The 42304-nt window shown below is 61.1% G+C and carries 44 protein-coding genes and 1 pseudogene; 18 read left to right on the top strand and 27 right to left on the bottom strand.

Annotated elements, in window-relative coordinates:
* Positions 1–198 (bottom strand): hypothetical protein (locus ACIOVD_RS26145; RefSeq protein ID WP_401131027.1); only part of this gene is annotated, 198 nt, incomplete at its 3' end.
* A gap of 11 nt (positions 199–209) precedes the next feature.
* Positions 210–821 (bottom strand): glutathione S-transferase, encoded by a 612-nt coding sequence (locus ACIOVD_RS26140; RefSeq protein ID WP_159996797.1) that lies wholly within the window; start codon positions 819–821, stop codon positions 210–212.
* A gap of 364 nt (positions 822–1185) precedes the next feature.
* On the opposite strand from ACIOVD_RS26140, the gene ACIOVD_RS26135 reads away from it, so the two are divergent.
* Positions 1186–1590 carry a TraR/DksA C4-type zinc finger protein gene (locus ACIOVD_RS26135; protein ID WP_095171462.1) on the top strand — a complete coding sequence of 135 codons (405 nt, stop codon included), beginning with the start codon at positions 1186–1188 and terminating at the stop codon, positions 1588–1590.
* A 330-nt stretch (positions 1591–1920) separates the two neighbouring features.
* Positions 1921–2142, top strand: coding sequence for a hypothetical protein (locus ACIOVD_RS26130; RefSeq protein ID WP_159996795.1), 222 nt, complete (start codon positions 1921–1923; stop codon positions 2140–2142).
* Here ACIOVD_RS26130 and ACIOVD_RS26125 read toward each other — a convergent pair whose 3' ends face one another.
* Both ACIOVD_RS26125 and ACIOVD_RS26120 read right to left on the bottom strand, forming a co-directional pair.
* Positions 2143–2373 carry a hypothetical protein gene (locus ACIOVD_RS26125; protein ID WP_095171458.1) on the bottom strand — a complete coding sequence of 77 codons (231 nt, stop codon included), beginning with the start codon at positions 2371–2373 and terminating at the stop codon, positions 2143–2145. It lies immediately after the preceding gene.
* A 157-nt stretch (positions 2374–2530) separates the two neighbouring features.
* A complete protein-coding gene (locus ACIOVD_RS26120; protein ID WP_401131024.1) occupies positions 2531–2779 on the bottom strand; it encodes a hypothetical protein in 249 nt (82 codons plus the stop codon).
* Positions 2780–3208: 429 nt separating this feature from the next.
* On the opposite strand from ACIOVD_RS26120, the gene ACIOVD_RS26115 reads away from it, so the two are divergent.
* The 3 genes from ACIOVD_RS26115 (at position 3209) to ACIOVD_RS26105 (ending at position 4581) form a co-directional block, all read left to right on the top strand.
* Entirely contained in the window at positions 3209–3658 is a 450-nt protein-coding gene (locus tag ACIOVD_RS26115) for a hypothetical protein (protein WP_401131022.1), read from the top strand.
* Positions 3658–3861 carry a hypothetical protein gene (locus ACIOVD_RS26110; protein WP_159996793.1) on the top strand — a complete coding sequence of 68 codons (204 nt, stop codon included), beginning with the start codon at positions 3658–3660 and terminating at the stop codon, positions 3859–3861. The genes ACIOVD_RS26115 and ACIOVD_RS26110 overlap by 1 nt, the downstream gene beginning before the upstream one ends.
* A 282-nt stretch (positions 3862–4143) precedes the next feature.
* Complete coding sequence (locus ACIOVD_RS26105) at positions 4144–4581, top strand: DUF3995 domain-containing protein (RefSeq protein WP_095171451.1); 438 nt, start codon at positions 4144–4146, stop codon at positions 4579–4581.
* 9 nt (positions 4582–4590) lie between these two features.
* On the opposite strand, the gene ACIOVD_RS26100 is transcribed toward ACIOVD_RS26105, so the two are convergent.
* The 7 genes and pseudogenes from ACIOVD_RS26100 to ACIOVD_RS26070 all read right to left on the bottom strand — a co-directional run bounded on the left by ACIOVD_RS26100 (position 4591) and on the right by ACIOVD_RS26070 (position 12026).
* Complete coding sequence (locus tag ACIOVD_RS26100; protein ID WP_401131019.1) at positions 4591–4959, bottom strand: Na+/H+ antiporter subunit G; 369 nt, start codon at positions 4957–4959, stop codon at positions 4591–4593.
* Entirely contained in the window at positions 4956–5234 is a 279-nt protein-coding gene (locus ACIOVD_RS26095; RefSeq protein ID WP_095171447.1) for a K+/H+ antiporter subunit F, read from the bottom strand. The genes ACIOVD_RS26100 and ACIOVD_RS26095 overlap by 4 nt, the downstream gene beginning before the upstream one ends.
* Complete coding sequence (locus ACIOVD_RS26090; protein ID WP_401131017.1) at positions 5231–5719, bottom strand: Na+/H+ antiporter subunit E; 489 nt, start codon at positions 5717–5719, stop codon at positions 5231–5233. Before ACIOVD_RS26090 ends, ACIOVD_RS26095 begins: the two co-directional genes overlap by 4 nt.
* The gene (locus tag ACIOVD_RS26085) at positions 5716–7401 is read right to left on the bottom strand and encodes a monovalent cation/H+ antiporter subunit D (RefSeq protein WP_401131015.1); all 1686 of its coding nucleotides are present in this window, start codon (positions 7399–7401) and stop codon (positions 5716–5718) included. The genes ACIOVD_RS26090 and ACIOVD_RS26085 overlap by 4 nt, the downstream gene beginning before the upstream one ends.
* On the bottom strand, positions 7398–7742 hold the full coding sequence (locus tag ACIOVD_RS26080; RefSeq protein WP_005789164.1) for a Na+/H+ antiporter subunit C: 345 nt from the start codon (positions 7740–7742) through the stop codon (positions 7398–7400). Before ACIOVD_RS26080 ends, ACIOVD_RS26085 begins: the two co-directional genes overlap by 4 nt.
* Positions 7742–10660, bottom strand: a complete 2919-nt coding sequence (locus tag ACIOVD_RS26075) for a monovalent cation/H+ antiporter subunit A (protein WP_095171442.1) — start codon at positions 10658–10660, stop codon at positions 7742–7744. The genes ACIOVD_RS26080 and ACIOVD_RS26075 overlap by 1 nt, the downstream gene beginning before the upstream one ends.
* 356 nt (positions 10661–11016) lie before the next feature.
* Positions 11017–12026: pseudogene (locus ACIOVD_RS26070) on the bottom strand (DMT family transporter).
* Between ACIOVD_RS26070 and ACIOVD_RS26065 the strand changes: the two are divergent.
* Positions 12021–12584 (top strand): helix-turn-helix domain-containing protein, encoded by a 564-nt coding sequence (locus ACIOVD_RS26065; protein ID WP_401131012.1) that lies wholly within the window; start codon positions 12021–12023, stop codon positions 12582–12584. The pseudogene ACIOVD_RS26070 and the gene ACIOVD_RS26065 overlap by 6 nt on opposite strands.
* 63 nt (positions 12585–12647) lie before the next feature.
* Positions 12648–14093 (top strand): FAD/NAD(P)-binding protein, encoded by a 1446-nt coding sequence (locus ACIOVD_RS26060; protein WP_401131010.1) that lies wholly within the window; start codon positions 12648–12650, stop codon positions 14091–14093.
* Between the two features lie 75 nt (positions 14094–14168).
* On the opposite strand, the gene ACIOVD_RS26055 is transcribed toward ACIOVD_RS26060, so the two are convergent.
* From ACIOVD_RS26055 to ACIOVD_RS26035, 5 genes are all read right to left on the bottom strand, one after another.
* Positions 14169–14936, bottom strand: a complete 768-nt coding sequence (locus ACIOVD_RS26055; RefSeq protein ID WP_095171437.1) for an SDR family oxidoreductase — start codon at positions 14934–14936, stop codon at positions 14169–14171.
* A gap of 39 nt (positions 14937–14975) precedes the next feature.
* Positions 14976–16043, bottom strand: coding sequence for a phosphotransferase family protein (locus ACIOVD_RS26050; protein ID WP_159996783.1), 1068 nt, complete (start codon positions 16041–16043; stop codon positions 14976–14978).
* A gap of 144 nt (positions 16044–16187) precedes the next feature.
* Positions 16188–17153, bottom strand: a complete 966-nt coding sequence (locus tag ACIOVD_RS26045; RefSeq protein WP_095171433.1) for a 2-hydroxyacid dehydrogenase — start codon at positions 17151–17153, stop codon at positions 16188–16190.
* Positions 17154–17365: 212 nt separating this feature from the next.
* Complete coding sequence (locus tag ACIOVD_RS26040) at positions 17366–17806, bottom strand: hypothetical protein (protein WP_095171432.1); 441 nt, start codon at positions 17804–17806, stop codon at positions 17366–17368.
* 102 nt (positions 17807–17908) lie between these two features.
* Positions 17909–18433 (bottom strand): DUF4822 domain-containing protein, encoded by a 525-nt coding sequence (locus tag ACIOVD_RS26035; RefSeq protein WP_401131006.1) that lies wholly within the window; start codon positions 18431–18433, stop codon positions 17909–17911.
* Positions 18434–18943: 510 nt separating this feature from the next.
* Here ACIOVD_RS26035 and ACIOVD_RS26030 point away from each other — a divergent pair.
* Entirely contained in the window at positions 18944–20224 is a 1281-nt protein-coding gene (locus ACIOVD_RS26030) for a serine/threonine transporter (protein ID WP_401131004.1), read from the top strand.
* Between the two features lie 183 nt (positions 20225–20407).
* Here the strand turns inward: ACIOVD_RS26030 and acnB are convergent, their stop codons facing one another.
* Positions 20408–23008: a bifunctional aconitate hydratase 2/2-methylisocitrate dehydratase gene (gene acnB / locus ACIOVD_RS26025; protein WP_159998868.1), complete on the bottom strand. Its 2601-nt coding sequence runs from the start codon at positions 23006–23008 to the stop codon at positions 20408–20410.
* A 406-nt stretch (positions 23009–23414) separates the two neighbouring features.
* Between acnB and ACIOVD_RS26020 the strand changes: the two genes are divergently transcribed.
* Positions 23415–23885, top strand: a complete 471-nt coding sequence (locus ACIOVD_RS26020; RefSeq protein WP_159996767.1) for a DUF1289 domain-containing protein — start codon at positions 23415–23417, stop codon at positions 23883–23885.
* Positions 23886–23950: 65 nt separating this feature from the next.
* Here the strand turns inward: ACIOVD_RS26020 and ACIOVD_RS26015 are convergent, their stop codons facing one another.
* Complete coding sequence (locus tag ACIOVD_RS26015) at positions 23951–24817, bottom strand: universal stress protein (protein ID WP_095171423.1); 867 nt, start codon at positions 24815–24817, stop codon at positions 23951–23953.
* A gap of 224 nt (positions 24818–25041) precedes the next feature.
* Between ACIOVD_RS26015 and ACIOVD_RS26010 the strand changes: the two genes are divergently transcribed.
* From ACIOVD_RS26010 to ACIOVD_RS26000, 3 genes are all read left to right on the top strand, one after another.
* Positions 25042–25650, top strand: coding sequence for a tRNA-(ms[2]io[6]A)-hydroxylase (locus ACIOVD_RS26010; RefSeq protein ID WP_095171421.1), 609 nt, complete (start codon positions 25042–25044; stop codon positions 25648–25650).
* 174 nt (positions 25651–25824) lie between these two features.
* On the top strand, positions 25825–26532 hold the full coding sequence (locus tag ACIOVD_RS26005) for a winged helix-turn-helix domain-containing protein (RefSeq protein WP_095171419.1): 708 nt from the start codon (positions 25825–25827) through the stop codon (positions 26530–26532).
* Entirely contained in the window at positions 26533–27819 is a 1287-nt protein-coding gene (locus ACIOVD_RS26000) for an ATP-binding protein (protein ID WP_095171417.1), read from the top strand.
* 330 nt (positions 27820–28149) lie between these two features.
* Here the strand turns inward: ACIOVD_RS26000 and ACIOVD_RS25995 are convergent, their stop codons facing one another.
* Together ACIOVD_RS25995 and ACIOVD_RS25990 are read right to left on the bottom strand one after the other, a co-directional pair.
* Complete coding sequence (locus ACIOVD_RS25995; protein WP_401131000.1) at positions 28150–28950, bottom strand: MipA/OmpV family protein; 801 nt, start codon at positions 28948–28950, stop codon at positions 28150–28152.
* A 111-nt stretch (positions 28951–29061) separates the two neighbouring features.
* The gene (locus ACIOVD_RS25990; protein WP_095171413.1) at positions 29062–29466 is read right to left on the bottom strand and encodes a PaaI family thioesterase; all 405 of its coding nucleotides are present in this window, start codon (positions 29464–29466) and stop codon (positions 29062–29064) included.
* A 203-nt stretch (positions 29467–29669) separates the two neighbouring features.
* Between ACIOVD_RS25990 and ACIOVD_RS25985 the strand changes: the two genes are divergently transcribed.
* The 5 genes from ACIOVD_RS25985 to ACIOVD_RS25965 all read left to right on the top strand — a co-directional run bounded on the left by ACIOVD_RS25985 (position 29670) and on the right by ACIOVD_RS25965 (position 33801).
* The gene (locus ACIOVD_RS25985; protein WP_401130998.1) at positions 29670–31346 is read left to right on the top strand and encodes an MFS transporter; all 1677 of its coding nucleotides are present in this window, start codon (positions 29670–29672) and stop codon (positions 31344–31346) included.
* 148 nt (positions 31347–31494) lie between these two features.
* On the top strand, positions 31495–32133 hold the full coding sequence (locus tag ACIOVD_RS25980; RefSeq protein ID WP_159996757.1) for a cytochrome b/b6 domain-containing protein: 639 nt from the start codon (positions 31495–31497) through the stop codon (positions 32131–32133).
* On the top strand, positions 32130–32921 hold the full coding sequence (locus tag ACIOVD_RS25975) for a molybdopterin-dependent oxidoreductase (protein WP_401130996.1): 792 nt from the start codon (positions 32130–32132) through the stop codon (positions 32919–32921). The genes ACIOVD_RS25980 and ACIOVD_RS25975 overlap by 4 nt, the downstream gene beginning before the upstream one ends.
* A 72-nt stretch (positions 32922–32993) precedes the next feature.
* Positions 32994–33290: a pentapeptide MXKDX repeat protein gene (locus tag ACIOVD_RS25970; RefSeq protein ID WP_095171407.1), complete on the top strand. Its 297-nt coding sequence runs from the start codon at positions 32994–32996 to the stop codon at positions 33288–33290.
* Between the two features lie 157 nt (positions 33291–33447).
* Positions 33448–33801 carry a BON domain-containing protein gene (locus ACIOVD_RS25965; protein WP_095171405.1) on the top strand — a complete coding sequence of 118 codons (354 nt, stop codon included), beginning with the start codon at positions 33448–33450 and terminating at the stop codon, positions 33799–33801.
* A gap of 58 nt (positions 33802–33859) precedes the next feature.
* Here ACIOVD_RS25965 and ACIOVD_RS25960 read toward each other — a convergent pair whose 3' ends face one another.
* The 7 genes from ACIOVD_RS25960 to ACIOVD_RS25930 form a co-directional block, all read right to left on the bottom strand.
* Positions 33860–34831 carry an oligopeptide/dipeptide ABC transporter ATP-binding protein gene (locus tag ACIOVD_RS25960; protein WP_095171404.1) on the bottom strand — a complete coding sequence of 324 codons (972 nt, stop codon included), beginning with the start codon at positions 34829–34831 and terminating at the stop codon, positions 33860–33862.
* Positions 34831–35820, bottom strand: coding sequence for an ABC transporter ATP-binding protein (locus tag ACIOVD_RS25955; RefSeq protein WP_401130993.1), 990 nt, complete (start codon positions 35818–35820; stop codon positions 34831–34833). Before ACIOVD_RS25955 ends, ACIOVD_RS25960 begins: the two co-directional genes overlap by 1 nt.
* 2 nt (positions 35821–35822) lie before the next feature.
* A complete protein-coding gene (gene ddpC / locus ACIOVD_RS25950) occupies positions 35823–36704 on the bottom strand; it encodes a D,D-dipeptide ABC transporter permease (RefSeq protein ID WP_159996747.1) in 882 nt (293 codons plus the stop codon).
* A 1-nt stretch (position 36705) separates the two neighbouring features.
* Positions 36706–37722 (bottom strand): ABC transporter permease, encoded by a 1017-nt coding sequence (locus ACIOVD_RS25945; protein ID WP_095171400.1) that lies wholly within the window; start codon positions 37720–37722, stop codon positions 36706–36708.
* 75 nt (positions 37723–37797) lie between these two features.
* Positions 37798–39378: an ABC transporter substrate-binding protein gene (locus ACIOVD_RS25940; RefSeq protein WP_095171398.1), complete on the bottom strand. Its 1581-nt coding sequence runs from the start codon at positions 39376–39378 to the stop codon at positions 37798–37800.
* 160 nt (positions 39379–39538) lie between these two features.
* Complete coding sequence (ddpX, locus tag ACIOVD_RS25935) at positions 39539–40075, bottom strand: D-alanyl-D-alanine dipeptidase (protein WP_095171397.1); 537 nt, start codon at positions 40073–40075, stop codon at positions 39539–39541.
* 37 nt (positions 40076–40112) lie between these two features.
* On the bottom strand, positions 40113–40973 hold the full coding sequence (locus tag ACIOVD_RS25930; protein ID WP_095171395.1) for a MurR/RpiR family transcriptional regulator: 861 nt from the start codon (positions 40971–40973) through the stop codon (positions 40113–40115).
* Positions 40974–41178: 205 nt separating this feature from the next.
* Here ACIOVD_RS25930 and ACIOVD_RS25925 point away from each other — a divergent pair, with 205 nt between their 5' ends.
* Positions 41179–42174 (top strand): helix-turn-helix transcriptional regulator, encoded by a 996-nt coding sequence (locus ACIOVD_RS25925; protein ID WP_256585542.1) that lies wholly within the window; start codon positions 41179–41181, stop codon positions 42172–42174.
* Positions 42175–42304: the final 130 nt, after the last annotated feature.

Raw genomic sequence — 42304 nt, 5'->3', positions numbered from 1 at the left:
CAAGAGCGTTTTGCTTACTTTTGCGCTGTTCAAAAGTGAGCCGCTGTAAAAGCGGAACCATAGGAGGCCGTTACCGAAGAAATGGATATGTACTCCGCCTAATCCAACATCCTGGTCGGCACCACAGCTGTGTAGATACCTATACCGCGATGGCGATATCTGGAAGGCCATCGCGGGCAGGCCGGGAGCGGCAAGCATCAGGCGAGGCCTCAGGTCATCGGGGTCTCGATAAACGCCGGCTGCTGTTCGGCATACGCGGTAAATGCGCTGATCAGTGGAAACTGCGTGATGTCGACCTGGTCGGGCACCACCAGCAGGGTGAAGCTCCAGGCTACGGCGAGGGTGATGCCGTCCTGTTGCAAGGTGCCATCCATAGGCAGCGGTTGCCTGGCCAGTTCCCGCTCCAGTGCCGAGTACGCCGCATGCAATTGCCCGCTGACCCGCTCCAGCCAGGGCGCATGTTGTTTCTCGGCGGGGCGCAAGTTGCGTTCGTAATAGATCTGCACCGACTTCTCGCACGCGGCCAATGCCAGGCCGATCAGCCGCAAGGAGCGCAGGCGCTGATCCAGGGACGCCGGCATCAGGCTTTTACCCGGGCTGCCCAGGGCTTGCAGGTAGTCGATGATCAGGGTCGAATCCATCAGCACTTCGCCGTCGTCCAGCACCAGCGTGGGCGCCTTGACCACCGGGTTGATCGCCTGGAACGCCTCGAAACCGCGGAACACCGAAATCGAGGCGTGCTCGAACGGGATGTCCAGGGTCTTGAGGCTGATGGCGACACGTCTTACATAAGGTGAATCGAGCATTCCGATCAGCTTCATGTACAACTCCTTGGAGAGTGGCGGGGCTAGGGACAGAATCTAGCGCTAAATGACTGGCCTTGAACACTTCTGGCGGGCGCCTGTCGCCGTTTGTCTTCTATATACAGCCGCTGGGTTGAATTTCTTGCTATAAACGCACTCCGATAAACGCCCAAAGCTTGCCGCAGAGCAATTTAAGGGCTTTGTCAGACAAATTCCCTGTCTTTTCAGTTGCTGAGGCCGCCCCTCGGCCTTAGACTGCCGCCCCCTCGTAAATTGACTGCTGGGTGGCGCTTGGAATGTATGGCGCCTTTGCGAAACCTGGCAGGTTGACCGGAACGCATCCTGATTCGCCTTAATGCACGTATTTTTTATAGAGAAATCAATGACAAAGGATAAGTTGCTGGCCATGCCGGCGGATGACTACATGAATGCCGAGCAACAGGCTTATTTCACTGAGCTGCTGCAAAACATGAAGGTGGAAACCCACGAGCGTATCGAGCAGAACCGTATCGCCATTGAAAGCCTGGACACCCCGGCAGATCCGGCTGACGCGGCTTCGGTCGAAGAAGAGCGCACCTGGCTGGTGAACGCCATTGACCGTGACCAGCGCATGCTGCCTCAGCTGGAACGTGCCCTGGAGCGCATCGCTGACGACAGTTTTGGCTGGTGCGACGACAGCGGCGAGGCTATTGGCCTCAAGCGCCTGCTGATCAGCCCGACCACCAAGTACTGCATCGAAGCTCAAGAACGTCACGAGCAGATCGACAAGCACCAGCGTCAAGCTTGATTCGCGCGGGTCACCCTTAGAGGGTTGCCGCAAACAAATCGCAACTTGCAACAGCGTCCGAGGCGGATGTTGCTGCAGGTTGCGATTTTTGCGTTTGGCGTAATGCTGGTCATTGTAGGAGCGAGCTTGCTCGCGATGAACTCAAAGACAGCGCGTTTGTTCAGGTTATACGCGTCATCGTTAACGTTCATCGCGAGCAAGCTCGCTCCTACGCGCGATTGTTACCGGTTACGCAACTAAATAGTGCAGGCACATCGCTATTTCCCCATTCGGCTATTCATTATCATAGGCCTATTGATAGGAAGCTAATGAATATCCCGAGGGGGGTTCATGCAATGTAAGGTCGATGTTGCCGTGATGATTGGCAGTGGTGTGCCTGCCGGGTTGCGGGCGTTGGGGCAAGCAGTGTGCTGGGTGGTCCTGCTCAATGGCGAGCAGTACGGAACGGCCTTTGGCAGCCGCACAGAGGCGCAAGCCTGCAAGGATGCCTGGTTGGCGCAGTTGAATGCCGGGCAGCCCGAGAGGCCACGGGCCGCAGCAGCGAAAGTCTGATCAGCTCTTCAGGGCGCCTTGATCGACGGCGAGCTTGAGGGCCTTGGCCGACTCCATGGCCGCGACGGCAGCCACTTCGCAGGTCTTGAACCAGCGGTCTTTTTCGACCTGGTGATAGGTGATGGTGGTCAGCGGTGGTTTGGCACGCATAACAATCACTGCCTGGAATTCGCCGTCGATTTCTCTGGCTTCGCCCCGGATGAAAAACTCGCCGATATCAAATTCGGTCACGTGCGCCTTCCCTTGGAAATTATTCTATTGATTGCAACGCAGTCCGCCGAGGAGGCTGGGTCTCAATGGTCGGGCAGTATGGCAGTTGTTGCGGGGAGGCGGCGCAGTTATGTCATTGGTATGACGAAACACCTGCGCCGGTTTACAGGGCGGTTACTTAGTGGCTGGCTTCGAAGGTGCGGGCGAGGGCACAGGCTTCGTTGTGGCTCATACGGAAACCCCTTACACGACCTGTAGCGGTTTCTGTGATATGAAAGAAGCCATTCCCAGCGAGTATGACTTGATAACGCAATTGAAGCGGTGCTGGAAAAAGCTCGCCGATCGCCCTGCAAGTCCCGTCGTGAACGGTCTGTGGCGAATAGTGGCGGTTGCTGGTGATTAGGCTGGCAAGGTGTTGTGAGTACATAGGAATTCCTTTTCTATGGTTTGCCGACGGTCGCACGTCACTTTCAGTAGTCTAGGAGCGCTTGGCTGCTCTAGAATCCTCCACTGACTGGAGGTAGGTGCTCATCTAAAGCAATTTTCTTCAGGCTATATGTCAGAAAAATGCTTTTTTTTATGAGCTTTTTCCCTAAAGTTGATAGTCCAGTATTCTCTGATCGTTAGAAGGAACATTTCCTTCAACATCCGACGACTGCCAGAGACGACGGTGCGAGTGGTTATCCAGTAGCCTGCTCGTGCCTTGCGATGAAGCGGTGCTCTACCGGCTTCACGATGACAGCCTGGGCCATTGTTGCGACATCTTCGGTACGGCCGTTTTTTTTGCTGCCTGTTTTTCTGCCGGCAGTGTCATTTCTGATGTGGGGATATTTCGTTGGCAGTAAGTAATCTCGATATGCACGCTTTGTTTGTGCTGGGTGATTTGCGCGCAAAGCTGGTTAAGCAGTTTCAATCTCGTTTCGTCTACATCACCGAGCAAAACCCCGAAGGTATCTACGTCGCCGAGATCGATACCGAGTCGGCCCTGGTGGTGGATGACAAACAGCGCCTTGAACTCAAGGTCGGCGATCATTTTCGCGCCGCGGTATTACCCAGCCGCGAAGGCGGCAAGTTGGAAATCAAGTTTCGCGAAATCAAACTGACGGTCTACGGCCTGGGTGATTACGCGTTCGTCACCACTACCGATGGCCAAGCCATCGTGTTCAAGGAAGGCCATAGCGTGGTCACCGTGTTTGCTGCGCATCAGCAACTGCAGGAAGGCCTGACCAAGACCCTGAAGGCCGTTACCGCCAAGGCAGCGAAGTTCCGCAAGGGTGAGTTGGTGTCGTTCAAGGCCAGTGAGTAATGAGCCTGTCCCGGGCTGATTTTCATCAGCAGCACCAGGCACGTGCCCACGCCCATGCGCTGCAGTTGTTCGCCGAAAAGGCGGTCATGCAAGGAGCCTGGCTGAACTGGGTGGCTTCACAGCTCTACCTGTTGCGCCCGGCGGAGTACGCCAGCATGGTGCGTCGAGAGTTGCAGCAGCTGCAGGAACCGCCTGCCCGATAAACCTCGTCCCGCGATCACTGGACCCTCTACTGCAGTCAATTGACTGAATAAGCAGCGGCTGGCTTTTTTCCTGCGCCAGGCGGTCCTGACATCGCTCAGGCACCGATCCACTTTACCGACCTGAACTGGCAGCGCGGCAGCCAGGCCTGCGCAGCGTAAGCGAACTGAGGGGCACGGAGATATTGCTCATACCGATCGGCGTTTCATTGATAAATCGCAAAGCATTGAGGATTAGTCTGGTCTAGGCTGTTTTTTCTGCCAACGATTCAAGGAAACTCGATCATGACCTTCGTGCTTGCTCAATGGCTTGCAGGAGCATTTGTGGTGATCAGCCTGATCCATGTGTACTGGGCGCTGGGTGGTCAATGGGCCAATGATGCGGTAGTGCCCTACGTCCCGACGCCCGAGGGCAAGGGGTTGCGCCCGGCTTTCAAACCTTCGTCACTGGGCACCCTGGCGGTAGCCGTCGGGCTGCTGCTGATTGCCCTGATGGTGAGCTTGCGAGTGGGACTGCTGGTGCCACAGATTCAACATTGGTCGCTGCAATGGTTGATCAGCGCGATTGCCCTGCTGATGTTTGCCCGGGCCATTGGTGATTCGGACCTGGTGGGGTTCTTCAAGGAGCAGGTCGGGTCGAAGTTCGCGCGCCTCGACACCTGGGCCTTTTCCCCCCTGTGCGTAGTCCTGGGGGCGGGGCTGCTGACCGTTGCCTGGGTCTGAATCAGCCTCTCAACTACCGCTCTCGTTGCGCCGGCTGCTGACTTCAGCCGGCACGTCATCGCCCGCCATGCGCTTGCGGAACAACGCCGCGCGCGCCAGCAGCAGGGTCGTCACCGGCATGGTGATCGACAGCAGTATCGGGATCAGCCACGCATGCAGCACCGGACTGGCCTTGAGCGTCGAAAAATAAATGATCGACGCCAGCGCTACGCACCAGGCCCCCAGGGTCGAGGCCAGTGCGGGCGGGTGCATGCGCTGGAAGTAATCCTTCAGGCGCACCATGCCGATGGCACCGATCAGGGCGCTCAGGCTGCTGATGACCAGCAAAATGGCCACGGTGATCTCGACCCACAGGGGCAATTGAGAAGCCTGGTTCATTCGATCACCTCGCCGCGCAGGAGGAATTTCGCCAGGGCAAAGGAGCCGACGAAGCCGAACAGCGCAATCAGCAGCGCCGCTTCAAAGTAGGTATCACTGGCATAGCGGATGCCCAGCACCAGCATCATCAGCATGGCGATGATGTACAGGTAGTCCAGCGCCAGGACCCGGTCCTGGGCCGAGGGGCCTTTGAACAGGCGGATCAGGGTCAGCACCATGGCCAGGGAAAACACGAACAGGCTGAACACAATCGCATTCGAGAGCAGGGCACTCATTCGAAGATCTCCATCAGGGGGCGCTCGTAGGTCGCCTTGAAGTGTTCGATGAATTGCGCTTCGTCCTCCAGGTCGAACACATGCAGCAGCAGAATGCTGCGATCCAGTGCCAACTCCGACCAGACCGTGCCGGGCACCACCGTGGTGATCATCGACAGCGCCGCCAGGCCGTTGGCGTCGCGCAGGTCCAGCGGCACCTTGACGAACCGTGAGCGCGGCGGGCGTCGCTTGGCATTCAGGACGCCCCAGGCCACCGCCAGGTTCGACCCCAGCACGTCACGCCCCACCAGCAGGAACAGGCGCAGGACCACCCCCGGGCGGCGGATGCGGATCGGTAGCGGGCGCAGCTTGCGCATCATCAGCGGGGCACAGAAGCCCAGCAGCGCGCCGAGCAACAGGTTGCCCGGGCTGACTGAAAGGTTCAGTGCCAACCACAGTACCCACAGCGCCAGGGATAGCCAGGGAGCCGGAAACAGACGCCTCATGGGTGCACCTCCTGCGCGGCGGCCTGGGCTTCCGGACTAGGCACGGCGCGGGTGCCGAGCACGGCCATGACGTACTGCTGGGGATTGTTCAGGGTGTCGGCGGCGGTCTGGGTGAACCGCATCAGCGGTTCGGCCTTGAAGGTCAGCAAGATGCTCAGGCCCAGCAAGGCGATGATCGGCACGCACTCCAGGCGCCGCAGGACCGGTGGCTGGCGCTCTTCCGGGGTCCAGAAACGCTGGATGCCCAGGCGCGAGAACGCGATCAGCGAAGCCAGCCCGGACAGGATCAACAGCGCGAGCAGGCACCAGGCCGCAGTCGACACCGGCTGGCCCGAGGACGCGCCGAGCCCCAGCGGGTTGAGCAGGGCACTGAGCAGGCTGAGCTTGCCGATAAAGCCCGAGAGTGGCGGCATGCCGATGATCAGCAGGGCGCAGGCAATGAAGCTGAGGCCGAGAAAGGCCATGGTCCAGGGAATCACCTGGCCGACCACGGCTTGCTGTTCGTCGTCGAGGTTGATGCCCTTGGTCGGCGGGCTCGCTCCGAGTGGACGTGGCAGCGCTTCGACTTCGTCGTCCAGGGGGATTTCCACCGCCGTGCGCGAGCGCTCGATCAGTTCTGCCAGGAGAAACAGCGCACTGAGGGCCAGGGTCGAGCTGACCAGATAGAACAACGCCGCTGCCACCAGGTTCGGTTGGGCAAAGCCGATGGCCGAGAGCAGGATGCCGGCCGAGACCAGGATGCTCAGGCTGGCCATGCGTTCCAGGCGGCGCGCGGAGAGGATCGCCAGCGCCGCGCAGACAATGGTCGCCATGCCGCCGTAGATCAGCCAGTCACCGCCGAAATACGCCGAGGCTCCGGCCTGTCCGGAAAACAGCAGGGTCCACAGGCGCAGCAGGGTGTAGACGCCGACCTTGGTCATGATCGCGAACATCGCCGCCACCGGCGCACTGGCCGAGGAGTAGGCCGGCACCAGCCAGAAGTTCAGTGGCCACATCCCGGCCTTGGCCAGGAACGCCACCGCGAGGATCGCCGCGCCGGCATGCAGCAGGCCGCGATCGGCTTCGGGCACCAGGGGAATCTTCAGCGCCAGGTCGGCCATGTTCAGGGTGCCGGTGACGCCGTAGATCAGCGCCGCGCCAATCAGGAACAGCGAGGAGGCCAGCAGGTTGATCGAGATGTAGTGCAGGCCCGCGGATACCCGGGTGCGGCCCGAGCCGTGCAGCATCAGGCCATAGGAGGCCGCCAGCAGTACTTCGAAGAACACGAACAGGTTGAACAGGTCGGCCGTCAGGAAGGCGCCGTACAGGCCCATCAGTTGAATCTGGAACAGCGCATGGAAACTGGCCCCGGCCCCGTCCCAGCGGGCCATGGCGAACAGCAGGGCGCTGACGCCGATGATGCCGGTCAGGACCAGCATCAAGGCCGACAGGCGATCGACCACCAGCACGATGCCGAACGGCACCGGCCAGTTGCCGGGCAGGTACACGCCGATGGAGTTGGGGGCACCCTGTTGCTGGGTCCAGTACAGCAGCATCACCGAGATCCCCAGGCCGATCAGGCTGGAAAACAGGTTGAGCCGGGCCTTGAGTGGGCGATGTTTTTCCCCCAGCAGCAGCATCAAGGCCGCCGTCAGCAACGGCAGGAGAATGGGGGCGGCGATCAGATGTTGCATCCAGTTCATTCTTTAGGCTCCCGGCCATCGACATGGTCGGTGCCGGTCAGGCCCCGGGATGCCAGCAGCACCACCAGGAACAGCGCGGTCATGGCAAAGCTGATGACGATGGCGGTGAGTACCAGCGCCTGGGGCAGGGGATCGGTGTAGTTCAGCAGGTCCTGGGGCACGCCGTCCTTGATGATCGGCTCCTTGCCGATAAACAGGCTGCCCATGCTGAAGATGAACAGATTGACCCCGTAGGACAGCAGGCACAGGCCCATCACCACCTGGAAGGTCCGCGGACGCAGTACCAGCCAGACCCCGGAGGCCGCCAGTACGCCAATGGCAATTGCGATGACTTCTTCCATCAGGCAGCTCCTGGCTTGGCAATGGGTTTGGGCTGGCTGCTCGGTTTGTGGCCACGCACCGATTGGTGCGCCAGGGCCGTCAGGATCAACAGGGTCGAACCGACCACCACGGCATACACGCCGACGTCGAAGAACAGCGCGCTGGCAATATGGATATCACCCAGCAGCGGCAAGCTGAAGTGCCAGGTATGGGTGGTCAGGAACGGATAGCCGGCGGCCATGGCGCCGAGGCCGGTGACGCTGGCGAACAACAGCCCGGTGCCCATCCAGCGCAACGGACGCAGGCTCATCTGTGCCTCGACCCATTGGGTACCGGCCACCATGTACTGCAGGATGAACGCCACCGACATCACCAGGCCGGCGACAAACCCGCCGCCAGGCTGGTTGTGCCCGCGCATGAACAGGTAGAACGAGACCACCAGGGCAATCGGCAGCAGCAGGCGCACCAGCACGGCCGGGACCATCATGAAGCCCAGGGCGGTGTCGCTGGCCTGGCGCGGGTTGACCAGGTCGGTGACCACGTCGGGTGCCAGCAGGCGCTGTTGCGCCGGCAGTTGCATGCTTTCCTTGGGTGGACGGAAGCGCCGCAGCAAGGCGAACACGGTCAGCGCCACGGCCGCCAGCACGGTGATTTCACCCAGGGTGTCGAAGCCGCGGAAGTCCACCAGCATCACGTTGACCACGTTGCTGCCGCCGCCTTCGGGCAAGGCGCGGCTGAGGTAGAACGAGGAAATGTCGTTGGGTGTCTGGCGGGTCAGCATGGCGTAGGACAGCAGCGCCATGCCGACACCGACCGCGATCGACAGCAGCAAGTCGCGCAGACGGCGAACCTTGGCCCGGGCTTCGCTGCCCGGCAGTGGCGAGACTTCCTCGATCCGCCGTGGCAACCAGCGCAGGCCCAGCAGGATCAGCACCGTGGTCACCACCTCGACCACCAGTTGGGTCAGGGCCAGGTCCGGGGCCGAGAACCAGACGAAGGTGATGCAGGTCATCAGGCCGCAGACACTGACCATGGTCAGGGCAGCAAGACGGTGGTACTTGGCCTGCCAGGCGGCGCCCAGGGCGCAGACAATCGCCAGCAGCCACAGGGTGACGAAGACAATCGAGCCCGGAATCTTCGGCCGGTCACCCCAACTGATACCGCTGCCCAGCATTGGGATCAACCCGGCCAGCACTGCCGCCAGCACCAGCAGGAACAGTTGTGCCTGCAGGCGCTTGGTGCTGATCCGTCGCTCCAGGCGGCGGGCCAGGCGCATCATCACCACCAGGCTGCGTTCGAACAGGCGCTTGCCGTTGAACCGGCCAATCAGCGGCGGGTACTTGAAGCGCCCGTGCTTGAACTGGTTGCGCAGCAGCAGATAGAGAATGATGCCGCAGGACATCGCGATCAGGCTCATGATCATCGGCGCATTGAGGCCGTGCCAGATCGCCAGGCTGTACTCGGGCAAGGTGCCACCGACTACCGGCAAGGCGGCAGCGGCCAGCAGCGGGCCGACCACCTGGGCCGGGAAAATCCCCACCAGCAGGCAGGTGAACACCAGCAACTCGACCGGCGCGCGCATCCAGCGTGGAGGCTCGTGAGGGGTATGGGGCAGGTCGGTGGCGGTCGGGCCGAAGAACACGTCGACCGTGAAGCGCAGGGAGTAGGCGACGCTGAAGGTGCCGGCGATGGTCGCGATGATCGGCAGGCTGGTCTCGACCCAGGCGGTGGCGTTGATGAACACCGTTTCGGCGAAGAACATCTCTTTGGAGAGGAAACCGTTGAGCAACGGCACGCCGGCCATCGAGGCGCTGGCGACCATGGCCAGGGTGGCGGTGAACGGGATCAGGCGGATCAAGCCACTGAGCTTGCGGATGTCACGGGTGCCACTTTCGTGGTCGATGATCCCCGCAGCCATGAACAGCGAGGCCTTGAAGGTCGCGTGGTTGAGAATGTGGAACACCGCTGCCACTGCCGCCAGCGGGCTGTTGAGGCCGAGCAGCAGGGTGATCAGGCCCAGGTGGCTGATGGTCGAGTAGGCCAGCAGGCCCTTGAGGTCGTTCTGGAACATGGCGCAGTAGGCGCCGAGCAACAGGGTGCAGGCCCCGGCGCCGCTGACGATGTAGAACCATTCTTCGCTGCCGGACAGCGACGGCCACAAGCGCGCCAGCAGGAAGACGCCGGCCTTGACCATGGTTGCTGAGTGCAGGTAGGCCGAGACCGGTGTCGGTGCGGCCATGGCGTGGGGGAGCCAGAAGTGGAAGGGGAACTGTGCGCTTTTGCTCAAGGCGCCGATCAGGATCAGGGGTAACAGGATGGGGTAGAGCGCGTGGGCGCGAATCAGATCGCCGGCGGCCAGGACCTGGTCAAGGTCGTAGCTGCCGACGACATGGCCAAGCAGCATGACCCCCGCCAGCAGGCACAATCCACCGGCACCGGTGACCATCAACGCCATGTACGCGCCTCGGCGGGCGTCGGCGCGGTGGTGCCAGTAGCCGATCAACAGGAATGAGAAGAGGCTGGTCAGTTCCCAGAAGAACACCATTTGAATCAGGTTGCCGGAGATCACCAATCCGAGCATGGCGCCCATGAACGCCAGGAAAAACGCGAAGAAGCGCGGTACCGGGTCTTCGGGCGACATGTAGTAACGGGCGTAGAGCGACACCAGGGTGCCGATGCCCAGCACGAGCATGGAAAACAGCCAGGCGAACCCGTCCATGCGCAGGACGAAGTTCAGGCCGAGGCTGGGCAGCCAGGAGAATTCTTCGCGAATCACCCCGCCGTCGGCGATTTGCGGGTACAGCAAGGCTACCTGGATGGTGCCGACGAGGGCGACCAGTCCAGCGAGAATCGATTCAGCATTACGTGCATTGTGGGGCAGCAAAGCCGCCAGACAGCTGCCAATGAATGGCAGAAGCAGTAGAACTATCAGGGACATAGGCTTCTATTCTGCGCAAGTTTGTGAAGGATCATACTTGCCGAGGCCCGGATCACCAACTGCCAAGCTGTGGCAGAATCCTACAAGTTAGACTGAATTTACCTGTTTATCATTGTTTCGGTGGTGGGTAGATGTATGTGCATATCCGTTGCTGCGGTAACGGCTACTTAGAGTTGCGCCCTGCTTTGCCTGGCTGGAACGTATCCCCTGTGGGAGCGGGCTCGCCCGCGATGGCGATCCCCACACACCACAAATCTGGGCAATACCCCAGCCCCCCGTAGCAGCTGCCGAGCCCGCGAGGCTGCGTTCGAGGACGCAGTCCTCGCCGCCCTTCAACCCGTCGAATCGCCATATCCCTACACAGCATCCTGTACCCGATCTGCAGCCTTCACCCTGACCTTCCACTCACTGACAATCACCGCCAGCACGATCAACCCCGCGCCAACCAGCGCCAATCCTGGCAACCGTTCCCCGGCAATCCTTCCGACAATCCCGGCCCACACTGGCTCGCCGGCGTAGATCAAGGTCGCGCGCGTTGGTGAGACGCTTTTTTGTGCCCAGTTCATCGCCAGTTGAATCGCGGCGCTCGCGGCGCCCAGGCCCAGGGCGCTGGCCAGTAGGAACCAGGAGAATCCGGGAATGACTTCCCCGGTCGGTACAATCATCAGCATCGCCAGGATCGAGGTGGTCGCCAGTTGCACCACCGTGACCCGCCGCACATCGACACGGCCGGCGTAGCTGCTGATCAGGATGATCTCGACGGCGATGGCCACGGCACTGATCAAGGTCACCAATTCGCCGGCATTGAAATTCAGCGATGCCCCGGCCGGGCCGCAGATCAGCATCAATCCGGCAAAGGCCAGCATGATGCCGATGCTGGGCATCAGCCCTGGCCGACGCCCCATCACCAGCCATTGCAGCAAGGGCACGAACGGCACATATAGTGCGGTGATGAAGGCCGACTGGCTGCTGGGGATGGTCTGCAGGCCGACTGTTTGCAGGCCGTAGCCGATCATGATCGCGGCGCCGATGAAGAACCCCGCCCTGAACTCGAACAGGGTCAGGTCACGCAAGCTGCGCCAGGAGAACAGGGCCACCAGGCACGCGGCGGCGGCAAAGCGCAGGCCGACGAAGAACATCGGTCCGCTGACGGTCATGGCGTGTTGCACCAGCAGGAACGTGCCGCCCCAGATCATGGTGATCAGCACCAGCACGCACTCGGCCTTGCTTAAACGCAGGCGCCGGGAAGAGGGATTGCAAGGGGTTGCCGGCGTCATGGTCTTGCGCGCTTCCTGAGTGGGACGCACAATGCGTCGACAGTTGGGCAGTATACTGCGCAATCAAAAAAGTGAGCAATATAGTGCACAAAGACCATGGCCAACGCGCCTCCGTCCTGCAACACGTCAGCCAGAATGTTCGCCGCCTGCGCCATGCCGCCGAACTGAGCCAGACTGCGCTGGCAGAAAAGTCCGGGGTCAGCCGACGGATGCTGGTAGCCATCGAGGCTGGCGAGAAGAACGTCAGCCTGACCACCCTCGACCGGGTTGCCGAAGCGCTGGACGTGGCCTTCAGCGACTTGATCCAAGCCCCCGATGCCCGTGATCCCAGTCGCATCAACGAGCTGGCCTGGGCCGGAGCAATCCCCGGCAGCCAGGCAGTGTTGTTGGCCAAGGCCAGCGCCAGACGCGAGGTGGAGCTATGGCAATGGCGGCTAGAGCCCGGCGAGAACTATCTGTCGGAAGCGGATGCCGAAGGCTGGAGTGAACAGGTGTATGTCTTTGAGGGTTGCCTGACGGTGGTGCTGGGCGATGAGGAACGGCTATTGTCGAGCGGTGAGTTCATCAGTTTTGCCAGCGACCGCACCCACGCCTATCGCAACGATGGCGCCGTGGCTGTCAGGTTTGTCCGTAACGTGGTGATCTAAATCTCATGTAGATTCTCTAAAAGCTATCTAAATCATTGAATTAAAAATAATTATGAGAAATTCATGAGCGAGATTCCCTGCGAGCAAACACCGCCGGATTTGCGTAGCGCCGATATCCTGATTGTCGGCGGTGGCTTGAGTGGTGCACTACTGGCAGCGCAATTGATGCGCCTGCCGGGCCGACGCCAGGTGCTGGTGATCGAACCGCGCGCCGAACTGGGTCGTGGTGAGGCCTACAGTGCCGTCGAACTGGGCCATACCCTCAATGGCAACGCGGCGCGGATGAGCGTCGATCCGGACAATGCCGATGACCTGAGCCAATGGCTGAGCACCTTCATCGCCACCGGTGGCTGGCCGGAATCGGCAGAGCAAGCGGTGCCGGTTGCCGAGTTGTTCCCGCCGCGGGGGCTGTTCGGGGTCTATGTGCAACAGCGCCTGGCGCAAGCGCAGGAACAGGGTGCCCTGCAGGGCTCGAGCGTCGAGCATGTGCGCGGCGAAGTGGTGGACCTGCAGGTCGATGCCCAGGCGACCTGGTTGACCTTGAGTGACGGCAGCCGGCTACGCGGTGAGTTTGCGGTGCTGGCCACTGGCATGTTCCCGGCGGCGAGAACCCCGCAAACCCACTCCTGCGGAGTCAATGCTGCGGCGCTCGATCCCTGGGACGTGGCGGCGATGGCGGAACTCGATCCGCACGCGACAGTGATGATCATCGGCTCCGGCCTGACCATGGTCGATGCCGTGGTCTCGTTGGAGCAGGCCGGCCACCGTGGACCAATCGAAGTGTTCTCCCGCCACGGCCTGCTGCCGCATGTGCGGCGGCAACCGCCGGAGTGGATGGATTTCCTGGCCCAGGACCCGGACATCCGCAGCCCCCGACAACTGCTTCGCGAGGTGCGCCGCCAGTGCCGGGCGGCGCTGGCCCAGGGCATCGACTGGCAAGCGCCGCTGGACACCGTGCGCGCTCATATCGCGCGCTTGTGGAGCCAGGCCACGGACGTGCAGCGCCGGCAGTTCGTGCGGCATGTGCGGCCCTGGTGGGAAAGCCATCACCACCGTTCGTCACCCCTGAGTGCCGAATTGGTGGCCCGTTTGCATGAGCAGGGACGGCTGCGGATTCACGCAGCGTCGTTCAAGGGCCTGCTGCCGGCGCACGAGGGTCGGCTCAGCCTGGCGCTGCGGCGACGCGGCGAGTCTGAGATAACAGTGGTCGACGGCGATGCCTTGATCAACTCCAGTGGCATCGAATACGACTGGCGCCGGGTTGCCCGGCCATTACCCCGGCAGTTGCTGGTCCGTGGCTTGATCCAGCCGGGGCCGCTGGCCCTGGGGATTGCCGCGCGAGCCGATGGGGCAGTGATCGACGCCCAGGGCCAGGTCGCCCAACGGCTGTTCGCCATGGGTCCACCCTTGCGGGGCATGTGGTGGGAAAGTACCGCGGTGACGGATGTGGCAAGCCAGGCCAAGGCGCTGGCGCAGCGGTTGGTGCGGGGCCACCAGCCACCCCTATAGACGCTGCCGAAGGCTGCGATCTTTGATCGAATGCAGCTTCGTTGCTCTCGGCAGCTCCTACAGGCTACCTAGCGGTCAGGACAGGAAGCCGCCATCCACATTCAACGAAACCCCAGTGGTATAGCTGGACGCATCGCTCGCCAGGTACAGCACCGCGCCCGCCATTTCACTCGGCGCAGCCACGCGCTTGAGCGGGATCTGTTGCAGTGCGGTATTGAGGATCGCGTCGTTCTTCACCAGCGCCGAGGCAAACTTGGTGTCAGTCAGGCCCGGCAGCAGGGCGTTGCAACGAATGCCGAACTGCGCACATTCCTTGGCAAAGACCTTGGTCATGTTGATCACCGCGGCCTTGGTCACCGAGTAGATGCCCTGGAAGATACCCGGCGAGATGCCGTTGATCGACGCCACGTTGATGATGCTGCCGCCACCGTTCTCGCGCATCAGCTTGCCGGCTTCCACCGACATGAAGAAGTACCCGCGGATATTCACATCGACGGTTTTCTGGAAGGCCCCCAGGTCCGTGTCCAACACGTTGCAGAACTGCGGGTTGGTGGCAGCGTTGTTGACCAGGATATCCAGGCGGCCGAACTGTTCGCGGATCCCGGCAAAGACCTGGCTGATCTGCTCCATTTCTCCAATGTGGCAAGCAATCGCAGTAGCCTTGCCACCTTCGGCGATGATGGCGTCGGCCACGTGCTGGCAACCCTCGAGCTTGCGGCTCGACACGATCACATGGGCGCCTTGCTGGGCCAGCAGCCGGGCAATGGCCTCACCGATGCCACGGCTGGCGCCGGAGACAAACGCGATCTTGCCGTCGAGGTCGAACAACTGAGTCTTGGACATGGTTTTTCCTTGTGAGGGGGCGTGGCGCCGGAAGGGCGGTCAGAGGCTGGATTTGTGGATCACTTGCAGGCTCATCTGCTCCAGCAGCTTGTTCATCGAGATGAACTGCGCAAAGCGTTTGTCCTGGGTCTGGCCATGGAAGAAACGGTAGTAGATCTGCTGCACGATACCGGCCAGGCGGAACAGCCCGTAGGTGTAGTAGAAGTCGAAATTGTCGATCTGGATGCCTGAGCGTTCGGCGTAGTAGTCGACGAACTCACGCCGGGTCAGCATGCCGGGGGCATGGCTGGGTTGGCGGCGCATCAGTTGCACTGGCGCCGGGTCGGCGGCCTCGATCCAGTAGGCGAGGGAGTTGCCCAGGTCCATCAGCGGATCGCCCAGGGTGGTCAGCTCCCAGTCCAGCACGCCAATGATCTGCATTGGGTTGTGAGGGTCGAGGATCACGTTGTCGAAGCGATAGTCGTTGTGCACGATGCTCGACGTCGGGTGGTCGGCTGGCATCTTGTCGTTGAGCCAGGCCTTGACCGCCTCCCAGCTCGGCGCATCCGGGGTCAGGGCCTTGTCGTAGCGCTCGCTCCAGCCACGAATCTGCCGCGCCACATAACCTTCAGGCTTGCCCAGGTCGGCCAGGCCACAGGCCTGGTAGTCGACGCCATGCAACTCGACGAGCTTGTCGATGAAGCTCTTGCACAGTGCCTGGGTCTTTGTCGCATCCAGGCCCAGCTCCGGTGGCAGTTCGGAGCGCAGGATGATGCCCTTGACCCGTTCCATTACATAGAACTCGGCGCCGATCACCGCTTCGTCGGTGCAGTGCACGTAGGCTTTGGGGCAGTAAGGGAAGCCGTCCTTGAGCTGGTTGAGGATGCGGAACTCGCGGCCCATATCATGGGCGGACTTGGCCTTGTGGCCAAAGGGCGGGCGACGCAGGACAAATTCCTGCTCGGGGTATTCCAGCAGGTACGTCAGGTTCGACGCACCGCCGGGGAACTGGCTGATCTGCGGCAACCCGCTCAAGCCCGGAATGTGGGCCTTGAGGTACGGATCGATCAGGCTGGCATCGAGTTCTTCGCCTGCGCGAATACGGGTGGACTGGTCGTTAAGCGCCATGCTTATCCCTTCTGCTTATTCTGGATGGCAGGAATTATTGGCTAATCTAATGCGCACACCCGGCACCCACAACCACGGCGGCCCTTTATAGGTGAGCGTGTTGCCGGTTAATCATTGCTTTTGATACAGGCGTTTGAAAGTGCTTCAGCGCAGCGCGCGCCGAACCGCCGGTGGCAGTTCTATGGGGGTCAGCAGCGGGCGACTGGAGAAGAACGCCAGCAGGTTCTGCCCCACCAGTTCCACGGTGCCCTGGGTCGCTTCGGGCGACAGGCCCGCGACGTGAGGGGTGAGGATCACATTGTTCAGGGCCTTGAGCGCATCCGGCACCAGGGGTTCGTCATCGAACACATCCAGGGCGGCTCCGGCGATCCGGCGCTGCTCCAGGGCGCTGATCAAGTCGCTGGTGACGATCACGCTGGCGCGGGCAATGTTGACGATAAAACCGTGGGGACCGAGGGCGTCCAGCGCCTGCTTGTTGATCAGGTGCTGGGTGCCCAGGCCGCCCGGGGTGCAAACCATCAGAAAGTCCGAGGCCCGCGCCAGTTCGGTGGGGGTGGAGCAGAAGTCATAGGGCACGTCGTTGCGCACCTGGCGGTTGTGGTAACTGACGCTCATGTCAAAACCATTGGCCGCGCGCTTGGCGATAGCCATGCCCACCGCACCGAGCCCGAGTATGCCCAGGCGCTTGCCGGCGAGGGAGGGGCGCATGATTTTTGGCCATTCGCCGCGGCGCACTGCCGAATCGGCCCGGGGAATGTCACGCACCAGTGCCAACAACAGGGCCATGGCATGGTCGGCCACCGATGAGGCGTTGACCCCCGCACCATTGGTCACGCGAATGCCCCGGTTGCTGGCTGCCTGCAGATCGACCTGCTCGTAGCCGGCGCCGATCACGCAGATGATCTTCAGGTTGGGCAGGGCGGCGATTTCTTCGGCATACAGACCCAGTGGCCCGCGAGTCAGCACTGCGTCGATTTGCCCGCCGTAGGTGTTGATGGCTTGGGTGCGTTCGGTAGGAGTGGGGGCGAGGATCAGGTGAAAGCCTTGGTGTTCGAGAATCGGCAGGTAGTCGTTGATGGTTTCAACCAGTACAAGGACAGTTGCGGGCATTACTTTGCTCCTGTAGTCGGCGGCGTGGCGGGCGTCATGCGTCGTTTCAGAGTGCTGATTCCAGAACCAATTGGCAATGGTGGTTGATCACGGTTGCAGTGTTTTCCAGTCTGGCCTGCTTCGCGCAAGAAGCAAATTTATGATGCTGGGCCACCGCAAGCGCAGTGACGTCTATGCGCAGCACACTGCAAAGGCAGTGTGCTGCTGCAATGTCACTGGGCTGTTGGCGACTGGTTTGCCCTGTTTTGTTCCGCCAGTGCGATGGCTTTGAAATCATAGGTCGGATAAAACTCGGTCCTGTATGCTCCCCACGCCGTATTTTCGAGTGCGAGATTTACTTCTGCCAAGCGAGAGGCTGGAAGTCGTAGTGTGACCACTTGCCCAATGCCCATCATGATGTTCCAACTGACAACCTCGACTCCCGCAGGTGGAAATGTCTTGTAAAATCCTTGACTGGCAAGCTGAGTCTTCAGTTCGCCCAAGGGCCTTGACTGATCATGTTTTAAAAAAACAGTCAGCATGACTGCATTCTCTGGCGTAGCAACGGCATTTTTTGCAGCGGAAGTTGTTGTGGGCTGCGCGCTGACCGCACTGCAAAAGAGCGAAGTAACAAGTAGTGTGGGTGCCAGCAGTGTTCTGATTATTTTCTGCACGGTGACTCTCCATGTTTTGGTTTGGCGGCTGAAGTATTTCAAAGGAGGCTACAGTTTGGCTGGGGTCTCTCAGGTCGATAACATAAAGTCGATCGGTTGATATTAGTCGGTGACAGGTGTGCCTGGCTTGAGCGCGGACTTAGTTTCTACTGAACCAGTGTAAGGGGCATGAACAACATAGATGCGCACAGGGGGGGTGTTTTGTCCCGTATGGTGGGGGACTTCACGAGAGTAAGTGAACTCGTTTCGATTCAGTGCTTCCAGGCGCCTGACCACTGTCTTGATTGGCCCGACATCGGGTACCAGAATGTGGGTCTTATGATCGCCAGTGACGAAAAAGTACCCGCCGCCGCCATTGCTGTACTTGGATTCGCCTGTGTCAGTGTAAAAAAACTCGTAGCGATTGCGTTCCGGGTCCCACGTTGATATTCCAACCACGCCTGGATAATTGTCTTTCACGTCCGTTTGGGGGGCGCCCTCGATATACACCTTGGTTGTCAGCCATCGAGCAGAGGAGGCCATTTCCCGGATGTCGGCAATGGCGGGGGGTTGTTGCGCAAAGCTACTAAGTGGACATAACAGTGCCGCGAGAAGCAGGCATTTAAAAGTCACCTTGTTTTTTTGCATGAGGTTATCGCCTTCTGAGGATTTTGCAGGTTGCTGGTTATTAATTATCAGAATTAAAAGCGCAAAAAAATATAGCCCTGGAAGACCTGTTGCTCAATAGCGGGGTGGTGGCTTGTAACAATTACGTGCGTTTATTTGGAGTAATGTTTTGTCTTGTTTAATTGTGTTCGGGTTGTAGGGCTATTCCTACTTATATAAATTGATGGATTATATTGCGTTGTTAGTCGTTCAGTCCCGGTTTAGAAAACCTTGTGCTGCTCAAGGATTTCATCGGATAACGATTGCCCCTGAGTGCCTGCTACCAATTTCAGTATCGACACCAAGACTCCAGCAGAACAGAAAACCCCCTGTCATTTATCTGATCCGCACCACCGCTCCTCAGCTAAGTCTTTGCTTCTGTTCATTAATACCGGACAATCGCGCCCCTGTTTCGGCCAGGGCGCTGCCTGTCAGCTTTTTCTGACTCGTCCTGACCGGGTGGCAAATACCGGAATGCGGAGATCCGACCGGATGAATGATCAGGCCAATAGCGTTGATGAGCGTTATGAAGCGGCGGCACCAGCAAGCCTCACTAGCTGGAATCGTCATGACACCACCTGGATGCTGGGCCTGTTTGGCACGGCGATTGGTGCGGGAACCTTGTTTTTGCCGATCAACGCAGGTGTTGGCGGTTTCTGGCCGCTGTTGATCCTGGCGCTGCTGGCATTCCCCATGACCTTTTATGCACACCGGGGCCTGACCCGCTTCGTGTTGTCCGGTCGCGAGGGCGCCGACATCACCGAGGTGGTCGAAGAGCATTTCGGCCTCAAGGCCGGCGCGCTGATCACCTTGCTGTACTTCTTCGCGATCTTTCCGATCCTGCTGATCTACAGCGTGGCTTTGACCAACACCGTTGGCAGCTTCCTTGAGCACCAGTTGCACATCATGCCGCCACCGCGGGCGATCCTGTCGTTCGTGCTGATCCTTGGCCTGCTGGCGGTGGTACGTTGTGGCGAGCAAGTGATCGTCAAGGCGATGAGCCTGATGGTCTACCCGTTCATCGTCGCGCTGCTGTTCCTGGCGGTGTTCCTGATTCCGCACTGGAATGGCGGCATCCTCAGCACCGCGAGCACCCTGCCAGAGCCTTCGGCGTTGCTGCATACGCTGTGGCTGGCGATTCCGGTGATGGTCTTCTCGTTCAACCACTCGCCGATCATCTCGGCGTTCGCGGTGGACCAGAAGCGTCGTTATGGCGTCCACGCCGAAGAACGCAGCTCGCAGATCCTGTCCCGCGCTCACCTGTTGATGGTGGCGATGGTGCTGTTCTTCGTCTTCAGTTGCGTATTGACCCTGTCGCCTGCGCAGTTGGCCGAAGCCAAGGCGCAGAACCTGTCGATCCTGTCGTACCTGGCCAACCACTTCAGCAACCCGACCATCGCGTTCGTGGCGCCGTTGATTGCGTTCGTGGCGATCTCCAAGTCGTTCCTGGGTCACTACATCGGTGCCAGTGAAGGCCTCAAGGGGTTGATCGTGAAAAGCGGCAAGCGTCCGGGTGCCAAGGCCCTGGACCGCATGACTGCGGCGTTCATGCTGGTGGTGTGCTGGATTGTCGCGACGCTGAACCCGAGCATCCTGGGCATGATCGAGACCCTGGGTGGGCCGATCATTGCGGCGATCCTGTTCCTGATGCCGATGTACGCGATCCGTAAGGTGCCGGCGATGGCCAAGTACCGTGGTCAGGCGTCGAATGTGTTTGTCACGGCGGTGGGGTTGGTGGCGATTACAGCGCTGATTTATTCGTTTATTGGGTGATTTGGTTGTTTCGTTTGTAGAGAATGCGGCTGATCCAGTTTGTGGGTTGGCCGTTTTTTTTGGCTTGGGGTGGGGGGCATAACAACGGATATGCCCCCCCAACACAAGAGCCACCACATTCCCCGAGCACAAAAAAACGCCGCGTATCTCACGACACGCGGCGTCTTCTACAACAACGAAGCCTTAGGCTTGAACAACCGGGATGTTGGCGTTCGCAGCGGCTTCACGGAACTCGGCGATCTGGTCGAAAGACAGGTAGCGGTAGACATCGGCCGCCATGCTGTCGATCTTGCCAGCGTATTCCATGTACTCCTCGACGGTCGGCAGGCGACCCAGGATCGAAGCCACGGACGCCAGCTCGGCCGAAGCCAGGTAGACGTTCGCACCATCACCCAGACGGTTCGGGAAGTTACGGGTCGAAGTCGACACCACGGTCGAGTTCGGCTCTACACGTGCCTGGTTACCCATGCACAGCGAGCAGCCCGGCATTTCCATGCGCGCACCAGCTTTGCCGTAGATGCCGTAGTAGCCTTCTTCGGTCAGCTGGTGAGCGTCCATCTTGGTCGGCGGCGACAGCCACAGACGGGTTGGCAGCTGACCCTTGACCTGCTCCAGCAGCTTACCGGCAGCGCGGAAGTGACCAATGTTGGTCATGCACGAACCGATGAACACTTCGTCGATCTTCTCGCCAGCAACGCTGGACAGCAGACGGGCGTCGTCCGGATCGTTCGGCGCGCAGAGAACTGGCTCCTTGATCTCGTTCAGGTCGATTTCGATGATTTCCGCGTATTCGGCGTCAGCATCGGCAACCATCAGCTCAGGGTTGGCAATCCAGGCTTCCATCGCTTGGGCGCGACGTTCCAGGGTGCGCGCGTCGCCGTAGCCTTCGCCGATCATCCAGCGCAGCAGGGTGACGTTGGAGCTCAGGTACTCGGTGATCGACTCTTTCGACAGCTTGATGGTGCAACCGGCAGCCGAACGTTCGGCCGAGGCGTCGGACAGCTCGAAAGCCTGTTCGATGCTCAGGTTGTCCAGGCCTTCGATTTCCAGGATGCGGCCGGAGAAGGCGTTCTTCTTGCCTTTCTTCTCTACGGTCAGCAGGCCAGCCTGGATCGCGTAGTAAGGAATGGCGTGAACCAGGTCACGCAGGGTGACGCCCGGTTGCATTTCGCCTTTGAAGCGCACCAGGATCGATTCCGGCATGTCCAGTGGCATCACGCCAGTGGCTGCGGCGAACGCTACCAGGCCGGAACCGGCCGGGAACGAAATGCCCATCGGGAAACGGGTGTGGGAGTCACCACCGGTGCCGACGGTGTCCGGCAGCAGCATGCGGTTCAGCCACGAGTGGATGATGCCGTCGCCCGGACGCAGGGATACGCCGCCACGGGTCATGATGAAGTCAGGCAGGGTGTGGTGGGTGGTCACGTCGATCGGCTTTGGATAGGCCGCGGTGTGGCAGAAGGACTGCATCACCAGATCGGTCGAGAAGCCCAGGCACGCCAGGTCTTTCAGTTCGTCACGGGTCATTGGACCGGTGGTGTCCTGGGAACCCACGGTGGTCATCTTCGGTTCGCAGTAGGTGCCTGGACGAACGCCAGTCACGCCGCACGCCTTGCCGACCATCTTCTGCGCCAGGGTGAAGCCCTTGGTGCTTTCGGCAGGTGCTTCCGGCTTTTTGAACAGGTCCGAAGGTGGCAGGCCCAGTTCGGCACGTGCTTTTTCGGTCAGGCCGCGGCCGATGATCAGCGGAATACGGCCGCCAGCGCGAACTTCGTCCAACAGTACTGGCGTCTTCATTTCGAAGGTGGTCAGGACTTCGTCGGTGCCGTGCTTGCAGACTTTGCCAGCATGCGGGTACAGGTCGATCACGTCGCCCATGTGCATGTTGGTGACGTCGAATTCGATTGGCAGTGCGCCAGCATCTTCCATGGTGTTGTAGAAGATCGGAGCGATCTTGCTGCCGAAGCAGAAACCGCCAGCGCGCTTGTTCGGCACGTAGGGAACGTCGTCGCCGAAGAACCACAGCACCGAGTTGGTAGCCGATTTACGCGACGAACCGGTACCGACCACGTCGCCGACGTAGGCGATCGGGAAGCCGGCGTTGCGCATTTCTTCGATCTGCTTCATCGGGCCGGTGACGCCTTGCTGGTCAGGCTCGATGCCTTCACGGGCCATTTTCAGCATGGCCAGGGCGTGCAACGGGATGTCTGGACGGGACCAGGCATCAGGAGCAGGGGACAGGTCGTCGGTGTTGGTTTCGCCGGTGACCTTGAATACGCGCAGGCTGATCTTGTCGGCCAGGGTCGGGCGGTTCTTGAACCACTCGCCGTCAGCCCAGGATTGCAGGACGCCTTGGGCGTGTGCGTTGCCGTTCTTGGCTTTTTCCGCGACGTCGTGGAACGCATCGAACATCAGCAGGGTGTGCTTGAGTTGGGCGGCAGCGACCGGGGCCAGTTCGGCGTCGTCGAGCAGGTCAACCAGGGTCACGATGTTGTAGCCGCCCTGCATGGTGCCGAGCAGTTCTACAGCGCGTTTTTTGTCGATCAGAGGGGAAGTGGCTTCGCCCTTGGCCAGGGCGGACAGGAAACCAGCCTTGACATAGGCTGCTTCGTCCACGCCAGGTGGAACGCGATTGGTGATCAGGTCCAGCAGAACGGCTTCTTCGCCAGCCGGGGGGTTCTTCAGCAGCTCGACCAGGCCTGCAGTTTGTTCGGCGTTAAGCGGCTGGGGAACGATACCCAGTGCTGCGCGCTCTTCGATATGTTTGCGGTAGGCTTCAAGCACAGTTATTACCCTCATCAGTGGTCCCAAATGGGTGTCCGGGACGCTCATCCCGAAATTGCCGTACTCATGCGCTGCGTGGCGTTGTGGGCCGCTTAGCCAGAATTACCGACAATTCCTTACAGAAGCTGCTTTCAAAGTTTTACGCCTGCAGAACGGGAGCTGATGAGGGTTGGCGCAAGGTTTTTCACCGCTGAAAAACCCTTCGCCAACACCGCTCTGAAGGAACGACTGTGCTCGTGACGCTTTGAAAACAGCTTCTAACGGACATTGGCGCCTAAAAAGGCTGGCTGATTCTACGGCAAAAAAAAATTAAAGGTAAGTTCGACCCTGAACTTTGAGGGGTGATGAATGTTAGACAAAGGGCTAACATGCCGGCCTGTCCTGCTTTCTCGCGTCCTGCCTACCTATGCCCAATCAGACTATCAAGACCCCCTGCATCGGCCTCTGCTCCACTGTTTACGGGGATCTGGTGTGCCGTGGTTGCAAGCGTTTCCACCATGAAGTGATCCATTGGAACGGTTACAACGAGGAAGAAAAACGCGCCGTGTGGCTGCGTCTTGAGCAATTGCTGGTGCAGGTGATGGCCGGCAAGCTGGAAATTTTCGATGCCAAGCGCCTGCGAGAGCAGCTGGAATCACGAAAAATCCGCTTTGTGCCCCACCAGTCGGAATATTGCTGGGCCTATCAGTTGATTGCCCGTGGGGCGCGGGTGATCAACAACCTGGAGGCCTATGGGATGGTGCTGCTGCCGGAGTTTCGCGAGTGGAACCTGCCGGAGCTGCGTGATGCCATTGATCGGGAATTTTTCCTTTTGTCCGAGGCGCATTACCAGCGGTACATCGCCCCGGGTTTTCTCAAGGATGTATTTGGCGGCTAGGTTAAAAAACCTCGCCGGCAAGCCGACGCCCAAGGTGGGGTTGGCTCACCAGCGAAAGCGCCTCATCAGGTCTCGCTAGACGCCAATTCCTCCAGGTGATCCATGATCTCCTGCGGCTTGAGCACCAGCACGTCGCTTTCCAGCGAGTCGAGCACCACTTCCGCGGTATTGCCGATCAACGCCCCCGAGAATCCGCTGCGCGCCACGCTGCCGATCACCGTTACCGCCGCCTGCAGCTTGTGGGCCATGTGCGGAATCAATACATCGGCCGGGCCTTCCTCGACATGCAGGTGCTCGTCATCGATGTCGAACTCGGCCTGGAACGCCTTGCAGTCTTCGCGATAGCGCGCCTCGATGGTTTCCTTGAGCTGGAACACCGGGTCGGCGGCCGACAGCATCGGCGACGGATGCGCGGTGATCACATGCAGTTGGGCCTTGGCCAGGTGAGCGATGTCGAACCCATGATCGACGATAGTGGCGTGCAATACCCGATGTTCGGGGTCGTTGTTCCCCACGTCGATGGCCGCAAGGATAGTCCCGCCGGTCCAGGGTTTGGCGGTTTTCACCAGTAGCACCGGGCTCGGGCACTGGCGCAGCAGTTTCCAGTCGTCCGGGGTCAGGAGGAATTTTTTCAGCGGATTGTCGGCAAAGTGCTGCTTGACCACCAACCCGCAGCCTTCGGCCTGCTGCACATCGACAATGGTGTCGTGCACGGTTTCGTTCCAGGCCTGCTCGGTGGTAACGCTATGGCCTTCGCCCACCAGGCTGGCCTTGAGCACGCTCAACAGTGCCGAGTGATCATGCTTTTTATCGCAAATCAGCAAATGCAGGTGCGCCTGGGTGACCCCGGCGATCAACTTGGCGCGCTTGAGCGCCAGGCTTTCTTCGGGGGAGGGCTCAATCACCACCAGAATGCTGCGGATGTCTTGCATGGTCAGGATCTCCGATGACAAAAAATAAGCGTGTTGAACAACTATAGATGCTGGTGGTGATCCAGGGCCTTGATGCATATCAAGTGCAGCGACTGGTGGTCTGCCGGCAGCCCGGTATAATCGCGCCTCGCTTTGAACCTTTTGCCCGTGAGCCCCATGTCATCGATCCCTGAAATCCTCGCCGTCCTGCCCCATGGTCCTGTTGAACTGTCGGAAGTGAGCCAATGATCCTTCCCGAGATTCATCAGTTCCTTGGTTGCCGGACGCCGGACGGTTGGGTTCAGGCGGCGCTGGCCGATCAGGAAACCCTGCTGATCGACCACAAGAACTGCGAGTTCAAGGCCGCCAGCACAGCGTTGAGCCTGATTGCCAAGTACCACTCCCATGTTGACCTGATCAACCTGATGTCGCGCCTGGCCCGTGAAGAACTGGTGCACCACGAGCAGGTCATGCGCCTGATGAAGAAGCGCAAGATCGCGCTGCGCCAGCTGTCCGCCGGGCGTTACGCCTCGGGCCTGCGCAAGGTGGTGCGCAGCCACGAGCCGGTCAAACTGGTGGACACCCTGGTGGTCGGGGCCTTTATCGAAGCGCGCAGTTGCGAGCGCTTCGAGGCACTGGTGCCGCACCTGGACGAGGAACTGGGCAAGTTCTACTTCGGCCTGCTGAAAAGCGAAGCCCGGCACTTCCAGGGATACCTGAAGCTGGCCTATCAGTACGGCGACGCCAAGGATATCGCCCAGGTAATCGAGCGGGTCCGCGCTGCCGAGCAGGAGTTGATCGAGTCGCCGGACGTCGAATTTCGCTTCCACAGTGGTGTACCGGCCGCCGCCTGACACCCGCCGGGTAATTGTCAAAGAACCCGGGGCAATTGTTAAAAACTCTTAAGAGTATGAAAGATCACTGAAAACCGTCCGCCAAGGGCGGTTTTTGCCGTCTGTCGTCTGCGTCCCGCCGCCGATTGGCGCCATAATGCGGCCCCTTCACTCAAGGCGTGGTCGACGGTCGTTATGGATAACCTGGGTTTTGGCAAAGTATTGCTGGTGGAAGACGACGAAAAGCTCTCCGGGCTGATCGCCTACTTCCTGTCCCAGCACGGCTTCGAAGTGCGGCAGGTGTATCGCGGCGACCTGGCCCTGGCCGCGTTCATCGAGTTCAAGCCGAAGATGGTCGTACTCGACCTGATGCTGCCGGGCCAGAGCGGGCTGCACCTGTGTCGCGAGATCCGCAGCCTGTCCGATACCCCCATCGTCATCCTCACTGCCAAGGAGGATGACCTCGACCACATCCTCGGCCTGGAGTCTGGTGCCGACGACTATGTGATCAAACCGATCAAACCACCGGTGCTACTGGCCCGCCTGCGTGCCCTGCAACGCCGCCAGGTCCCGGAAAGCACGGTGCGCGGTTCGCTGGAGTTCGGCGGGCTGCTGATCGATCGCAGTTGCCGCGAAGTGCGCCTGGCCGGCGAGCTGATCGAACTGACCACCATGGAGTTCGAGTTGCTGTGGTTGCTGGCGAGCGCGGCCGGCAAGACCCTGTCCCGGGACGACATCCTCAACCGCATGCGTGGCATCGCCTTCGACGGCCTCAACCGCAGCGTCGACGTGTACATCAGCAAGCTGCGGGCCAAACTCAAGGACAACCCGCGCGAGCCGGTGTGCATCAAGACCGTGTGGGGCAAGGGCTACCTGTTCAATCCGTTTGCCTGGGAGCTCTAGATGCTGCGTCTGTTCTTTGGCCTGTTCCTGGTGCTGGCGATTGGTCTGGTGGCGGCCATCGAGGTGGTGGACCGGACCTTTACCGCGGTCCTCGACGGTGACCTGAAAACCTATAACCGCGAGGCGGTGCGCGGGCCTGCCTATTCTCTGGTGGAGCAACTGCGTGAGCTGGATGGGCCGGGCCGCCAGGCGCAACTGGAAAAACTGCGACCCCATTACGGCCTGCGCCTGCAGTTGGTCGAGCCGGCCGAGTTGGCGCTGAGCGACACCGAGCGGGCTGAGCTGGCGGATAACCTGATGGTGGTCCGCGACACATACACCCAGTTCATCTCGCGCATCGACGACGGCGAGCAACTGCTGAGCATCAAGCTGCCGGAGGAGCCCAGCCACACGACTATCTACATGCTTCTGGCCTACAGCATGCTCGGGGTGTTGCTGGGCATCGTGCTGTTCTTCTGGGTCCGCCCGCACTGGCGTGACCTGGAAAAACTGCGTCTGGCCGCCGAGCGCTTTGGCGACAATGACCTGACGGCGCGGATCCAGTTGTCCAAGCGCTCGAACATTCGTGACCTGGCCGAACACTTCAACCAGATGGCGGCGCGCATCGAAGGCCTGATCGCCAACCAGCGCGAGCTGACCAACGCGGTGTCCCATGAACTGCGCACGCCGATTGCGCGACTGTCGTTCGAGCTGGACCAGCTCAGGCAGCAGGCTGATCCGAGTGCCAACAAGGCGCTGATCGCCGACATGTATGCCGACCTCGGCGAGCTGGAGGAGATGGTCTCCGAGCTGCTGACCTACGCCAGCCTGGAGCGCGGCGCGACGGTCATCAGCCGGGAAAACATCCAGGCCAACAACTGGCTCGACAGCGTGGTCGGCAGTGTAGCGCTGGAGGCCGAAGCGGCCGGGGTGCAGTTGCTGATCGTCGAGTGCCAGCTAGCGCAGGTGCGCCTGGAGCCGCGCTTCATGGCCCGGGCGGTGATCAACCTGCTGCGCAACGCCATTCGGTATGCCGAGCAGCGGGTGGAAGTGTCGTTGGTGCGTAACGGCGATCACTATGAAGTGCGGGTCAATGACGATGGCCCCGGCGTGCCGGTGGAAGGGCGGGAGAAGATCTTCGAACCGTTCTCGCGCCTGGACGCCAGCCGCGACCGCCGCACAGGAGGCTTCGGCCTGGGGCTGGCACTGGTGCGGCGAGTGTCGCAATCCCATGGCGGGCACGTGCACGTGACGGACTCGCCGTGGGGCGGGGCGTCGTTTCGCATGACCTGGGCGCACCTGGATTAACCAGCAAACCCCACAATGACGGTGTTCACAACACAAAACTGTGAGCGACAGCTTGCTCGCGATGGTCGTCAACGATTACACGTGCATTCAGGATGCCCGCGGCGTTCTCCAGCTCATCGCGAGCAGGCTCGCTCCCACAGGTGTATCGCCGGTTGCGATTCTTCACTGGCAAGCCAGCTGCCACGATGAACACAAAACTGTGAGCGACTACAAACCCTGTGGGAGCGAGCTTGCTCGCGATGGTCGTCAACGATTACACGTACATTCAGGATACCCGCAGCGCTCTCCAGCTCATCGCGAGCAAGCCATCTGCCACAATGACTGTGCCCCTCAAAAGGTGTACACCACCTGCCCAGCCACAGCCGTCTGCCACCGTCGCTCGACCAGTGGGCTGTCGGCGGCATCGCCGTTGAGGTACTGCAGCGCCAGCACCGTGGACACGCTCCATTGCTCATCGATCGGCAGGGACCAACTGAGGTCCGCGCCGCGACTGACCAGCCCAGCGTGGGTGTCGTGTGCGCGCAATTGGCTGCGCGAAGCCTGTTTGGTGCTGACCCCATACCAGGTGCGCACATAGTTGCCGTCACCGAACTGACTGTTGAGACTGCCCAGCAACTCGCCGTAGGCACCCTTGTACAGCGGGGCGCTGATGCTCAACTTCAGGTGGTTGTAGGCCGAGCCGGTGTCATGCTCGTCGTCCTTTTCCAGCGCGTGTTCGAAGGTCGCGCCAAGGATGGCTTCGCCCAAGGGGTAGGTGGCCTCAAGGCCGAACACCGGGCGCGATTGGATCGAACCCATGCCATTGAGCGCGTCGCTGCCGTGGAACTGCGATTTGCGGTCCTTGCGCGCATCACTGGCGCCGACATACAGGCTCAGGCCAAAGTCGTCCTCGTCAAAGGCCCAGCCCAAACCCTTGTCGCTGTCCAGGAAGAACCCATGAGGGCTGGTGATCTGCACACCCAGCAGTGGTGCACTGACCCGCTCGTCGCTGCCGCTGTAGCGGGGCAGGTTGGCGATGCCGGTGTGCACACTGGCGTGCCAGTCATCGGCAGGCAACGGCTCGGCGCCGATCAGCAGGCCGAAGGAGGTGAAGACGAGGCACAGGCACTTGCGGTTGTTCAGGGAAGACATGGGGCACCCAGGGGAAATTAGGATGCCGCCATGCTAGGCGCGCGAACTCAGGCAATCTTTGACAGCTTTGTCGGGAAACTGTCAAAGACTGTGCAGCGGTCCGGCCAGTCCTCAGCCCGCTTCAACCGGCACCAGGATCGCATCCCCGGTGGCGACCAGTTTCAACTGTTCGCCGTTTTGGGCAAACAGTTCGGCGCGGGCGAACACCTGTTTTTTGCCGGCCTTGATCACCTTGCCCTTGGCGATGAATACCTCACCCACCGCCGGTGCCAGACAGTTCACCGAGAAGTGCGAGGCCAGCACGTTACCGGCCACCGTCCCGGCGGCAAAACCGCAGACGGTATCGAGCAGGGCGGCGATCATCCCGGCGTGCAGGAAGCCGGCATATTGCGCCATGTCGGCCTCGCGAAAGGCCATGCTTAGTTCCACCTCGCCGCTGTCGGCACGGGTGACTTGCAGGCCGGCCCAGCGGTTGAAAGCCGAACTTGAGTTGATCTGTTTGAGTGTGTTGAGCATGTCGAATCCCTCCGGGTGAAACTTCACCCTGCGCCAGGGCCAATTGAAAGTCATCGACGATAGAGCAGGGTGATAGGCACTCAGGAGGCTTGTGAATGCAGGCGAGTGGATATCTGGCGCAAGCCGATTATGCTTCAGGGAGGCCATCAGCCTGGATCCCCGCCAAGCGGCATGGACAGAGAGGCACTCCGGCCTAAACACCCATGCCGGCAATCGACAGCACCTCCACGGGCAGCGCGCCTCATCACGGAATCACCAAGGAGGAGCGCAAGGTCATTTTCGCCTCGTCCCTGGGGACGGTATTCGAGTGGTACGACTTCTATCTGTACGGTTCCCTCGCCGCGATCATCGCCAAGCACTTCTTTGCCGGGGTCAACGAGACCACCTCGTTCATCTTCGCGCTACTGGCCTTCGCCGCGGGCTTCGCGGTCCGGCCTTTCGGCGCCATTGTGTTTGGTCGCCTGGGCGACATGATCGGGCGCAAGCACACCTTCCTCATAACCATCGTGATCATGGGGGTCTCCACCGCCGTGGTGGGATTCCTGCCGGGCTACGCAACCATCGGCGTGGCGGCGCCGATCATCCTGATTACCCTGCGGCTCTTGCAAGGCCTGGCCCTGGGCGGTGAATACGGGGGGGCGGCGACCTACGTCGCCGAGCATGCACCCAAGGGCAAGCGCGGTTTTTTCACTTCCTGGATCCAGACCACCGCGACCCTCGGGCTGTTCCTCTCGCTGCTGGTGATCCTCGCCTGTCGCACCATCCTGGGCACCGAGGCATTCGAGGCCTGGGGCTGGCGGATTCCGTTCCTGCTGTCGATCCTGCTGTTGGTCATCTCGGTGTATATCCGCCTGCAGCTCAGCGAGTCGCCGGTGTTCCTCAAGATGAAAGCCGAAGGCAAAGCTTCCAAGGCGCCGCTGACCGAGTCTTTTGCCCGCTGGGATAACCTCAAGATTGTGATCATGGCGTTGCTCGGCGGCACCGCTGGCCAGGCTGTGGTCTGGTACACCGGGCAGTTCTATGCGTTGTTCTTCCTGTTGCAGACGCTGAAGATCGACCCGCAGACCGCCAACCTGCTGATTGCCGGTTCCCTGCTGATCGGCACGCCGTTTTTTGTGATCTTCGGCAGTCTCTCCGATCGCATCGGCCGCAAGGGCATCATCATGGCCGGCTGCATCCTGGCGGCGCTGACCTACTTCCCGATCTTCCATGCGCTGACCCAGTACGGTAACCCCGACGTATTCATCGCCCAGGAGAAAAACCCGGTCACGGTGGTCGCCGATCCCGCGCAGTGTTCGTTCCAGTTCGACCCGGTGGGCAAGGCCAAATTCACCAGCTCCTGCGACTTGGCCAAGACCGTGCTGGCGAAGCGGGCGATCCCCTACAAGAACGAGAAGGCCGAACCTGGCACCGTGGCCCAGGTGCGTATCGGTGACCAGGTGATCCCCAGTTTCGAGGGCACCGGCATGCCGGCCACCGACTTCAAGACGCGCAACGATGCGTTCGTCGCCTCCCTCGGCAGCGGCCTCAAGGACGCCGGATATCCCGAGAAGGCCGACCCGGCGAAGACCAACTACCCAATGGTGCTGCTGCTCCTGACCATCCTGGTGATCTATGTGACCATGGTCTACGGGCCCATCGCCGCCTGGCTGGTGGAGTTGTTCCCGGCGCGCATCCGCTACACCTCGATGTCGCTGCCGTACCACATCGGCAATGGCTGGTTCGGAGGATTCCTGCCGACGGTCGCGTTCGCCATGGTGGCGGCCACGGGGGATATCTACTACGGGCTCTGGTACCCCATCGTCATCGCGATGATGACGGCCATCCTGGGCATCTTCTTCATGCCGGAAACCAAGGACCGGGATATTCATCACACCTGAGGCTGGGGCCCATCCCGGGGTCTTCGTCCAGTAGGCGAAACCTCGGGAACCCGCTTTGCAGTTATCACATTAAGTTGAACTTTCCGTGAGGATTTAGCGATCTATTGGTCGGCATACTCCCTGACAAATCCAACGTCAGGAACTGATCATGTCAGTGCTGCCCACCCCTCTCCGCGCTCCTGTCGAGCATCCGTATGCCAGCCATCCGCGCTGGCTGCGGCTGACCCATTGGCTCAATGCCCTGGCCGTGCTGATCATGGTGACCAGCGGCTGGCGCATCTATAACGCCTCCCCTCTGTATGACTTCAGTTTCCCCCTGGCGATCACCCTCGGTGGCTGGCTGGGCGGCGCCTTGCAGTGGCATTTTGCGGCGATGTGGCTGCTGTTGTTCAACGGCATTGCCTACCTGCTGATCAACCTTGCCAGTGGTCGCCTGTCACGGCAGTTTTTTCCCTTGTCGGCCAAGGGCGTGGCACAGGACCTGTGGGCCGCGTTGAGGGGTCGCCTGGGGCATGCCGACCTAAGCCGCTACAACCAGGTGCAACGGCTGGCCTACCTGTTCGTGATGCTCGACATCGCGGTGCTGGTGGTCTCCGGCCTGGTGCTCTGGAAGTCGGTGCAGTTCGCCACGTTGCGCGAGCTGCTGGGGGGCTACGAAGCCGCCCGGCATGTGCATTTCGTGGCGATGGCGCTGATGGTGGGATTCGTTGCGGTCCATCTGCTGATGGTCGCCGTGGTGCCTAAAACACTCTGGGCGATGATCGTCGGCCGCAAGGAGCGCACATGAACAAGCACACGCAAGGTCCACAACTGGATGAGTCCTCCATTCTGACCGATGCCAGGAAAATCCTCGCGCCACAGCTGCAAGTCGAGGACCGCTCGCGTCGCTCGTTCCTGCTCAGGGGCCTGACCCTGGGGGGTGTGGCGATGTTGTCCGGTTGCAGCCTGACCGACAACGACAGTGTCGAAACCGCGCTGTCAGCGATGTCGCGGTTCAATGATCGGGTGCAGGGCTGGCTGTTCGACCCCAACGCACTGGCGCCGACTTATCCGCAATCGATGATTACCCGGCCGTTCCCCTTCAATGCCTTCTACGGCATCGACCAGGTGCCGGTGGTCGAAGAAGCCGAGTATCGCCTGGAAGTCACCGGCCTGGTGGCGGACCGGCGCAGTTGGCGCCTCGATGAATTGCGCGCCATGGCGCAGTCCGAGCAGATCACCCGGCATATCTGCGTGGAAGGCTGGAGTGCAATTGGCCGTTGGGGCGGGGTGCGCTTCAGCGATTTCCTCAAGCGGATCGGTGCCGACACCGACGCCAAGTATGTCGGCTTCAAATGCGCCGACGACTACTACACCAGTATCGACATGGCCACCGCCCTGCATACGCAAACCTTGCTGGCCCTGACCTATGACGGCGAAGTACTGCCGCGCCGCTATGGCTTTCCGATGAAGCTGCGCATGCCGACCAAGCTGGGCTACAAGAACCCCAAACACATCCAGGCGATATTCGTCAGCAATACCTACAGCGGTGGCTACTGGGAAGACCAGGGCTACAACTGGTTCGGTGGTAGCTGACGGGCGCCGAGAATTTCTACGGCGCGGCACTCGCTGCGTCGATTCGCAACCTGAGCTTCAAGGAGTTACACCATGAACAAGATCACCACTGCAGTCCTGTCCATGTGCCTGGCACTAGGCGCCGCCAGCGTGTATGCCGCTGACACCATGTCCAAAGATGCGATGAGCAAAGACGCCATGAGCAAGGACTCGATGTCCAAAGATGCGATGAGCAAAGACGCCATGAGCAAGGACTCGATGTCCAAGGATGCGATGAGCAAAGACGCCATGAGCAAGGACTCGATGTCCAAGGATGCGATGAGCAAAGACGGCATGAGCAAGGGCTCGATGTCCAAGGACGCCATGAAAAAAGACGCCATGGCGCAGTAATATCCACCCCGGCAGATCCCATGGGCCGCCTTCCTGGCGGCCTTCTTGCGTGGCCAATCGGCACCGCGCGCCAGGCACTATAATTAACCTGTGTTGTGGCGCGTATTGCCCGGCGAACCCGCTGGCCATACGACGGCTCACAACAGAGGGTTCTGCCATGAAAAATCATTCCTTGCAGCATTTGTCCCACGACCTGGGCATGGCCGTTCACGACACGTGGACCACCACCCGGGTGAAATCCGCCCTGGCCTTCGCCGATAAGACGTTGAGCCTGAATGTCCACGTCAAGACTCATGCCGGCACAGTGGCCTTGAGCGGCAGGGTGCTGACCCATCGCCAGTGTGAACAGGCCATTGAACTGGCCCGGGGCGTGCCCGGGGTCATGGAAGTCGATGCCCGGGAACTGCTGACTAACGTGTTCATGCCGGGCAGCAACATGGAGGCGCCCGACGCCGAGGAGCGCCACGAGTACCGCTCGCCGTTGTCGGGCAAGAAGGACGATGAGCCTTAGCTGACCCGCAACCCAGCCGTAGCAGCCGGGGAGTGGCTCCCCGGCTGGCCCAGCCCGATCACAGCTGGACGTGACACCTGACTCGCTGCTGCTCATCCCCACGCATCACCTGTGGTTGTTCACAACCGTGGGTGCTGAAGCTGCAGCGCTCACGGAAAAAACAGCCTGTGGGCAGTTGCCGGTTACCGGGGAGCTCGGTTGGCGCGGCGACCTGTTCGGCATGCAGGGCAACCCCCAGGCGCGGTACTGCTTCGAACAGCAGGCGGGTGTAGGGATGGCGCGGTTCTTCGAGGACCTGGGCGGCGCTGCCCAGTTCGACAATCTGTCCCAGGTACATCACCGCCACACGGTCGGCCATGTGTCGCACCACCGAGACGTTGTGCGAAATTAATATGTACGTCAGGTTGCGGGCCCGTTGCAATTCGGCCAGCAGGTTGAGGATCTGCGCCTGCACCGAGATATCCAGGGCCGAGGTCGGCTCGTCGAGGACGATGATGTCCGGGTCCGAGGACAGGGCCCTGGCGATGGCGATCCGTTGCCGCTGGCCACCGGAAAACTGGTGGGCAAACCGGTCCAGGTACTCCGGGCGGATCCCCACCTGCGCCGCAACCTTGGCCGCGATCTCGCGCATTTCGCTGCGGTTGCGGTGGCCGCGGGCGTACAGCGGTTCGGTGATGATCCTCCAGATCGGCAGGCGCGGATCAAGGGACGATTGCGGATCCTGGAACACGATCTGCACGTTGCTGCTGCCCGGTCCCTTGCTGCCAGCGGCCCAGTTCAGCTCACCGCTGCTGGGCGCGAGCAGGCCCATCAGCAACTGGGCCAAAGTGCTTTTGCCGCAGCCGGACTCGCCGACGATACCCAGGGTTTCCCCGGCCCGCACCTGCAGGTCAATGCCGTTGAGGGCGTGGGCGTAACCCCGTGGTCGCCCCAGCCAGTCGTTGCTCACCGGGAAGCGCACACGCACGTCCGTGAGCCGCAGGATCTCGGCAGCGGATTCGCTAACGGGGTGAATCAGCGCACTGTTCATCACGCAAACTCCTTGAGCGGCAACCAGCACGCGCTTTGGCGTTGCTCATTACCCTGGATGGGGGTCAGGACCGGACGCTTGCCACACACTGGCATGCTGTGCGGGCAGCGTTCTTCGAAAGTGCAGCCCACGGGCAGGGAGGCCAGGTTGGGCACTTGCCCGGGAATGGTCATCAGCGGCTGACCCGGCTCGACCATTTCCGGCAGGCCGCTGAGCAACCCCTGGGTGTAAGGGTGTTGGGGGTTGCCCATGACTTCGGCGGTGCTGCCTTGCTCGACCACGGCGCCGGTGTACATCACGTAGACCCGGTCGCAGAACTGCGAGACCAGCGCCATGTCGTGGGTGATCAGCAAGATCGCCGTGCCTTTTTGCCGGGCCTTCTCGCGTAGCAGCAACAGCACCTGGCGTTGCACCGTGACGTCGAGGGCGGTGGTCGGCTCGTCGGCGATCAGCAATTGTGGTTCGCAGGAAAACGCCAGGGCGATCATCACCCGTTGGCGCATGCCGCCGGACAGCTCGAAGGGATAGCTTTCCAGCACTTGTTCAGGGCTGGCGATGTGCATGTCGCGCAGCAAGGCAATGGCCTTGGTGCGCGCCTCGGCGGCACTGATCTTCTGGTGGTGGATGATCACGTCGAGCATCTGCCGGCCGATGCGCCGGGTCGGGTTGAGCGCGGTCATCGGCTCCTGGAAAATCATCGCCGCATCGCGACCGCGAATCTGCAGCAAGTCTTTTTCCGGGGCGGCGAGCATGTCGCGGTTGAGCATGTGCAGGCTGCCACCGGTCACGCGATAACTGCGCTCGGGCAGCAGGCGCATGCTGAGCATCGCGGTCACCGACTTGCCCGAGCCGGACTCGCCGACCACGCCGACTATTTCCCCCGGATTGACGTGCAGCGAGACGCCGTTCAACGCCTTGACGTTGTTCTTGTAGGCCGGGAATTCCAGGCTCAGGTTTTTGATGGCCAATACAGGCGTAGCAGTGTGCATGGTCATTTCCCCTGTTGCCGTGGGTCGAGCAGATCGCGCACGCCATCGCCCAGCAAATTGAAACCGGTGGCGGTGATCAGGATCGCCAGCCCCGGGAAGGTCGAGTACCACCAGTTGTCCAGGATGTAGTTGCGCCCGGTGGCGACCATGGCGCCCCATTCGGCGGTGGGTTGTTGTGCGCCCAGGCCGATGAAGCCCAGGGCCGATGCCATGAGGATCGCGCTGCCGATATCCAGGCTCAATTGCACCAGCAAAGGGGGCATGGCATTGCGTGCGACGTGCCAGTGCACCATGTGCCAACGCCCGGCGCCGAAGGTTTCGGCAGCCTTGACGTAGCCCATCTGGCGGATGCTCAGGGCCTGGCCGCGGGCCAGGCGCACATAGGACGGAATCCGTACCAGGGTAATTGCCAACATGGCATTGAACAGGCTGGCGCCCAGCGCGGCGGCCAGGGCCATGATCAGCACCAGCGACGGCACCGACAGCATGATGTCCATCAGGCGCATGGTCAGGGCATCGAAGCGCCCGCCGATCACTCCGGAAAAACAGCCCAGCAAGCCGCCAATCAAGCACGAGGCAAAGGCCACGAACAGGCCGACGCCCACTGATTGCTGGCTGCCGTACAGGACTCGGCTGAACAGGTCGCGGCCGACTTCGTCGGTACCGAACCAGTGCTCGGCCGACGGCGGTGCCAGGCGCTCGGCGAGGTTCAGTGCGTTGGGATCATGGCTGGCCAGCCAGGGCGCAAAGATCATGCACAGCAGGACCATCAGGGTGATTGCCAGGCCGGCCATGGTCAGCGGGCTGCGGCGGATCTGGTAGGCCAGGTAGGCGAGTTTTTCGCGCCAGCGCGGACCACGCGCGGCCGTCAGGGTCAGGGACATTTCAATTCACCTCGCCAATGCGTGGATCGATCACGCGGTACAGAAGATCGATGGCCATGTTCAGCAGTACATAGATAAACGACACCAGGATCGCGAAGCCCATCACTGCCGGGAAGTCCAGGGACTGGATCGACTTGACCACATAGGCGCCCATGCCGGGCCAGGCGAACACGGTTTCGGTCAGCACCGCGCCATACAGCAAGTCGCCCAGGGTCAGCCCCAGCACCGTCACCGAAGGGATCAGCGCATTGGGCAGCGCATGGCGCAGGATCACTGTCCAGCGTGACAGGCCATAAGCCCGGGCTGTGCGAATGTAGTCTTCGCCGAGTTGGTCGAGCATCGCCGAGCGGATCTGCCGGGCGACCACGCCCAGGGTCACGAAGCCCAGGGTCGCGGCCGGCAGGATCAGGTGTTCCAGGGCGTCGAGAAACAGCCCGCCGTCACCGGCCAGCAGGGCGTCGATCAGGTAGAACCCGGTGAAGGTCGGCGGCGGTGCCACGCCTTCGGACAAGCGGCCGCCGCCGGGCAACCAGCCCAGGTGGCCGTAGAACAGCACTATGGCCCCCAGGCCCAGCCAGAAGGCCGGTGTGGAAATGCCAGTGACCGCCAGGGTCCGCGCGATCTGGTCGATCGCCCGGTTGTGATAGACCGCCGACAGCACGCCCAGGGGCACGCCCACCAGGATCGCCAGGAACAGCGCCACCAGGGCCAGCTCCAGCGTGGCAGGGAAGAATGCCTGCAAGTCTTCCAGCACTGGACGGTTGGTGCGGATCGACGTCCCGAGGTCGCCGTGCAACAGGTCCATCAGGTAGCGGCCGTATTGTTGGTACAGCGGCAGGTCCAGCCCCAACTGGTGACGAATGCCCGCCACCAGCGCATCGCTGGCCCGGTCGCCGGCGATCAACCGGGCGGGATCTCCGGGGATCAAGTGGGAAATTGCAAAGGTAATCAGCGAAACGCCGAACACGACCAACACCAGGCCGAACAGGCGCTTGCGCAACAGAGTCAGGAAGGCCATTTGGCACCTCAGTCACAGCAACGACAAAATTCAACAGCCGCGCCAGCCATTGCTGGCTGGCGCGAGGGAGCGGGTTTACTTGCTCATGCTGCCAAGGTTGAACACCTGTTCCAGCATCGGGTTGAACACGTAGCCCTTGACCGAATCACGCATCGGCAGGGTGTAGCTCTTCTGATAGAGGTAGGCGTAGACGCTGTCCTTGAGCACCATTTTTTGCGCGTTCTGGTACAGCTCGACGCGCTTGGCCGTGTCGCTGGTGGTGGCGGCCTCGCGGATCAGGGTGTCGACCTGGGGGTTGCTGTAGAACGAACGGTTGCCTTGCAGGCCCTGCATCTTGGAGTCGAACCAGAAGTTCATGAACATGTAGGGGTCGGCGAAGTCCGGGCTCCAGGTGCCCACGGCGATGTCGTAGTCGGCCTGGCCAACGCGTTCACGCAGGGTGGCGTTGGCGGTTTTTTCCAGCTTGAGGTTGATGCCCAACGGCGCCAGGGCCGCTTGCAGGGTCAGGCCGATCGGCTCCCAGTTGGCGTCCTTGTCCGAGTACATGTAGCTCAGGTTGGTGATCTTCTGCGGTGCCTTGGCCAGGCTCTCCTTGGCGGCTGCCATGTCTTGCTTCATCTCGGGCAGGGAGCTGTCGTAGGCCCACATGCCATCCGGGATCGGCCCGTTCAGCAGCTTGGCCTTGTCCTTGAGAATGCCCTTGACGATGCCGTTGTAGTCCACTGCTTCGGTAATCGCCCGGCGAGCGTCGACGCTGGTCAGCGGGCCTTTCTTGTTGTTCAGGTACAGGTAGGTGACCCGCAGCGACGGGAACTCCTTGACCACCACGCCCGGCTTGCTGGCGAGAGCGCCCAACTGGTCTTCGGGCATGTCCTCGATGATGTCCAGGTCACCGCGTTCCAGTTGCAGGCGGCGCACCGACGGCTCGGCGATGATCTTCAGCACCACGGTTTTCAGCGCAGGTTTGGGCCCGGCAAAGTGCGGGTTGGGCTCCATGGTCAGCGACTGGCCTTTCTGCCAGTTGCTCAGGCGGTACGGGCCGGAACCTGCGGTGTGGCTGGACAGCCAGGCGTTGGTTTCCGCGCCTTTGCTGGCCACGGCCGGGTTGACGATCGAAGCGCCGTTGTGGGCCAGGGTGAACAGGAACGGGGCGAACGGCGTCTTGAGCGTGAAACGAATAGTCTGTGGGTCGATCACGGCGACCACCATGTCTTCCGGGAACGCACCGGACGGCCCTTGCTTGAGGGTCATCAGGCGGTCGAAGGAAAACTTCACGGCGGCGGCGTCCACACTGGCGCCGTCATCGAACTTGTTGCCGGGCTTGATCTTGAATTCCCAGACCAGGTTGTCCGGGGAAACGGTCCAGCTTTCAGCCAGGTCGCCCTGGACTTCGGTGCTGCTCTTGTCACCCTCGATCTTGTAGCCCACCAGGCGCTGGTAGGACGGGTAGGTGATGGTCCAGTCGTTGTTGTCGAAGGTCACGGCCGGGTCGAGGGTCTGCGGGTCGGCGGGTTTGCCGATGACCAGTGTGTCCTGGGCGACGGCAGCGCTGGCGGCTTGCCAGGCGCCGAGGCTCAGCGCGCTGCACAGGACGCTCAGCAGCAGTTTGCCGACGCCGGGGAAAGGTTTGCGGGTCACGGTGGTGATTAGGGTCATGCCGGTTTCCTTGATCATTCGATGTATGGAAGTACGTCAGGTTTGTTTTTATAAAATCTATAACCGGGCAGTAGCAGGTGAAGCAGGGTGGAGCGTTTTGTTGTTGTAGGTCGCGGCAGAAACTCTGCGGTTTCTTCGGTACGTCTTGGCCGGGGGCGGTTCATTCCTCCAGCAGGGGGTAGTCGTCGGCATTCGGCAGTTCGAAATGCCACCACTCGGTGGCGATGGCCTGGAAGCCGGCGCCGAGCATGATCCCCAGCAGCAGCAGGCGATTGCGCTGCACGCTCGCTGGCAGGTCGGGATAAAACTGATGGGACTTTTCTTCCATCGCGTCGAAGGCCGTGCCCATGTCCAGCGGTGTGCCATCGCTGTCCACCAGGGTCAGGTCGACGGCCACGCCGCGGCTGTGGTGCGAGCCCAGGTGGGGATCACGCACGTAGTCGTTGTTGGGCAAGGCTTCCCATAACAGGTACTGGGCATACGGCGGGCGGTAGGCGTCATAGATGCGCAGGGTGTAGCCGGCCAGGCGCGCCAGTTGGCTGGCCTTGTCCAGGCACTCGGCGGCTGCGGCGTGCAACAGGCAGCGCGCCGTCGGGTAGATCACTTTTCCAGCCAGGTTGTCGGCACTGGCGTAGATCAGATCGATTTGCACCTGATAACGCTGGGCGTCAATTTCTACAAGGGGGCTGTGGCTCACGCAAACACTCCAGTTGGGATTCAGTGGGGCGGGGGGATCAGCCTTCGAACTGGCCGAAGGCTTTTTGCAATTGACGGTTCCTGGCCAGGCGTTCATCGAGGCGCTCGCCGTATTTCTCCGCGACGGCCGAAACCACCAGGTTCAACAGGCACGCCAGGGGCGCCGGGGAGTCCCAGAACTGCCCGACATCGGTTTTCAGCTGCAACAGGTCAAGGGGATAGTCACGGGCCCAGGGGCATTGCAGGTCGGTGATCAGCGCCAGCGGCAGGTCGTTGTCGATCGCCGCGTCGCAGAAGGTCTGGGTCACGCTGGAGTACGCGCGAAAGTCGGCAATGATGGCGTACGGGTTGGCGAAGCCGGAGTTCAGGGTTTCGGCATAGATGCCCGACAGGCCATCGACGTAGTAGACCTTGGGGCGAATGTATTCCAGGTGACTGTGGAAGGCCGTGAGAATCCCGCGTGTGGACTGGATCCCGAGAATGAACACCGCATCGGCTTCGTAGATGCGCTGCACGATCTGGGCAAAGGTCTCGCTGCGCGCCAGGGCGTAGACCATCTGGATCGCTTCGATCTCGCGATGTTGGGAGCGCTCCAGGGCGTCGTCGGCGTTGGTTTCGGCACGGAAGGCGGCAATCCGGTCGGTGATCAGCCAGGAAGTGGGCGCCTCGCCGCGCAGGCTCTGTTTGACCTCATCGATATTCTGGTAGCCCAGGGAGCGCAAGAACCGCCCCACGGAAATCCCGGTGGTGGAGGTCTGCTGGGCGATGCTGTCGGCCGACTCGAAGGGCAATTGCTCGGGGTTGCCGAGCAGGTAACTGGCGATGCGCTTGCCGGTCGGGGTCAGGCTGGAGAACTTGTGTTCCAGCAACTGCAGAAAACTGTTCTTTTCCATGGACATAGGGGCGCGCCAGGTACGGGATTGTTATATGTGTGTCATTTATTGTGACCGTGTTATGAACATAACATTCGTTATCGAGGGAACACAACGCCTTTTTACTCAGTGCGCCAATGACCCGGTTTGCCGGCTGGACGCTGTTGCGTCGCCTGTGGCATGGTCCAGCGCTCAGGTACGTCAGGCTTGTTCAGTAGTCGGGGTTGTCGTGATGGTTGCGGGTGAGTTGTGCGCTGCACAGATGTCGATGGCCACGCTCGAGGCATTTAATGGTTGCCTGCTCCAGCTGGCGCGGGTTGCGCGGGAGCGGGGCGGTTCGCACTTCATTGCCGAAGGCTTGCAGGCCTTCCGCCAATTGGTGCCGTTTGCCTCGGGTTGGTGGGGTGAGATGTCGGCCTCCCATGCCAGCGCGCCGCCGCAAAGCTGGATGCACGGGCGTATCGACCTGCCGGAGTCCTTTGTCGAGGAGTGGAGCCAGGTGGCGGAACTGGACTGCTTCGCCAATGACACCTTTACCCGCCTGGGGCAGGTGATGCGCGACAGCGAGTTCACCGACCCCAGCGAGGAAGTGAACGACTTCGCCCGCCGGCATGATCTCTATCACCTGATGAGCATCACTTTCGAATTGCCTGAAAGCGGCCTGTACTTTTTTGTCTGCCTGTACCGGGGCGTCGACGACGCGACTTTCAATGAGTGCGAGGCCGGGTTGTTCCAGGCCTTCTGTGATCACTTGTTGCAGCTGTGGCGATTCCAGGTGCAGGACATGATCCGCCTCGACACCGGTAATGGCGCCAGCGATTTTGGCGTGGCGCGCATGGACGGCAGCCTGCTGTATGTGGGCGCGCAGTTATGCGCCGCGATTGGCCGCGAAGTGCCGGGGTGGAACGGCTCGATCCTGCCGCCTCAGGTCATCGCCCAACTGGCCAAGGTCCCCTGCGTGATGCGCCTGGGCCGCTGCGCCCTGACCCTGAGCCCGAATGCCGAGCATGTGATCCTGTCCCTCGAAGCGCCACCGCGCGGGGTGGTCCTGGCCCCCCGCGAACGCACGGCGGCCATGCTGTTTGCCGCGGGTCACTCGTACAAGGAAATCGCCAGGATCCTCGCCCTGAGCCCCGCCACCGTGCGCACCTACCTGCGCAATTGCTACGTGCAGTTGGGGGTCAAGAGCAAGGTCGAACTGGGCTCGGCGTTGCGCTCCAACAGCTGACACGCAGCAAAGTACATATCCATTTCTTCGGTAACGGCCTCCTATGGTTCCGCCTGACGGCGGCTCACTTTTGAACAGCGCAAAAGTAAGCAAAACGCTTTTACCCCACCACTCGGTGCCTCGCTTAGGC

The organism is Pseudomonas sp. NPDC087626, from assembly GCF_044743405.1.
In the GTDB taxonomy this organism is placed as follows: Bacteria; Pseudomonadota; Gammaproteobacteria; order Pseudomonadales; family Pseudomonadaceae; genus Aquipseudomonas.
The sequence above is the reverse complement of the archived record's forward strand: the minus strand, read 5'-3'. Positions and strand labels throughout refer to the sequence as shown.

Bases quoted from the DNA above. Each gene is read 5' to 3' on its own strand.
- ACIOVD_RS26140 (WP_159996797.1), bottom strand. From the start codon at position 821: ATGAAGCTGATCGGAATGCTCGATTCACCTTATGTAAGACGTGTCGCC.
- ACIOVD_RS26135 (WP_095171462.1), top strand. From the start codon at position 1,186: ATGACAAAGGATAAGTTGCTGGCCATGCCGGCGGATGACTACATGAAT.
- ACIOVD_RS26130 (WP_159996795.1), top strand. From the start codon at position 1,921: ATGCAATGTAAGGTCGATGTTGCCGTGATGATTGGCAGTGGTGTGCCT.
- ACIOVD_RS26120 (WP_401131024.1), bottom strand. From the start codon at position 2,779: ATGTACTCACAACACCTTGCCAGCCTAATCACCAGCAACCGCCACTAT.
- ACIOVD_RS26115 (WP_401131022.1), top strand. From the start codon at position 3,209: ATGCACGCTTTGTTTGTGCTGGGTGATTTGCGCGCAAAGCTGGTTAAG.
- ACIOVD_RS26110 (WP_159996793.1), top strand. From the start codon at position 3,658: ATGAGCCTGTCCCGGGCTGATTTTCATCAGCAGCACCAGGCACGTGCC.
- ACIOVD_RS26105 (WP_095171451.1), top strand. From the start codon at position 4,144: ATGACCTTCGTGCTTGCTCAATGGCTTGCAGGAGCATTTGTGGTGATC.
- ACIOVD_RS26100 (WP_401131019.1), bottom strand. From the start codon at position 4,959: ATGAACCAGGCTTCTCAATTGCCCCTGTGGGTCGAGATCACCGTGGCC.
- ACIOVD_RS26095 (WP_095171447.1), bottom strand. From the start codon at position 5,234: ATGAGTGCCCTGCTCTCGAATGCGATTGTGTTCAGCCTGTTCGTGTTT.
- ACIOVD_RS26090 (WP_401131017.1), bottom strand. From the start codon at position 5,719: ATGAGGCGTCTGTTTCCGGCTCCCTGGCTATCCCTGGCGCTGTGGGTA.
- ACIOVD_RS26085 (WP_401131015.1), bottom strand. From the start codon at position 7,401: ATGAACTGGATGCAACATCTGATCGCCGCCCCCATTCTCCTGCCGTTG.
- ACIOVD_RS26080 (WP_005789164.1), bottom strand. From the start codon at position 7,742: ATGGAAGAAGTCATCGCAATTGCCATTGGCGTACTGGCGGCCTCCGGG.
- ACIOVD_RS26075 (WP_095171442.1), bottom strand. From the start codon at position 10,660: ATGTCCCTGATAGTTCTACTGCTTCTGCCATTCATTGGCAGCTGTCTG.
- ACIOVD_RS26060 (WP_401131010.1), top strand. From the start codon at position 12,648: ATGAGCGAGATTCCCTGCGAGCAAACACCGCCGGATTTGCGTAGCGCC.
- ACIOVD_RS26055 (WP_095171437.1), bottom strand. From the start codon at position 14,936: ATGTCCAAGACTCAGTTGTTCGACCTCGACGGCAAGATCGCGTTTGTC.
- ACIOVD_RS26050 (WP_159996783.1), bottom strand. From the start codon at position 16,043: ATGGCGCTTAACGACCAGTCCACCCGTATTCGCGCAGGCGAAGAACTC.
- ACIOVD_RS26045 (WP_095171433.1), bottom strand. From the start codon at position 17,153: ATGCCCGCAACTGTCCTTGTACTGGTTGAAACCATCAACGACTACCTG.
- ACIOVD_RS26035 (WP_401131006.1), bottom strand. From the start codon at position 18,433: ATGCAAAAAAACAAGGTGACTTTTAAATGCCTGCTTCTCGCGGCACTG.
- ACIOVD_RS26030 (WP_401131004.1), top strand. From the start codon at position 18,944: ATGAATGATCAGGCCAATAGCGTTGATGAGCGTTATGAAGCGGCGGCA.
- ACIOVD_RS26020 (WP_159996767.1), top strand. From the start codon at position 23,415: ATGCCCAATCAGACTATCAAGACCCCCTGCATCGGCCTCTGCTCCACT.
- ACIOVD_RS26015 (WP_095171423.1), bottom strand. From the start codon at position 24,817: ATGCAAGACATCCGCAGCATTCTGGTGGTGATTGAGCCCTCCCCCGAA.
- ACIOVD_RS26010 (WP_095171421.1), top strand. From the start codon at position 25,042: ATGATCCTTCCCGAGATTCATCAGTTCCTTGGTTGCCGGACGCCGGAC.
- ACIOVD_RS26005 (WP_095171419.1), top strand. From the start codon at position 25,825: ATGGATAACCTGGGTTTTGGCAAAGTATTGCTGGTGGAAGACGACGAA.
- ACIOVD_RS26000 (WP_095171417.1), top strand. From the start codon at position 26,533: ATGCTGCGTCTGTTCTTTGGCCTGTTCCTGGTGCTGGCGATTGGTCTG.
- ACIOVD_RS25995 (WP_401131000.1), bottom strand. From the start codon at position 28,950: ATGTCTTCCCTGAACAACCGCAAGTGCCTGTGCCTCGTCTTCACCTCC.
- ACIOVD_RS25990 (WP_095171413.1), bottom strand. From the start codon at position 29,466: ATGCTCAACACACTCAAACAGATCAACTCAAGTTCGGCTTTCAACCGC.
- ACIOVD_RS25985 (WP_401130998.1), top strand. From the start codon at position 29,670: ATGCCGGCAATCGACAGCACCTCCACGGGCAGCGCGCCTCATCACGGA.
- ACIOVD_RS25980 (WP_159996757.1), top strand. From the start codon at position 31,495: ATGTCAGTGCTGCCCACCCCTCTCCGCGCTCCTGTCGAGCATCCGTAT.
- ACIOVD_RS25975 (WP_401130996.1), top strand. From the start codon at position 32,130: ATGAACAAGCACACGCAAGGTCCACAACTGGATGAGTCCTCCATTCTG.
- ACIOVD_RS25970 (WP_095171407.1), top strand. From the start codon at position 32,994: ATGAACAAGATCACCACTGCAGTCCTGTCCATGTGCCTGGCACTAGGC.
- ACIOVD_RS25965 (WP_095171405.1), top strand. From the start codon at position 33,448: ATGAAAAATCATTCCTTGCAGCATTTGTCCCACGACCTGGGCATGGCC.
- ACIOVD_RS25960 (WP_095171404.1), bottom strand. From the start codon at position 34,831: ATGAACAGTGCGCTGATTCACCCCGTTAGCGAATCCGCTGCCGAGATC.
- ACIOVD_RS25955 (WP_401130993.1), bottom strand. From the start codon at position 35,820: ATGCACACTGCTACGCCTGTATTGGCCATCAAAAACCTGAGCCTGGAA.
- ddpC (WP_159996747.1), bottom strand. From the start codon at position 36,704: ATGTCCCTGACCCTGACGGCCGCGCGTGGTCCGCGCTGGCGCGAAAAA.
- ACIOVD_RS25945 (WP_095171400.1), bottom strand. From the start codon at position 37,722: ATGGCCTTCCTGACTCTGTTGCGCAAGCGCCTGTTCGGCCTGGTGTTG.
- ACIOVD_RS25940 (WP_095171398.1), bottom strand. From the start codon at position 39,378: ATGACCCTAATCACCACCGTGACCCGCAAACCTTTCCCCGGCGTCGGC.
- ACIOVD_RS25930 (WP_095171395.1), bottom strand. From the start codon at position 40,973: ATGTCCATGGAAAAGAACAGTTTTCTGCAGTTGCTGGAACACAAGTTC.
- ACIOVD_RS25925 (WP_256585542.1), top strand. From the start codon at position 41,179: ATGGTTGCGGGTGAGTTGTGCGCTGCACAGATGTCGATGGCCACGCTC.